Origin of the sequence: Gracilibacillus caseinilyticus, from assembly GCF_022919115.1 — a bacterium.
In the GTDB taxonomy this organism is placed as follows: Bacteria; Bacillota; Bacilli; order Bacillales; family Amphibacillaceae; genus Gracilibacillus; species Gracilibacillus caseinilyticus.
Window position 1 is genome coordinate 749,728 of sequence record NZ_CP095072.1, and the last position, 57,671, is coordinate 807,398.

General features: G+C 38.1%; 54 protein-coding genes and 1 pseudogene (1 of these 55 running past the window's edge). 13 read left to right on the forward strand and 42 right to left on the reverse strand.

Annotated elements, in window-relative coordinates; translation table 11 throughout:
• Nucleotides 1–28: 28 nt before the first annotated feature.
• Complete coding sequence (locus MUN88_RS03620) at nucleotides 29–604, reverse strand: YpjP family protein (RefSeq protein WP_244720955.1); 576 nt, start codon at nucleotides 602–604, stop codon at nucleotides 29–31.
• A 209-nt stretch (nucleotides 605–813) separates the two neighbouring features.
• Between MUN88_RS03620 and MUN88_RS03625 the strand changes: the two genes are divergently transcribed.
• On the forward strand, nucleotides 814–1,641 hold the full coding sequence (locus tag MUN88_RS03625; protein WP_244720957.1) for an MBL fold metallo-hydrolase: 828 nt from the start codon (nucleotides 814–816) through the stop codon (nucleotides 1,639–1,641).
• A gap of 570 nt (nucleotides 1,642–2,211) precedes the next feature.
• Here the strand turns inward: MUN88_RS03625 and MUN88_RS03630 are convergent.
• The 5 genes from MUN88_RS03630 to yfkAB all read right to left on the reverse strand — a co-directional run bounded on the left by MUN88_RS03630 (nucleotide 2,212) and on the right by yfkAB (nucleotide 8,466).
• Nucleotides 2,212–3,618, reverse strand: a complete 1,407-nt coding sequence (locus MUN88_RS03630; RefSeq protein WP_244720959.1) for an MDR family MFS transporter — start codon at nucleotides 3,616–3,618, stop codon at nucleotides 2,212–2,214.
• A gap of 244 nt (nucleotides 3,619–3,862) precedes the next feature.
• Nucleotides 3,863–4,462, reverse strand: a complete 600-nt coding sequence (locus MUN88_RS03635; protein ID WP_244720961.1) for a response regulator transcription factor — start codon at nucleotides 4,460–4,462, stop codon at nucleotides 3,863–3,865.
• Nucleotides 4,459–5,592 carry a sensor histidine kinase gene (locus MUN88_RS03640; protein ID WP_244720963.1) on the reverse strand — a complete coding sequence of 378 codons (1,134 nt, stop codon included), beginning with the start codon at nucleotides 5,590–5,592 and terminating at the stop codon, nucleotides 4,459–4,461. The genes MUN88_RS03635 and MUN88_RS03640 overlap by 4 nt, the downstream gene beginning before the upstream one ends.
• A gap of 316 nt (nucleotides 5,593–5,908) precedes the next feature.
• The gene (gene desA, locus MUN88_RS03645) at nucleotides 5,909–6,928 is read right to left on the reverse strand and encodes a Delta(5) desaturase DesA (protein WP_244720966.1); all 1,020 of its coding nucleotides are present in this window, start codon (nucleotides 6,926–6,928) and stop codon (nucleotides 5,909–5,911) included.
• Between the two features lie 404 nt (nucleotides 6,929–7,332).
• Nucleotides 7,333–8,466, reverse strand: coding sequence for a radical SAM/CxCxxxxC motif protein YfkAB (gene yfkAB / locus MUN88_RS03650; RefSeq protein ID WP_244720969.1), 1,134 nt, complete (start codon nucleotides 8,464–8,466; stop codon nucleotides 7,333–7,335).
• Nucleotides 8,467–8,653: 187 nt separating this feature from the next.
• Between yfkAB and MUN88_RS03655 the strand changes: the two genes are divergently transcribed.
• Nucleotides 8,654–9,061: an ion channel gene (locus tag MUN88_RS03655; protein WP_244720971.1), complete on the forward strand. Its 408-nt coding sequence runs from the start codon at nucleotides 8,654–8,656 to the stop codon at nucleotides 9,059–9,061.
• A gap of 27 nt (nucleotides 9,062–9,088) precedes the next feature.
• Here the strand turns inward: MUN88_RS03655 and ggt are convergent, their stop codons facing one another.
• Nucleotides 9,089–10,708, reverse strand: coding sequence for a gamma-glutamyltransferase (gene ggt, locus MUN88_RS03660; RefSeq protein ID WP_244720973.1), 1,620 nt, complete (start codon nucleotides 10,706–10,708; stop codon nucleotides 9,089–9,091).
• 141 nt (nucleotides 10,709–10,849) lie between these two features.
• On the opposite strand from ggt, the gene MUN88_RS03665 reads away from it, so the two are divergent.
• The gene (locus MUN88_RS03665; protein WP_244720975.1) at nucleotides 10,850–11,407 is read left to right on the forward strand and encodes a chromate transporter; all 558 of its coding nucleotides are present in this window, start codon (nucleotides 10,850–10,852) and stop codon (nucleotides 11,405–11,407) included.
• On the forward strand, nucleotides 11,404–11,934 hold the full coding sequence (locus MUN88_RS03670; protein ID WP_244720977.1) for a chromate transporter: 531 nt from the start codon (nucleotides 11,404–11,406) through the stop codon (nucleotides 11,932–11,934). Before MUN88_RS03665 ends, MUN88_RS03670 begins: the two co-directional genes overlap by 4 nt.
• A 308-nt stretch (nucleotides 11,935–12,242) precedes the next feature.
• On the opposite strand, the gene MUN88_RS03675 is transcribed toward MUN88_RS03670, so the two are convergent.
• The 8 genes from MUN88_RS03675 to MUN88_RS03710 form a co-directional block, all read right to left on the reverse strand.
• Nucleotides 12,243–12,692, reverse strand: a complete 450-nt coding sequence (locus tag MUN88_RS03675; RefSeq protein ID WP_244720979.1) for an Lrp/AsnC family transcriptional regulator — start codon at nucleotides 12,690–12,692, stop codon at nucleotides 12,243–12,245.
• Between the two features lie 119 nt (nucleotides 12,693–12,811).
• Nucleotides 12,812–13,606, reverse strand: coding sequence for an amidohydrolase family protein (locus tag MUN88_RS03680; RefSeq protein ID WP_244720980.1), 795 nt, complete (start codon nucleotides 13,604–13,606; stop codon nucleotides 12,812–12,814).
• On the reverse strand, nucleotides 13,590–14,171 hold the full coding sequence (locus tag MUN88_RS03685; protein ID WP_244720982.1) for an amidohydrolase family protein: 582 nt from the start codon (nucleotides 14,169–14,171) through the stop codon (nucleotides 13,590–13,592). The genes MUN88_RS03680 and MUN88_RS03685 overlap by 17 nt, the downstream gene beginning before the upstream one ends.
• A gap of 137 nt (nucleotides 14,172–14,308) precedes the next feature.
• Nucleotides 14,309–15,586, reverse strand: coding sequence for a TRAP transporter large permease (locus tag MUN88_RS03690; protein ID WP_244720984.1), 1,278 nt, complete (start codon nucleotides 15,584–15,586; stop codon nucleotides 14,309–14,311).
• Nucleotides 15,583–16,083, reverse strand: coding sequence for a TRAP transporter small permease (locus MUN88_RS03695; RefSeq protein ID WP_244720986.1), 501 nt, complete (start codon nucleotides 16,081–16,083; stop codon nucleotides 15,583–15,585). Before MUN88_RS03695 ends, MUN88_RS03690 begins: the two co-directional genes overlap by 4 nt.
• A gap of 25 nt (nucleotides 16,084–16,108) precedes the next feature.
• Entirely contained in the window at nucleotides 16,109–17,146 is a 1,038-nt protein-coding gene (locus tag MUN88_RS03700) for a TRAP transporter substrate-binding protein (protein ID WP_244720988.1), read from the reverse strand.
• A gap of 20 nt (nucleotides 17,147–17,166) precedes the next feature.
• Nucleotides 17,167–18,030 carry a fumarylacetoacetate hydrolase family protein gene (locus MUN88_RS03705; protein WP_244720991.1) on the reverse strand — a complete coding sequence of 288 codons (864 nt, stop codon included), beginning with the start codon at nucleotides 18,028–18,030 and terminating at the stop codon, nucleotides 17,167–17,169.
• A gap of 21 nt (nucleotides 18,031–18,051) precedes the next feature.
• Nucleotides 18,052–19,221, reverse strand: coding sequence for an amidase (locus MUN88_RS03710; RefSeq protein WP_244720993.1), 1,170 nt, complete (start codon nucleotides 19,219–19,221; stop codon nucleotides 18,052–18,054).
• A 291-nt stretch (nucleotides 19,222–19,512) separates the two neighbouring features.
• Between MUN88_RS03710 and MUN88_RS03715 the strand changes: the two genes are divergently transcribed.
• Complete coding sequence (locus tag MUN88_RS03715) at nucleotides 19,513–21,075, forward strand: PucR family transcriptional regulator (RefSeq protein ID WP_244720994.1); 1,563 nt, start codon at nucleotides 19,513–19,515, stop codon at nucleotides 21,073–21,075.
• 5 nt (nucleotides 21,076–21,080) lie between these two features.
• Here MUN88_RS03715 and MUN88_RS03720 read toward each other — a convergent pair whose 3' ends face one another.
• Nucleotides 21,081–22,691, reverse strand: a complete 1,611-nt coding sequence (locus MUN88_RS03720; RefSeq protein ID WP_244720995.1) for a PucR family transcriptional regulator — start codon at nucleotides 22,689–22,691, stop codon at nucleotides 21,081–21,083.
• A gap of 201 nt (nucleotides 22,692–22,892) precedes the next feature.
• Here MUN88_RS03720 and MUN88_RS03725 point away from each other — a divergent pair, with 201 nt between their 5' ends.
• On the forward strand, nucleotides 22,893–23,351 hold the full coding sequence (locus MUN88_RS03725; RefSeq protein ID WP_244720996.1) for a DUF6147 family protein: 459 nt from the start codon (nucleotides 22,893–22,895) through the stop codon (nucleotides 23,349–23,351).
• Nucleotides 23,352–24,062: 711 nt separating this feature from the next.
• Here MUN88_RS03725 and MUN88_RS03730 read toward each other — a convergent pair.
• Together MUN88_RS03730 and MUN88_RS03735 are read right to left on the reverse strand one after the other, a co-directional pair.
• On the reverse strand, nucleotides 24,063–24,815 hold the full coding sequence (locus MUN88_RS03730; protein ID WP_244720997.1) for a DUF4367 domain-containing protein: 753 nt from the start codon (nucleotides 24,813–24,815) through the stop codon (nucleotides 24,063–24,065).
• Entirely contained in the window at nucleotides 24,815–25,384 is a 570-nt protein-coding gene (locus MUN88_RS03735; RefSeq protein WP_244720998.1) for an RNA polymerase sigma factor, read from the reverse strand. The genes MUN88_RS03730 and MUN88_RS03735 overlap by 1 nt, the downstream gene beginning before the upstream one ends.
• Before the next feature lie 339 nt (nucleotides 25,385–25,723).
• Here MUN88_RS03735 and MUN88_RS03740 point away from each other — a divergent pair, with 339 nt between their 5' ends.
• Nucleotides 25,724–25,930, forward strand: coding sequence for a hypothetical protein (locus tag MUN88_RS03740; protein ID WP_244720999.1), 207 nt, complete (start codon nucleotides 25,724–25,726; stop codon nucleotides 25,928–25,930).
• 33 nt (nucleotides 25,931–25,963) lie between these two features.
• Nucleotides 25,964–26,368: a GNAT family N-acetyltransferase gene (locus tag MUN88_RS03745; protein WP_244721000.1), complete on the forward strand. Its 405-nt coding sequence runs from the start codon at nucleotides 25,964–25,966 to the stop codon at nucleotides 26,366–26,368.
• 91 nt (nucleotides 26,369–26,459) lie between these two features.
• Here MUN88_RS03745 and MUN88_RS03750 read toward each other — a convergent pair whose 3' ends face one another.
• The 3 genes from MUN88_RS03750 to MUN88_RS03760 all read right to left on the reverse strand — a co-directional run bounded on the left by MUN88_RS03750 (nucleotide 26,460) and on the right by MUN88_RS03760 (nucleotide 29,385).
• The gene (locus MUN88_RS03750) at nucleotides 26,460–27,470 is read right to left on the reverse strand and encodes a FecCD family ABC transporter permease (RefSeq protein WP_244721003.1); all 1,011 of its coding nucleotides are present in this window, start codon (nucleotides 27,468–27,470) and stop codon (nucleotides 26,460–26,462) included.
• Nucleotides 27,467–28,471 (reverse strand): FecCD family ABC transporter permease, encoded by a 1,005-nt coding sequence (locus tag MUN88_RS03755; RefSeq protein WP_244721005.1) that lies wholly within the window; start codon nucleotides 28,469–28,471, stop codon nucleotides 27,467–27,469. The genes MUN88_RS03750 and MUN88_RS03755 overlap by 4 nt, the downstream gene beginning before the upstream one ends.
• Before the next feature lie 104 nt (nucleotides 28,472–28,575).
• On the reverse strand, nucleotides 28,576–29,385 hold the full coding sequence (locus MUN88_RS03760; RefSeq protein WP_244721008.1) for an ABC transporter ATP-binding protein: 810 nt from the start codon (nucleotides 29,383–29,385) through the stop codon (nucleotides 28,576–28,578).
• A 558-nt stretch (nucleotides 29,386–29,943) separates the two neighbouring features.
• On the opposite strand from MUN88_RS03760, the gene MUN88_RS03765 reads away from it, so the two are divergent.
• Complete coding sequence (locus tag MUN88_RS03765; RefSeq protein WP_244721011.1) at nucleotides 29,944–30,759, forward strand: ZIP family metal transporter; 816 nt, start codon at nucleotides 29,944–29,946, stop codon at nucleotides 30,757–30,759.
• A gap of 472 nt (nucleotides 30,760–31,231) precedes the next feature.
• On the opposite strand, the gene MUN88_RS03770 is transcribed toward MUN88_RS03765, so the two are convergent.
• The 3 genes from MUN88_RS03770 to MUN88_RS03780 form a co-directional block, all read right to left on the reverse strand.
• Complete coding sequence (locus tag MUN88_RS03770; RefSeq protein WP_244721026.1) at nucleotides 31,232–31,717, reverse strand: DUF2798 domain-containing protein; 486 nt, start codon at nucleotides 31,715–31,717, stop codon at nucleotides 31,232–31,234.
• 135 nt (nucleotides 31,718–31,852) lie between these two features.
• Complete coding sequence (locus MUN88_RS03775) at nucleotides 31,853–32,089, reverse strand: ferredoxin family protein (protein WP_244721029.1); 237 nt, start codon at nucleotides 32,087–32,089, stop codon at nucleotides 31,853–31,855.
• 181 nt (nucleotides 32,090–32,270) lie between these two features.
• A complete protein-coding gene (locus tag MUN88_RS03780) occupies nucleotides 32,271–32,891 on the reverse strand; it encodes a superoxide dismutase (protein WP_244721032.1) in 621 nt (206 codons plus the stop codon).
• Nucleotides 32,892–33,087: 196 nt separating this feature from the next.
• Between MUN88_RS03780 and MUN88_RS03785 the strand changes: the two genes are divergently transcribed.
• Together MUN88_RS03785 and MUN88_RS03790 are read left to right on the forward strand one after the other, a co-directional pair.
• A complete protein-coding gene (locus MUN88_RS03785; RefSeq protein WP_244721035.1) occupies nucleotides 33,088–33,735 on the forward strand; it encodes a helix-turn-helix transcriptional regulator in 648 nt (215 codons plus the stop codon).
• A gap of 318 nt (nucleotides 33,736–34,053) precedes the next feature.
• On the forward strand, nucleotides 34,054–35,625 hold the full coding sequence (locus MUN88_RS03790; RefSeq protein ID WP_244721038.1) for a Vga family ABC-F type ribosomal protection protein: 1,572 nt from the start codon (nucleotides 34,054–34,056) through the stop codon (nucleotides 35,623–35,625).
• 99 nt (nucleotides 35,626–35,724) lie between these two features.
• On the opposite strand, the gene mmsB is transcribed toward MUN88_RS03790, so the two are convergent.
• The 8 genes from mmsB to MUN88_RS03830 form a co-directional block, all read right to left on the reverse strand.
• A complete protein-coding gene (mmsB, locus tag MUN88_RS03795) occupies nucleotides 35,725–36,885 on the reverse strand; it encodes a multiple monosaccharide ABC transporter permease (RefSeq protein WP_244721041.1) in 1,161 nt (386 codons plus the stop codon).
• Nucleotides 36,869–38,419, reverse strand: a complete 1,551-nt coding sequence (gene mmsA / locus MUN88_RS03800) for a multiple monosaccharide ABC transporter ATP-binding protein (RefSeq protein ID WP_244721044.1) — start codon at nucleotides 38,417–38,419, stop codon at nucleotides 36,869–36,871. Before mmsA ends, mmsB begins: the two co-directional genes overlap by 17 nt.
• A 161-nt stretch (nucleotides 38,420–38,580) precedes the next feature.
• Nucleotides 38,581–39,684 carry a multiple monosaccharide ABC transporter substrate-binding protein gene (chvE, locus tag MUN88_RS03805; protein WP_244721046.1) on the reverse strand — a complete coding sequence of 368 codons (1,104 nt, stop codon included), beginning with the start codon at nucleotides 39,682–39,684 and terminating at the stop codon, nucleotides 38,581–38,583.
• A 462-nt stretch (nucleotides 39,685–40,146) separates the two neighbouring features.
• Complete coding sequence (locus MUN88_RS03810) at nucleotides 40,147–41,784, reverse strand: thiamine pyrophosphate-binding protein (protein ID WP_244721049.1); 1,638 nt, start codon at nucleotides 41,782–41,784, stop codon at nucleotides 40,147–40,149.
• A gap of 19 nt (nucleotides 41,785–41,803) precedes the next feature.
• Nucleotides 41,804–43,390 carry an ATP-binding protein gene (locus tag MUN88_RS03815; RefSeq protein WP_244721052.1) on the reverse strand — a complete coding sequence of 529 codons (1,587 nt, stop codon included), beginning with the start codon at nucleotides 43,388–43,390 and terminating at the stop codon, nucleotides 41,804–41,806.
• Nucleotides 43,391–43,460: 70 nt separating this feature from the next.
• Entirely contained in the window at nucleotides 43,461–43,628 is a 168-nt protein-coding gene (locus tag MUN88_RS03820; protein WP_244721055.1) for an aspartyl-phosphate phosphatase Spo0E family protein, read from the reverse strand.
• Between the two features lie 554 nt (nucleotides 43,629–44,182).
• The gene (locus tag MUN88_RS03825) at nucleotides 44,183–44,602 is read right to left on the reverse strand and encodes a universal stress protein (protein ID WP_244721058.1); all 420 of its coding nucleotides are present in this window, start codon (nucleotides 44,600–44,602) and stop codon (nucleotides 44,183–44,185) included.
• Nucleotides 44,603–44,627: 25 nt separating this feature from the next.
• Nucleotides 44,628–46,091 carry a SulP family inorganic anion transporter gene (locus tag MUN88_RS03830; protein ID WP_244721060.1) on the reverse strand — a complete coding sequence of 488 codons (1,464 nt, stop codon included), beginning with the start codon at nucleotides 46,089–46,091 and terminating at the stop codon, nucleotides 44,628–44,630.
• A gap of 169 nt (nucleotides 46,092–46,260) precedes the next feature.
• On the opposite strand from MUN88_RS03830, the gene MUN88_RS03835 reads away from it, so the two are divergent.
• Nucleotides 46,261–46,803, forward strand: coding sequence for a recombinase family protein (locus MUN88_RS03835; RefSeq protein ID WP_244721063.1), 543 nt, complete (start codon nucleotides 46,261–46,263; stop codon nucleotides 46,801–46,803).
• 159 nt (nucleotides 46,804–46,962) lie between these two features.
• Nucleotides 46,963–48,201, forward strand: a complete 1,239-nt coding sequence (locus MUN88_RS03840; protein ID WP_369809927.1) for an IS256 family transposase — start codon at nucleotides 46,963–46,965, stop codon at nucleotides 48,199–48,201.
• A 135-nt stretch (nucleotides 48,202–48,336) separates the two neighbouring features.
• On the opposite strand, the gene arsC is transcribed toward MUN88_RS03840, so the two are convergent.
• The 10 genes and pseudogenes from arsC to MUN88_RS03890 form a co-directional block, all read right to left on the reverse strand.
• Complete coding sequence (gene arsC, locus MUN88_RS03845; RefSeq protein ID WP_244721066.1) at nucleotides 48,337–48,756, reverse strand: arsenate reductase (thioredoxin); 420 nt, start codon at nucleotides 48,754–48,756, stop codon at nucleotides 48,337–48,339.
• An 18-nt stretch (nucleotides 48,757–48,774) separates the two neighbouring features.
• Nucleotides 48,775–50,064, reverse strand: a complete 1,290-nt coding sequence (locus tag MUN88_RS03850) for an arsenic transporter (protein ID WP_244724317.1) — start codon at nucleotides 50,062–50,064, stop codon at nucleotides 48,775–48,777.
• A 25-nt stretch (nucleotides 50,065–50,089) separates the two neighbouring features.
• The gene (locus MUN88_RS03855) at nucleotides 50,090–50,434 is read right to left on the reverse strand and encodes an ArsR/SmtB family transcription factor (RefSeq protein ID WP_244721069.1); all 345 of its coding nucleotides are present in this window, start codon (nucleotides 50,432–50,434) and stop codon (nucleotides 50,090–50,092) included.
• 102 nt (nucleotides 50,435–50,536) lie between these two features.
• The gene (locus tag MUN88_RS03860; RefSeq protein ID WP_244724319.1) at nucleotides 50,537–50,860 is read right to left on the reverse strand and encodes a YnfA family protein; all 324 of its coding nucleotides are present in this window, start codon (nucleotides 50,858–50,860) and stop codon (nucleotides 50,537–50,539) included.
• 31 nt (nucleotides 50,861–50,891) lie between these two features.
• Nucleotides 50,892–52,082 carry a chromate efflux transporter gene (gene chrA / locus MUN88_RS03865; RefSeq protein WP_244721071.1) on the reverse strand — a complete coding sequence of 397 codons (1,191 nt, stop codon included), beginning with the start codon at nucleotides 52,080–52,082 and terminating at the stop codon, nucleotides 50,892–50,894.
• 19 nt (nucleotides 52,083–52,101) lie between these two features.
• The gene (locus tag MUN88_RS03870; protein WP_244721074.1) at nucleotides 52,102–52,407 is read right to left on the reverse strand and encodes a PadR family transcriptional regulator; all 306 of its coding nucleotides are present in this window, start codon (nucleotides 52,405–52,407) and stop codon (nucleotides 52,102–52,104) included.
• Between the two features lie 154 nt (nucleotides 52,408–52,561).
• Nucleotides 52,562–53,782 (reverse strand): annotated as a pseudogene (locus MUN88_RS03875) (ISL3 family transposase).
• A 216-nt stretch (nucleotides 53,783–53,998) separates the two neighbouring features.
• Nucleotides 53,999–55,009 (reverse strand): NADP-dependent oxidoreductase, encoded by a 1,011-nt coding sequence (locus MUN88_RS03880; RefSeq protein ID WP_244721077.1) that lies wholly within the window; start codon nucleotides 55,007–55,009, stop codon nucleotides 53,999–54,001.
• 544 nt (nucleotides 55,010–55,553) lie between these two features.
• Entirely contained in the window at nucleotides 55,554–56,744 is a 1,191-nt protein-coding gene (locus MUN88_RS03885; protein ID WP_244721080.1) for a response regulator transcription factor, read from the reverse strand.
• Nucleotides 56,737–57,671 carry the 3' portion of a cache domain-containing sensor histidine kinase gene (locus MUN88_RS03890; protein WP_244721083.1) on the reverse strand. 880 nt of this gene lie beyond the right edge of the window, so 935 of the gene's 1,815 nt are visible here — the last part of the coding sequence; its start codon lies off the right edge, out of view — the gene reads right to left on this strand; its stop codon occupies nucleotides 56,737–56,739. The genes MUN88_RS03885 and MUN88_RS03890 overlap by 8 nt, the downstream gene beginning before the upstream one ends.

Sequence of the window (57,671 nt, forward strand, 5' to 3'; positions counted from 1 at the left end):
AGATGCCTGCTATTACAAGCGGCATCCGTTATATCATCCATTGCGGTGGAGTATTTTTACCCCAATACACTTCTGCTAAAGGGATATGTTCTTCAAATTGATCATTGAAAAGATGGTAATGAAATTGAAAATAATAACCATCTGATGGTCTTTTCACTCGATTAACATGAAACTTGGCAACATTCTGCTTCTGTTTTGCATCATATAAGTTAAAAATACGTTCTCCATAGCCAGCAGAAGGCTCTTCTTTAATCATTAAATATTGGCTTTCCTCTTCACCAATTTGTTCATATATATCATGTAATACTGCTTTCAAGTTCGGCAAAACAACTTGATTGAGTTCGGTATCAATTTTAGTCGATATTTTTCCTAATTTCTCAAACACTAATTCTTCCGCTTGCTTATCTAGTTCTTGTAAGTAGAGTTGATTCGAGTCTTCGAGGACGACTTCATTCGTATCCTCTACAACCTGATCATCAAGTTGTTTTGTTTGATCTTCACTCGGTTCTACTTCACCTTTATCCATATCGGCATCAATATAGATTGGCGGCACATATAGACCTAGTGTTAGGATTGTTACTAATAAGACTGTTAGTTTCTTCATCCAGATAACCATCTCGATCGAACTCCCTTACATCTTCTTATTAAAAGTGTATCATGTTTTAGGCATTTGTCTATAGATCGCAACGCTTTTTCCTTGATTTACACAAATTTTACTTAAATATTCCATTCATATCTTTTCATTGTATAGATGTAACCTTTTTGCGCCAAAATAAGTATAGTTTATGCTAAATACAAGGTGGGACAACAACAATGGATCAAGAACATACGGAAAAATGGGAAGAACTCGAACGAGACTATGATCATGCAGTACCAGAAGAGATACTTCCTGATATAGCTTACTATCGAACGTTGCTTGCAAATGTGATTATGATTGGCGCTCCAAATGATAAAGAATGGATTTTAGTCGATGCCGGAATTAAAAAGTACCAAGACCGGATTTTGCATGCGTGTGAACAACGGTATGGCAACAAAGCGCCAGCTGCCATTATTCTAACACATGGACATTTCGATCATATCGGGTCCGTCAAAAAACTTGTCGATCATTGGCAAGTACCGGTATATATTCATGAAAAAGAACTGGATTTCGTAACAGGTATTACACCTTATCCGCCAGGTGATCCTACCGTAGGCGGGGGAATGATTTCGTTACTGTCCACCATATTTCCTACTAAACCAGATCATCTGGAAGGTATAGTTTCTGCCTTACCAAACGACGGAAGCATACCTTATTTATCAGATTGGAAATATATTGAGACGTTTGGACATACACCTGGACATATCAGTCTATTTCGAGAAAAAGATCGTGTACTTATTGCCGGTGATGCCATTTCTACGGAAAAAGCAGAATCATCCTTTTCAGTGTTTTTTCCGATTCAACACGTATATGGTCCTCCTGCTTACTTTACGCAAGACTGGGCCCAAGCAGAACAATCAGTACACACCATCAATGAATTAGAACCAGATTTCATTATTGCCGGGCATGGGTTGCCGATGCAAGGGGACACCATGAAACAGGAGCTTGGCTATTTAGCTGCGCATTTTCAAGCACACGCAATTCCTAAGCATAAAAGAAATTGATATTAACCGAACCAAACAAACTTAAATATATATAAAGCTATTTATAATCCCGATTATGTGAACTGTATGTCGATCTGGTGAATTTGATATTTGTATATGCGTAGTCAAGCTCCAGAAATAAGCTCCGCGTCCTGCTAGACACGGAGTGGTAGGCCGGAGCGGTATCCCAGCACATGAATCATTTCAAATTTACCACGAAGCTAGCTTGACATAATCCGTATTATCAAAACCAACCCATACTTCATCTTGAACATGAGTGCTTCTGCAGTTCACCATCTTTACCTATAATTAGAAAAGCACAAACGCCCGTTTAGAAAAGTGGCGACTGGACGGCATCAACTGAGATAAAGGAATCATTGTGAGCAAGTGATGTCGATGATGACTTTCGCCCAAGGGCATAAGGGCGACTATGCCTCTGGTTATCATCAATCGGCAAGTCTTCTTTATCGTAGGGTGATGCAGGAATTCGCTAGTTTCTGGGTACTGTAGCTGGAAATGGCCGATAATTTTAAACATCGATAAAAAGCCTCAAACTTTTATACCTTTACGGAAAAAGGGGAATAGCATCTGCTATTCCCCTTCTTCTTCCAAATCTGCTGGTCTACTTTTTTTAATAAAAAAGGAAAGGATTAACCCAACCATTGTAACGATAGACAACACCATGAAGGTTGTATTAAATGCCTCGATAGCCGGTAAAGCTTTGCCACTTTGTTCGGCAGCAGCCTGAGACTGGGTTAAGATCGTGACATATATCGCTGTTCCCACAGATGCTGATACATTACGCAATGTATTATCCATCGCAGCACCATGCGCAATCAGTTTCTTCGGAAGTTGATTCAGACCAGCTGTCGCAGCAGGCATCATCACCATCGAGATCCCGAGCATTCTAATCGCAAAGATAACTGTTAAATAAGTAATAGAAGTCTTTTCATCTAATATCGTAAACAAAAAAGAGCCAGCCGTCATTAGAGCAAAACCAATAATCGCGAGCCATCTCGCGCCAATTTTATCAAAAATGCGCCCCGTTATTGGCGACATAAAACCTGTAATGAGGGCACCTGGTAAAATAACTAAACCAGATTCCATCGCACTAAAGTCTCTTGCATCCTGCATATATAATGGAATTAACGTCTCCACAGCAATCAGACCCATAAATGCAATCATCCCTAAGCTGACTGTTAACGGAAAGATAGAATAGGTAAAGACTCGAAATTCCAACATAGGGTGTTTCAACTTCAATTGTCGCAGAATAAAGGTCAGGAGCGAAATCACACCCACGATTAATACGACAATGGTTACCATCGAATCCCAGCCATTGTTTCCTGCACTTGTGAATCCGTAAAGCAGACCACCAAAACCTAGTGAAGATAGAATAATCGAAGGAATATCTAATTTAGGCTTTGTAATCTCTGTAACATTTTTCATCACATAATAAGCGATAATAATATCGATAATAGCGATTGGTAAAATGATAAAAAATAGAACTCTCCAAGAATAATGTTCCGTTATCCACCCTGACAATGAAGGGCCAATGGCAGGTGCAAAGGAAATAACAAGCCCAACCATCCCCATGATAGAACCTCTTTTGTTAATTGGAAATATCATCAAAAATACTGTTTGCATTAAAGGCAACATGACGCCGGCCCCAGCAGATTGAATAACACGACCTGTCAGCAATACCGAGAAGCTTGGTGCTAATGCAGCAACAAGAGTACCAATTACGAACACACTCATCGCTGTCAAAAATAATTGCCTTGTTGTAAATCGATCTATTAAAAATGCAGAAATCGGAATCATAATTCCATTTACAAGCATAAAAATGGTCGTTAGCCATTGCGCTGTATTTGCAGTTATGCCCATTTCATTCATAATAGGAGGTATCGCTGTAATCATTAAGGTTTGGTTTAAAATCGCAATAAATGTCCCTGCCAATAGTAACGCTACAATGGTTCCTCTTTTTTCCACTTTTACAGTCATTTACTCACTCCTATTTCTGTATTTTATTTCTAGTCACGAAGGATATTGTATGACCTTTTCGAGAAAAAAGCAATAAAGAAAACTCAGTGACTGCAGAGCCCTTGGCGAGAGCAGAACTGTAGTTGCCCTTATCTATTTTCCCCTCATTGGTTACCTCCTTGTAATACTTCTCTGTTGTCTATGGATATTTGACAATAGGTATAGTGAACTCAGTGACTGCCGAGACTAACTTTACTATTCACAATTATTTTAACCAGCCTTTTTCCTGTGCTTTCGTAATCGCTTCGATCCGATTATCTGCCTCTAGTTTGTCTAAAATAACGGAGATGTAGTTGCGCACTGTTCCATTCGATAGAAACAATGTCTTGGCAACCGCTTTTGTAGTCTGACCCTCCGCTAGCAATCGCAACACATCAGTCTCTCTGTCTGTCAGAGGATTTGTTTCTGAAAAAGCAAGATCAATTAATTCTGGGGAGTAAATCCTTTTACCAGTCATTATCTGACGAATAGATTGCGCTAAATCCTCGCTAGGACTATCCTTTAACAAATAGCCATTTACGCCAGCATTCCTTGCTCGCTCAAAATATCCAGGTCTGGCAAAGGTAGTAAGAATAATGATCTTACATGGATGATCCTTTAATTTCTCAGCTGCATCTAGCCCAGTCATTATTGGCATCTCTATATCTAATAAACATATATCCGGATTTTCTCTCTGAACCAATTCCAACACCTCTGAGCCGTTATTTGCTTTACCTATTACTTTTATATCTTCCTCCAGGTCAAGTAAAGCCCCCAGCGCTCCTAACAATAATTGCTGATCTTCTGCTAACACTATCCGTATCATACATCCCCCTCCTTTTCTACCTGTTTTAACACTTTCGGAACAGATACGAGTACTTCAAACCCTTCAGAAGATGAATGAATTCGCAGCGTACCATTGACGAATTCCAACCGTTCCTTCATACCTGTTAATCCATTTCCGAACTTATTTTTATCCACTGTACCCATTCCGTTATCAAGTACTTGCAAATGAGTGGAATCATCCGTTTCCCGCAAATGAATAAAGCATCGACTCGCATTACTATGTTTTACAATATTCGTTACGGATTCCTTAAGACACATACTGATTACATTTTCAATTAATATTGGAAAATGTCCGATATCTGCTTCTACTTTCACTTCACAATCAATTCCAGCTAGTTTCAACAGTTGTTTCGCATGGTCAATTTCATCTTCTATTCGGATACTTTTCATATTAGACACCATTTCGCGAACTTCCTTCAATGCCTGACGTGCCGTATCTTGCACATCCTTCAATTCCTGTTTAGCCGCTTCTTGATTTCTTTCCATCAGCTTTGCGGATAATTCACTCTTCAATCCAATCATTGATAATTTTTGTCCTAATGTATCATGTAAATCTCTCGCAATCCGATGGCGCTCTTCCATTATCGCCAGTTCAGCAATTTTTCGATTGGCGTCTTCTAATTGACCTTCTAATTCTTCCTGTTTAATACGGTTATAACGGTTGATCGGTATCAAAATCACACCTAAAATTGTCATAATCAAAAAGGGGATTTGTTCTAAAAATAAAGAATACTTAATAATAAATCCTGCCGTCATCGCTCCGGCTGTGACTACAAGGTGAATCACATACATCGTAATAAATCCTGCTTTATGGCGAATATTGCCGACAAAAAAAGCACTAAATAAAGCAAAATATACATAGCCGTACAGTAATGTCATGATAATATGAATAACATATTCCACGCTCAATCCAATGTAAACTAACGGGCCACGCGATGTAAAAGTAACCCAGTATACACCGAAGAATAACAAGGTAACCACACTACCGATTACGATTTCGAATAATGAAGTAGATCGAAAAATAAAATAAAATGGCAATACACAAAAGATCATCCATATATATAAGCTTAAACCGGTGTGTCTCGGAAATATATCATACCAATGCCTCACAGCGAAATTCCCCTTTTCCATCTAAGAATCTACCTAAACACATTATAGAGGTTGTTCAAAAAGTTACCAAATGATTAGCGACGTATTTCGTTATCATTTTGCAAGTGGTTGTACACACATTCACCAATAATAACCTGTTACATTTCTAACTATATTATATAAAAACTACCTATAATACGGATTATGTCAATCTATGTGCTTATTTCCCGTCAACCACGATTCACTTCTGTAAATCGGCTTAATGACAGTAATTATACATTTTCATTGCTTTAAAAAAAGATAATCTTCCTCCTTGCACAGGAGGAAGATTATCTTGTTAAGATCGAACTGTATTTGTATTTTTAGATGACAACGATATGTCCTTGAAGCTGACAAAAAGCTTTTTATCTTCGTCAAATAATCGGAAGCGGAGCGATTCTAAGCTTGTCTTTAACGTTATCGTTGTTGCTTTTTGTAGTGGTGGTGTCTCTTCATGCGCTCTATTCAATAAATAGTTGGGAACTCTTGGTGCTAAATGGTGCACATGATGGTAGCCGATATTTCCGGTAAACCATTCCAGCCATTTCGGCAGTTTGTAATAGGAACTTCCATCAACTGCAGCCTTCACATAATCCCATTCTGATTCATGCTCAAAATAAGAATCCTCGAACTGGTGCTGCACATAGAATAACCAAACTCCTAATACTCCGGCAACATACACAATTGGTAACTGAACAAACAGCACCGCTTGCCAGCCTAATGTCCAAAACATGACCAAATAGATCAGCAATAACAAGCCATTAATAAGATAGGTGTTAAGACGTTCCTTCTTACGGGCATCCTTACGGTTAAAACGATTACTGTACAAGAATAACATAAATGGACCTAACCCAAACATGACGAACGGATTACGATAAAGACGATATTGAAACTTTTGCCATTTGCTTGCACGTTGATATTCCTTCACCGTCATGATCCAAATGTCGCCGGTCCCTCGCTGATCCAGATTTCCACTGGTAGCATGATGAATTGCATGCTCTCTTTTCCACTTTTCAAATGCAAAATGAGTAAGCACACCAGTCGCAGTTCCGATAATCCGGTTTATTTTCTTGTTTTGATAAAATGATTGATGGGCGCAATCATGAAAAATAATAAACGCTCTTACCATAAATAGCGCTGCAACCACAGAGATGGCTAGACTCAACCAGACAGAAACGGTCAAACTTTGATAGGCTAAAAACCACAATATAAAAAACGGTGGTAGTGTATTTAATAGTTGAATAGTACTTTTCTTCGATTTAGGGGATGCATATGGCATCACATCTTTCCGTAGCTGTGCTTGCTTTTGCTTACTCACATCTATCCCTACCTTCGCTTACGTATTTACTTAATAGTGTAAAGGAAAGGACGAGCATTCGTAAGAGACAGATGTCAGTATTTTTATATGACATTTGTCATATAGTGTACGCAATTAGATAGTTAACGTAACAAAGCATTATAAAATAAGGCGACATTCGAACAACAGTACGCACAAACTACAAAATTATGTTTGAATAGAACCCTTTTTCAAACATGGAGAAAGTTAATGATAAGCATTTGCTTTGATTCATACTCCCTTTTAAACATAATTCTCTTCCTTTTAGCTGGTTTTTGCTTAATAAGCGCATGTACCAAAAAATCGGCTTTCCTACATTGCAGTCTGATTTTCATGTATTCCAACGCTTCAATCATCGAAAGCATCAATTAAAAAGTAACGAAGCTTTATCTTGATATGTTTGCAGATCTTTTGGTGAAATCAACATCTTGATAGTAGGTGTTCTTCACCAGAATATTAGGTCCTAAACATTTCACTGCCGGGCAATGACAATTTAACGACTTTGCTGTTTTGGAAGCCATCCAGCGTTCATAAGAAGTTTGCAATGGTGTTGTCTGGATATTCCCTAATGATGGCTCCTCCTCATCACCAAAATCGGTTACAATTACTTCGCCTGAGAAAATATTGACATTCAAACGGGAGCGACCATCAGGATCATTTCTGACAGTAATGTTTCGTTCTTGGTATAGCCTTTTTAACAATGCGAGTTCTTTCTCATCCTGGTTACAAGGATAAATTGGTAATGTGCCCAACAACATCCAGACTGATTCATCACGATGGTTCAGCAATCGTTCAATTCCCTCTTGCATTTCCTGCAGTGATAACGTTTCTAATTTACTAGCAAAATCGACCGGGTACATCGGATGAATTTCATGACGCGCACAGCCCATTTCCACTACATGATCATGGATCGATTCTAAATAGGGAAAGGTGCGCTTATTCAGCATTGTTTCTGCAGATACCATCACACCTGCTGCTGCAAGTTTTTGTGAATTTTCCACCATGCGCTCAAAATATTTTTTTCTATTTTCTTCACTTGGTTTTCGTTCCATGTTCGCGAATCCTGTCTCCGCAAACTCTTCAGGCGTTCCCCAGTTATGCGAAATATGTAGAACATCCAAATACGGGATAATTTGTTCATAACGAGCATATGGCAAAGTCAAATTAGAGTTAATCTGTGTTCGAACGCCACGTTCATACGCATAGCGCAGAAGTGGTACGACATATTCACGCACGGACTTTTTGGACATCATTGGTTCTCCGCCTGTAATACTCAATGTACGTAAATGAGGAATTTCGTCGAGACGCTCTTTTAACAAGGAAAATGGCAGTGCGTCCGGATCTTTATCTTTTAATGTATAACCAACCGCACAATGTGCACAACGCATATTACATAAGTGGGTGGTCGTAAATTCTATATTAGTTAGCGTCATTTCACCATATTGTTCCACATCCAAATATGCTTCCCACGGATCAAATGATGGAGTAATAGGACGCTTAGCTTGATTGACAATTGTCATGTATAAACTTCCTTTCTACTAACCTTCTCAAGTATTGTAACAAATTATATGAGAATTTTCTTTATCCTTCTGCTTTTCCTCTTATCAGAGATTGCCGTTTTATGTTTCTTCATAAGGGTATGTTCAATAGAGAACAGATATGCCATACGCCTTTTATGGCAGTACATATGTAAGGAGTGGAAATATTATGTCACAAGTAATCATTTTAGCTGCTATTATTTTTATCATTATTCAATTGGTATATTTTTTCACAAACAAAACGTATAAAGACAGTTATTTCAGTGGTGTTCTATTCAAAAAATTATTCTTCGTTCTGACCGCCATCACATTTGGATTTGCTGTTTTATACTATGCATTGTCCTTTCAAGAAACCGTGGTGGTACAAAGTCTGTCTTCCAATAAACCAATTGACCCCACTTTAGGAAACCTATTATATTTCAGTGGTGTCACCATGCTATCTGTCGGGTATGGCGATATGTTACCAGTAAATTCGGCTCGGTTTTTCGCCCTAATTCAGGCAGGCATTGGCGTATTATTACCTACCGCTTATTTTCTCAAAGCAATACAGCAATCCAATAGCAATAAAGAAAGCTAATGTTCGCTTGAACATTAGCTTTCTCATTTAATATCCCAATGCAAGCCCATCACTTCTTGGATCACTGCCTGCATGCTTCACATTATTCTCGTTAATTTTGATGGCACCTGCATGTCCCATCAGATCACTGTATGCTTCCACCACTTCGATATCATGTCCGTTATCAAATAATTGCTTGCGTATAGTTTCTGTGATACGATTTTCTAATTTTAATGAGTTCGAGGTTGCTCCCCACGTCCTGCCAAACAACCAACGTGGTGCTTCAATCGCTGCTTGCACGGAATAACCGTAATCAATCATTCTTGTCACCAGTGCCGCCTGTGTTTGCGGTTGTCCTTCTCCACCCATCGTGCCATAAATAAGAAAAGGCCTATCATTTTTGAACAGCATCGCTGGATTTAATGTATGAAACGTTCGCTTATTAGGCTGTAAACGGTTGACAGCATGTTGATCCAACGTAAAGAAGCTACCTCTGTTCTGCAGAATAATACCCGTATCCTCTGGCACTACAGCTGCTCCATATTCATGATAAATGCTCTGAATCACGGAAACAGCATTCCCCCACTGATCTACAACACCGAACCATACCGTATCTCCTCGAGGATCTAATTGCTTTTCAAAAAGCAAAGATTCCTCATTCGATATTTTCTCAGCAAGTTCTTTGCCATATTCAGTGGATAATAAGCTTTCAACTGGCGGATTCGTATAAGCAGGATCTGTCACCCACTTATCCCTGTCACGAAAAGCAAGCTTTGTCGCTTCCACAATGGTGTGATAATAAGCCGCTTCTTGGTCATTGATCGTTGATAAATCGATTTGATTCAAAATATTTAGTATCGACAAGGAAGCGATCCCTTGCGTATTTGGAGGTAAATTATAGGCACGGCAATCCCGATAATCAACAGATATCGGCTCCACCCAATCAGCACGATGACTGGCGAAGTCCTCCATGGTTAATAACCCTTGTTCCATTTGACTTGCGCGCACCACTTTGGCAGCTAAATCTCCATGGTAAAAAGAATGCCCTTTATCCTTGGCGACTTGCTGTAGCGTATTCGCCAAGTCCTTCTGGTAAAATAAATTGCCTTGCTTGATTTGGTCTACTAATGGCTTCACATAAATCTGATAAAATGGATCATCTTCTTGTCGATCCTCTTCTAAGAAGGGAACAGCCATCTTGATTTGACTGTTCGTAACAGGATAACCATTACCAGCATAATCAATAGCATCGACTAGTAAATCGGACCATTCCATCGATTGTTTTGTCGTTGCTTCTGCATAATCATAGGCTTCCACCCATCCTGATAAAGCTCCTGGCACCGTGTTGGCTGCTAGGTAGCCTCTTTCTGGTATTTGTTGATATCCTAGTTGGCGATATGCTTCTCGACTGGCACGATTACCAGCTCTACCACTGGCGTTAAGACCCTTTAATTGCTGTTCTTCCGCATTATAGATCAACCAAAAATTATCTCCGCCAATGCCATTCATATGTGGATACACTACACCAAGCGTTGCAGCCACAGAGATAGCCGCATGAATCGCATTACCACCTTTTTGCAATATTTTCATCCCTGTTTGGGAAGCTAAGTAATGTGGAGAGGTTACTGCGCCATTCCTCGCCATCACCGTTGGTCGATTAGCTTTCATTTTATCCCCACCAATTTTACATTAGTTGATATTTTGATTATTAAAGTTTCATTTGTAAACTAATTATTTATTTATACTTAACAATAGTAACATGAATGTGATAAAATAACAATAAGCAATCCAGAGAGGAGACTTCACAAAATGAAACACTTTCAAATTTTTTGGGCGTTTTTCAAGGTCGGTATCCTAGGCTATGGAGGCGGGCCGTCATCCATTCCATTAGTTCATAAAGAAGTGGTGGATCACTATAAATGGATGGATAATGATGAATTCTCAGATATCCTGGCAATCGGTAATACTTTACCAGGTCCTATCGCTACCAAAATGGCGGGTTATATCGGTTATCGAGTATCAGGCTGGTTAGGCGTTTTGAACGCTGTAATATCAACTATTTTACCATCGATTATTGCCATGATATTTCTGCTTGTTTCTTTACGAACTTTTAGCGAATTACCTTGGGTGACAGGTATGACACATGCAATCGTTCCAGTAGTTGGCGTCATGCTCGCCATTTTGACATGGGATTTCGTAAAAAAAGGACACAAGGATCTAGGATGGAAATTCAATGCAGTACTGATCATAGTCAGTACGATCCTGCTGCAATTTCTTAACATTCACCCTGCTATTATTATTATCATTTTATTAATTATTGCGTTTACTACCACACCGAGAGAAAAAGGAAAGGAGGAAGTGCAATGATTTATTGGGAAATATTCCTTGCTTTTTTCATTCCTGGAATAGTTGGATATGGCGGCGGACCTGCCAGTATTCCTTTAGTGCAAAACGAAGTCGTTAATCGCTATGAATGGTTAAGCCTGTCTGAATTCGGCGAAGTGCTCGCTATCGGCAATGCTCTCCCAGGTCCCATCGCTACCAAAATGGCGGGATATATCGGATTTGAACAGGCTGGTATTCTAGGCGCTAGTGTCGGCGTCTTCGCAACCGTCGCTCCATCGTTAATACTGATGATCATTCTATTAAGCATCTTATATAAGTTCCGAAATTCACCGAAGGTAAAAAGAATGACCATGTTCATACGACCTACCATTGCCGTCTTACTCGGTATCCTAACCTATCAATTCTTTTTTCAGTCGTATGATAATGAAGGAGTATTTCAAACCATTATATTAATCGGCCTAAGCTGGCTTTTCTTAGTAAAACTGAAAGTCCACCCAGCATTTGTCATCCTGGGCGCACTATGTTACGGAGCTGTCTTTCTTGCCTAGCAAGAAAATTACGGGATGATTATTTTGACATTAGTGTATGCTTAACAAAGCTCCGTAAATATACTCTGCGTGGTTGGCTATAGCGTTCTCCTAGTACATTATCAATTTCAAAATTACCACTTAGCTAGTTGACATATATTCTGCATTATAAGTACTTAAACTTTTATATTGTCAATCTTAAGCGATTTTTTTGCGATTCGGCTTTCATGAGGTAATTATATACTTCATTTGCTTATAAGAAAAAGCCGGACATAACATGTATTTAATAGTGTTCAAGTTATGTCCGGTTATTCTTTTGCTCCAACCTTTTATAATTTAAGACCCTTTCTGCTTTTAAACCTCCGTAATAAAATATGACTTTCCACCCTCGTAATGCCACTCAAACTATACAAATCCTCATTAATAAACGATTCCAGCTTCTTAAAATCTTCCACCAGTACATGCATATGCAAGGTACTTGGACCGGTCATTTGATAACAACTCGCTACATAAGGATTGTCTGCTAACGTTTCTGCCACTTCCACCAATGAAGAAGGATGACAATCTACTTCAAAAAAGGCAGATACTTGCATCCCTACTTTTTCTGAATTAATGACAGCGCTGAATCCTTCAATAATACCTTCTTCGATCAATTGATTGACCCGCTCTCTTACCGCAACTCTAGATAGACCAAGCTCTTTGCCAATATCCACATATGACATCCGACCATTAATAGAAAGTAACTCTAATATTTTTTTGTCCTTCTCATCTAATTTCATGCCAAGCATCCTTTCGCACGACTCTATTTAAGTATAGCATGCAAGTTGCTTAACAAAATGTCAAGAAAAGGCTTATTTTGCTTCCTAAACGAAAAAAGACATGCTTTTTTGCATATCTTTTATATTTTAATTTTAGGTAATGGTTCTACCCATTCATTTTTGACATACTGCCATGATTTTTGAATATTATCTACCACAATGGGAACCAACGCTTCCATCTCTTGCAGTTCCTTTTGATAGTCCATTTGTTTCTCAGCTAATCTCTGTCTTATCTCTCGTTCCTTATGCAATCCGGTAATAGCTTCCCTGTTTCTTTTCACCCGTATTCCATCTTGCATGATATCCGTAACATTCTCTCCTGTTTCGTAATACGCCATCTCTTGAATAATATGATCTGATTCAATATTTTCATAAGACATTGCAATAAAACTAGCACGTTTTTCTTCCTTTAAAAATGGTTGGCCCCATATATCTTTACTTAGAGGACTATGACGTATCATCCGATCAAATACATCATAAGCATCCAACCATCGCTCCGAATCATCTGTCATAATTCGACTGCTCCTCACAGATTCACGCATTAACTCAAATGCATTTAAAGGTGAACAATTGAAACCATCTGTACCTAGAAACCACGGAATACCTAAGTATCGATATTCGTGGATAGGACATATTCCAGATCCTAAATGCAAATTACTGCATGCACATTGAACAATTGCAACACCACGTTCCTTCATTATTTTTCTATCTTTAGCCGTTGTCCAGATGGCATGTGCAAAAACAGCCTTCTCATTCAACAAATGATAACGATCCATTCGCTCTAATAATGATTCACCCCTAATATTACTAATTGTCCACTGGGTATGAGATTCAAGCAGATGAGAATGCCACCCCAGATCAAACTCTTGCTGCAAACGTCTTGTCACTTAGCAGAAGATCATCTGTACACCGCTGTACGCCATCTACTCCTAATGCAATCTCGATTATTGAATCTGATTTGTACTTTTTCATCAATTGTTCGATTAATTGTGCATAAGGACTTATAGGAGATGACGCTCCCTTCTTATTTGTCACAAAAGGTAATGAATCCATATAAACTAGATCGGAAAACATAGGAGCAATTACTGCTTTCAAGCCTAAATCTTTATAAGCTTGAATTGCTGCCTGTATGCCTTCTTCATTTAAATATGGTCGTTGGGAAAAATGATCGTCAGTGACTTGAAAACCATTTCGCAGTAACTCTAGGCCACGCAAGTAAGTACAGTCATAAATCAGGTCAGATTCACGATTTTCACCCAACGCAATGGCATCCAGCATATATAAGTCCAATGGAACTTTATTAACAGTTCTTTTTAAAATGCCTGTGTAGGAATGACTGTGACCATTCACAAAAGGAGGAATAAGATATAACTCTCTTCCATTTCTCACTTCTATATTACCTTGGTTTCCTATCTCGCCTGGTTTAGCGACTCTTTTCACACAACCATTTTCAATTAATACGGATCTAATATCGAAGCGTTTTTTCCCTTCCTACATTCCGTGTATACGTGCGCACCCTCTATCAATAATGTCCCCTGCTGCAACATGATAAAATGACCGCCTTTCTCACTTCATTCTTATTTGCTATACAGTAAATTAGGTAAAAACATGGACACTGTCGGGATATAAGTGATGATTATTAACACAATTATTGAAATTACAATGAACGGCACCATTCCTTTTGACAGTTTTAATAAACTTTGACGCGATATTCCCATCAGAACAAAAAGGTTCAACCCAAACGGCGGTGTGAACATACCGATTGCTGAATTGACCGTCATAATAACACCTAAATGGACCGGATCAATACCATAAGATACACCAATGGCATAAAATAGTGGTGCTAAAATAACAATTAATGAAGAACCATCCAAAAACATACCTGCAACCAGAATAATAATGTTAATTAATAAAAGAATGACAATTTTATTTTCCGTTAAACCTGTCATAAATTCTGTCACTTGCACAGTTATCTGTTCAACCGTTAAATACCAGGACAATACAGATGCTGAAGCAAGAATGATCATAACAGTTGCTGTTGTTTTTCCTGAGTCGACAAATACGTCAAATAACTCCTTCCACTTCATTTCTCTATACACAAACATGGATATCAAAAATGCATAAATAACAGCGACACCTGCCGATTCCGTCGGTGTAAATAGTCCTCCGTAGATCCCACCGATAATAATAATTGGTATGCCTAATCCCCACAGCGCTTCTTTTGTTCTTAGCAAAATTTGTCGAACACTCCACGGTTCATCACTAATCAATTGATACTTCTTCCCATAAAATATGCAATAAGCAATAAAAACAACAGCAAATACTATTCCTGCACTTAAGCCAGCTATAAACAATTCTCCAACAGAGGTTCCGGTGACTGCTCCATAGACAATCATCGTAATACTCGGGGGAATAATGATACCTAATGATGACGTAGAGCCGATTAACCCAGTTGCAAACGACTCAGGATAATTCTTTTTCAGCATTGCAGGCAGCATCATACTTCCGATCGCCACAACAGTCGCAGGACTAGATCCTGATATTGCACCAAAAAATAAACAAGCAAGCACGACCGAAACAGACATTCCACCCGGTACTTTGCCAATCAGTGAATTCGTTAAAGCAATAACTCGTTTCGAAATACCTCCTCGACTCATTATGTTCGCAGCCAAAATAAAGAGAGGAATAGCCATTAGCGGAAATTGGTTTAATCCAGAAAACATTCGTTGAACAACTGTTTCTGCCGGAATACCATTCACAAACAACAGCATGAATAATACAGAACTTGCAATTGCCATGAACATAGGCATTCCAGTAAAAACTAACACTAACAACAACACAAAAAACCAAATCATTGTATGTCCCCTTCTTTACTTGGTATTTGCTTGGTTTTAATCCATATTATCACGTTATAGATTAGTTTGACTGACATTAAAGCAGTACTTATCGGAAAAATCATATACACTGACCACATCGGAATTTGCATGGCCGGGGAGATTTGTGCCGTTTCTTGCACAGAATTCACTACCACAATCCCAAAATATGTCGTAACTAATACAAACACTAAAGACAAGATCGTTTGCAAACCATAAATCAAGTGTGCAAACCACTCTACCGACGAATTTTCGAAAATCGAAACAGCGATATGATCATTTTTAGTCACTGCTAATGAAGAACCGAGCATCACGATGTAAATAATAATATACCGTACTGATTCCTCCGCCCAGACAATTCCCGAATCAAAAAAGTATCGTAAAATAACATTTACAAAAATGATAACGGAGGTTAAGAAAATACCCGATGCAATCATCACTTTTTCTATATTATCAATAAATCCAATGACTTTACCCATGTCCATTAACCTCCCGCTCTCATTTTTATTTCTCTACAGATTCAACGATTTCATATGTTTTATCTAACAGATCTGGGCCAATTTCATCCGCGAACTGTTCATGAACACTTTTCGTTTCTTCTTGAAAAACAGCAAGTTGCTTGTCAGTTAATTCATATACTTCCGTTCCGTAATCTTCAATCGTTTTAATAAAATCTTCCTCCTGAGCAATTGTCTCTTCCCTCTCAAATTCTGCCGCTTCTTGCGATGATTCTAAAATAACTGTTTGAATATCTTCCGGTAAACCTTCAAACCAGTCTTTGCTCAATAAAAACGCATAGGCTAAATAACCATGATTGGATAAAATGGTATAATTTTGGACTTCATAAAACTTCATTTTCACAATCGAAACCAAGGGGTTTTCTTGCCCCTCTACCACATTTTGCTGAAGTGAATTGTATGTTTCCGCAAAAGATATCGGCACAGGGTTAGCACCTAAAGCTTTGAACTGTTCAATAACTATCGGACTTTCCATCGTGCGAATCTTGAGTCCCTCAAAATCTGATGGCTTTTCTATTTTTTCGTTATTGGTAAATTGTTTAAAACCACTTTCCCAGAATGATGCACCCGTAATACCAATATCCGCTAAACCAGCTAACAGTTCTTGCCCCACTTCTCCATCAAGCACCTCGTATGCAGCTTCTCGTGATGGGAAAATAAACGGCAAATCAGGAAGCTGCATGCTTGCATCAAATGTTGATAGTTTTGCCGTTGGAATTAATCCAGCCTCCACACTACCACTTTGGATTAACTCCGTTACTTCCACATCATCACCTAATTGTCCAGACGGGAAAAGTTTGACTTCAACACGCCCATTTGTCTTTTCTTCGACTAATTCTTTAAATTTTTCTGCCCCTAAATGCTGAGGACTGTCTGCTGCCAAATCATGGTGTAATTTCAGCTCATATATATCATCAGACGATGCATCCGCTTCACCTGTACCGTTCGTTTCACTTCCTCCACAGCCTGCAATTACGAAAACCAAAACGAATAACATTGATAAACACACGAATTGTTTTTTCATTTCATTATCTCCCCCTTGATTTATTTTTGTTTTACTACATTAATTAACGGCTTGAATCCATTAATCCTTGCTTCGATTGTATCCTGATCACGAATAATCACTTTCCCAGGAGTACCCGTTAAAATAATATCTCCTGGCAACAACGTCATCACTTTTGAATGAAAACTTATGATAAAAGATGGCGAATACCGCATATTTCGGACTTGGTTTTGAGAAGCTAACTGATCATTATGGTAAGTTTCTACCTCCATTTGACCAACTTCCGGCCATTCATCCGCTGTCACGAATTCAGAACCAAAGCTAAAAAATGTATCAAAACTTTTCGCTCTCGTTAAATAACGGTGATTTTCTGCATGAATATCAGACTCTGTCATATCCAGCGCAATGGCGTACCCTGCAATGAAATGCCGAGCATCTTCAAGTTCTACATTTCGACATTTTTGGCCGATAATAATGGCAAGTTCAGCTTCCGCCGTGGTATTGGTCGAGCCTTCGGGAATTTGAATGACATCATCCGGGCCGATAATAGTAGTATCTGGCTTCATAAAACTGACCGGATCTGAATATGGTATATCCTCAATGTTGTCTTGATCAGGATTTATATAGTTCATCCCGATTCCCCAAATCTTTCTGGGTCTTCTGTATAAAGGGGCAAGGCTAATTGTATCGTTGTCCATTGCATGGCATTTCTCTAATAAAGTTCTTCCTTTTTCTTCATACCATTTTTTAAGTTTTTCCAGATGGCCTCCTTCAATAATTTCAAATATTCCACTTGGCCAATCTGTATTCTCCATATCATTTAATGATTCGATCAAGTAATATTGCTGGTTTTGTACGATAACAGCTTTTTCTTCACCTTCGTGTGAAACTGTAGCTAACTTCAATTCATTTTCCCACCCTTCTGATCACTGCTTTAACATTTGATAGAATATTCTGATAAATTCTATCAATCTAGTATCTTGGTTTTTTCCTGCTATTATAGATAATCCTATCGGGTTCCCTTCTACCTCCATCCACGGAAGTGAAATTTGAGGTAATTGATTTAATCCTGCAATACTAGTCATTGTTAGTAGCTTTTGTCGATGAAGATTAAGTTTATTCTCTTCCATATTAAGTCTAGGAGCTATATTGGGGGAAGTCGGCATTACCAGCAAGGATCCATCAGCTAATATTTCTTTCATTCTCGCTTGAATAATTACCTGCTCCTTCTTAGCCATCTCCACTTCTGACGCTGTAATTGTTTTTGTCCATTGGAATCGTTCCATAATTCCAGGGCCAAAGGTTGGACTTGCCGATTCAATCCACGCTCCGTGGTTTTGCCAGATTTCATAGCCCTGCAAAATACGAAATGTTTCCTTCCACTTTTCCAATTCTGTTCCTGCAATCTCTATTTCTTCTCCTCTGCAATCTAGTAATGGTATATTCTGTTTCTGATCTTTCACAGGATCAACAGCCATTTCCCATATGTCTGTTGGAAACTTCAATGTTGTGAAGCCATGCTCTGACGGTACAGGTTGATCCAGTAACACATTAGAAACTTTCTCAAGCACCTTTATATCATTTGCCATAATACCAACCGTATCAAAACTGTCAGCTAACGGAATAACACCGCGTATATCAATCGCTTGATGTGTAGGACGATAACCTATAATCCCACAATAACTAGAAGGAATTCGAACACTTCCTCCCGTATCCGTACCTATAGAAAAATCAACCAATCCTGCCGCTACTGCTACAGCTGAACCACTGGAAGAACCACCTGGAATACGATTTGTTGCTCTCGGGTTAACAGGCGTTCCATAATGATAATTCTCCCCGTTTAAACTGTACATCAATTCATCTGTGTGAGTTTTCCCTATTAATGATGCCCCATTTTCGAGCAATGCTTCGATAGCAGGAGCTGTTGATTTAGCGGGGGTATGCGTTCTTTCCCAATCAGGGTTTCCCGCTGTATTGAGATAGCCCCGTATATCAAATACATCCTTCACAGCGAAGGTGTATGGAAATAAAGAGCCTTTCAACTGCTTTGGAGGCACATTACACGTTACCTCTACAAAAGCTCGCCATTGATCCATCTTTGCCACACCTCCAACATAATTTATGTGCTTAACTATACAGTCACAGCAATATATATGTCAATATAGTTTACATCATTTGTTATTTAACATAACTGATCATCTTATTTTTGGTTATATTAACAATGAATGCGATTTACTTGCTTATTATATTGAATTGCAGAAAAAATAGTTTTTTTATGAGTACTGATTTTGATATTTTTATGTTAGATAAACTCACAAAAAAACAGGAATCAATCAAAATGTTCTGTATAATCATTATAAATAACAAGAAAGTTAGGGGTGTTATCTGTGCATTTAACCATCAAAGAAGCATTAGGCGTATTCCCGTTTTCTGAGTCTAAGTTAGTAGCTGGCACACAAAGTACAACACGTTGGATCACAGCTGTGAACATTATGGATGCTCCCGATATTCAAAACTGGGTAAAAGAAGGAGAATTGTTATTCACTACAGCTTTTATATGGAAAGACAATTTAGATAAAGCTATTAACATTATTAAAGAGCTAGAAAAGAAACAATGTGCAGGATTAGGTATTAAGCTGGGGAGATATTGGAAAGAGATTCCTCAGGCTATCATTGATATTGCCGACAAATTAGATTTTCCTATCTTTGAATTACCATATTCATATACATTCTCAGATCAAATTAAAGCATTATACGATGAAGCGCATCACAAAAAAGAAAGATGGCTTCATGATAAATTAGTAACACAAAAAGAATTACTAACCTTTCAGCAATTTGACCATAATTTCGACGAATATTTAAAACTTGTCGCAAGGTTTATACAATATCCATTTGCCTTATTATCAGTAGATATAGAAGTGTTACACAATTATACGAGACTAACTGATACGCAATTGCTGCAAAAATGGCAAAAGAATAAAGCCGAGCATATAACACTGGAACTAACCCACGAAGAAAAGCACTATGGTTATGTATTCATTCTTGACGATTTTCATAATCAATTAACTAAGGAAGAAGAAATGCTTTTCGATCAAATCGGTGAAATTGTAGCCGTATACTTATCCAAACAACCCAACCATATAGTAGAATCAAAAGAAGAAGTAACTTTCTCCTCGTTATTACTGGATTATGTGGAGAATCAAATAGATATGGACACCTTTAGTGAACAATTAACAGAAGAGGATCAATTGTTATTAACATCACCCTACTGGACGGTATTGTTAAATAACAGCGATAATTTAACGAGTGAAGAAATACTTTTCTTTAAAGAACAATTGACCATACACCCTTACTTTAAGTCATACCGGCTAAGATTTTTCAATTGGGACGGGTATCCGTTAGCTGTTATATTCGATCCAAACGCTAAGGATCGAGTATTTCAGCGGACCAACCTCTTTCTTCCAGTATTAGAGGAACTACTCAAACTGACAAAGACACAAGGTTGTTTAGTTGTGAGTAGACAGAATCATGAGTTAGCCACTTTCAACGCTTCCGTGCAGGAATGTACAAATGCAAGTCGCTTAGCTAAGGAATTAGATTACACCGAAAATGTAATCATTACGGAGGATCTCGATTTCTTTAGTTTGTATCAATATATTCCAGATCATCTGATGGAGACCTTCTACCAAAATACTTTTGATACATTGCTGCATGACAGCACCAACTTTGAAAAAGACATGCTGGCAACGCTCGAGACATATATCGAATGTAATGGCAACCTGAAAGAAGTAGCGAACCGTCTGTTTGTACACCGAAATACTGTCGTGTACCGCCTTGATAAAATCAGTAATTTATTGCAAATCGATTTAAAAAACATTGACGACTTATTACGAGTGAAAATGGCACTTACCTTTATCCAACTTAAAAATATCAGGAAGCAAATTTCCTGATATTTTTAGTGGTTCTTTATTAGTTTTAGTGCAATCTGCAATTCTAGCGCTACCTCTGCATCATCTATATCCACTCCAAGAAGCTCCTTGATACGTTCTAATCTCTGGACAATTGTATAATGCTGAATGTTTAACTGCTTCGCTGTTGCTTCAATATTTTTGTTTTCAGTAAAATAGATACGCAATGTTTCCAGAAGCATCTCATTTTTGGCATTTCGTAATATCGGCCCCAAAATACTTTGGAGATATTCCTTAAGTTCATCTGATTCTGGCAACAAGTACAACAACCGATAGACATGCATATCTTTGAAATAAACACTTCTTTTTTGAATATCATATTCTTGATAAATGCTACGCACCTGCAACGCTTGCTGGTAACTTTCACGTACGCCAGCAAGTTCGTATACTGACTTGCCGATCCATAACACAAAATGAATATCATCTTCTTGATTTTGCCAAAAACGATCTAATTCATTTTCAATCATTTTTATACTGAGCGGCAATTTCTGTTTGTCCTCGTCGGCAATCAAAAAAACTACCTCTCTCTTATATTTGGTAACTAGTAATTTACTTTTTACCGTTTTATTTAAATTGTTTTTAATAACGGTATATTGCTGCTCCATTAGCGATGAATCATTTGCATGAAGAATAAATACCTGTAACCACATATTTCCCAGGTTCATATTGGTAATGGTTGATTGAGGTTTAATATGTTCCATTGATAACCGTTCTCCGCGCAACAACCCCTGCAGAAAAGACGATAGATATTCTTCTTTCAACTGGTCTTTGAATTGCTTATGCGTCAATTCTACAAGTAAAACTGAACTTATTTTATCCAAAGTCAAGAGATCGATGTCCGTCATCGGATGATTTGTCTCCATACAAGCAATATACGGTGTATGAGGATATATTCCTTTCTTCATTAAAGGTAGAGCATATGCAACAAACTCCTCCTCGCGTAATTCTACTTCAATTGCTCCTATACCTGCTTTCTTTTCCAACACAGAGGCTAATTGATAAAGTTCTTTAGAATCCAAAATAATCGATAATAAGGGCGCTATAATATTTCCTGATAAATCTTTAATAATGATAGGATTTCCTAGCACTTGTTCTAATTCAGCCACTACATTTTGAAGCTTTTCCTCCGCAACGATTGAATTTGTGAAAGTATGTAAACGATTATAAACAGAAAGTAAATGCTCTGAAATCTGATGATCGATCTCTTCCAGCGCTAACTGTACTACATTAGAAAAAACTGTATTCGGAGCGATTTCTATTACCGGCAAATCCAATGAAATTGCTCGCTGCACCACTTCCTCTGGAACATTGGTCATATAGTGATCCATTTTAATTCCAAGCCCCACAGCGCCTTTCTCAGAAAGCTTCTCCATTAACGGAATCAGTTCTAATCGATTTTCTCTATAAGAATAACCTGTTGTTAATACAAATTCATCCGCACGAACAAAATGCTCCTCCTCTTGTGAACGAATAATGTGAATATCATTAAACGTTATATCATCTACTTCCTGCACTGATAATTGTTTCGCTCCTTGTAGTGGTTCAAGATTTAATAATTGTTGTAAAGACAGTCCTCTACTTTTCTTCCTGTTTGTCATATATATACACCAACCTAACTTCTTGTTGAAGATAATTTTACACATCCATGGTTTACGCGACTAGTGTAGCGTTATATAAATTGACATAATAAAAAACAGTCTCGCAACCATACAAAAGTCGCACTCAAAATTTTATTGTAACCATTTTCGTGATTCGAACGTCTTATGTTTAAAGCGATAACAATAGGAGGGAAAATAAAAATGAAATTATTTAAACGTGTTTTTTTCCTATCATGTGTATTCATCCTAAGTTTATTATTTTTGTCCAATGAAGCTGAGGCTGCAGAAAATACAGCCGCGCCGCAGATCAAACAAGACATTATACAAATTCAGTCCAGCGAGTACATCAAAGAAGGAAATTCTTCCATCCGCAAAAAAGATTCGCAAACCATCAGTAGCAGCTGTAGTACATATAGCTATTCCTCTGTTCAGCAAGTTTCCTGTAATATTTATTTGCAAGTCAGGGACAAAGCATCAGGCAATTGGTATACAACAGATAGCAACAAAAGGTTCGTTAACTATACAAGCAAATCCGTCAGCGGCAGTGTAAACTTCAAAGTGGAGAAAGGCCATCGGTATCGGGTCCGAACCATCCATTCCATCTCTCATTATGGTACTATCGAACAACTTATTTCTGTTACCGGATCACTATCTTATTAGAAACTTAAACCCGTCTGGTCCTAACTAACTTGTATATATAGAGCTACCTAAAATACGGATTAGTATAGTGGACCTGTGGTAATTTTGATGTGTTTTATGTGTGTAGCAATGCTCCAAAAATATGCTCCACGTCCTGTGGGGACATGTATCAGCTAGGCTGATTACTTGCACTGCTTCTTTGCTGCCTTGTGCCGAGGAAGTCTCCTTCAAAGCAATACTTGTAGACACAGGCACAGACAAAGTGGATCTTCATCTCGCGCAGACGCATGCAGAGTCTCCGCATATTTCCTACGCTTAAGGGAAGTTCTACATCGTAAGGAACAGCTAAAAGCAGTAACGCTATGCATTACGTATTTGAGAATGTAAGCAGCTATTATAGATAGTCACATGAGATACCAATCAATTTGCTACTTCACACATTAGTTGTACAGTCTATACAGAAGCGCAGGCCAACCGCGTAGACTCCCGCGGACTATGCAGGTGCTGAAGCAGGACGCGGAGAGGTTGACCTGAGCAGTATCCCAGCACATGAAACATTTCAAAATAACCACTAAACAGCTAGTTTACATAGTTCGTATTATAAGAATCCATAATTCACCTTGAGTATAATCAATAACGCAATTCGACCTTATGACTGTATTTACATATTTTCTTTACTTATTATAAATAATAAAAAAAGTTTCGTATCACCGTATGGATACGAAACTTTTTTTATTCTAGGGATTCTGCCACTTTTATGATTTCTTGTTCTGAAATAGCCCCTTCCAGCAACCAATTCATATGGGGAGTACTCCAAATTATTTGTCTAATACCATCTTTAAATTCCACTAACCGCGCTTCTCCATCTGACAATGGGACATTCTTCACGTTCGTATCCTGGTTATCAACTACTTTCGCACTGGCAAATTCATTCGGTTGATAGGATTGTGTTAAACTCAGCAATTCGCCATTCGCATCAACAAAGCGCAATGATACATCTGATACAACGGAATCTAGTTCTATTACTTTGACTTCAGCCAATTCGTATGTTTCCGGTAAGTACGTCGGCTTCGATATATAAAATTGGGTCATAGATTGTGCCTTCTCAAAGGATACTTTATATTCTTTTTGCTCCACCTCTTCTACTGTGATATTACTCATATCAGGAAGTCCCTCTTCGGTCTCTTCATTTGTTGTCTGTGTAATTTGCGTGGAATTACCATTATCCGTCACAAAAATATTGACAAACCAATCAAAAGCTTGCACTTGATTCGTTTGTAAACAGGCTGCCCCTATTAAGATAACCATAATCGTAGCCACAGCTAATATAGCTTTTGACGGTGTCCTTGTTCTATTCTTCGACAATTCCTTTGAAATATGTTCCCAACTCTTTTCCTTTAACGAACGCGAACGGGAATCATTGATATTCTGATAGTGTTCCTTCAAATACTGAACCAATTGTTCCTTCCGTTCCGATTCTCCCATTACACTTCACCACCAATCCATTGTTTCTTAGGATCGCGTTCCAATTTCTCTTTTACCATGTTTCGCGCACGATGCAATCTGGTCTTCACTGTACCATCGTTTATATCCAGCTTTGTAGCAATTTCCTTCACCGACAAATCATGAACATATCGAAGCAGCATCACTTCCCGATATTCAGCTTTCATTTCATGCACAGTAGCTAACAGTTCGCTCTTCATCATATTTGATTCTACAATATTCGACACATCCGGTCCAAGGTTTTCTATTTGGCTCTCCTGCATAGCCATATCTTCTGTCAAAATTTCACTCGATCCTTTGCGTTTACGGAGGATATCAATCGCTGTTCTAGTTGCAATAGTAGACAGCCAAGCCCCCATTCTTTCTTTATCCTCAAGTCTGTTCATATGCTTATACGCCTTCACAAATGTTTCCTGCAAAGCATCTTGTGCTAAATGACTATCACGTGTAATAAAAAAAACATCTCTATAAACCCTTGAATAAAACATATCATATACTAGACGGAATTCCTCATGAGTAGGTTCCGATCTTTTAAGAAATTTTTTAAACATTGTTATCCGCACCTTCTTCCATCGTTCATACAAATTATAACATTTTTACCTTGCTAATAAATCACAATTTTCCATAAATTTATAAAGTTATGATAAAAAGGTATTAAATTGGTGTAAATAAAGAATTCCTGGTTATATAGCATATTATGTTAAAATAGGTTTAACAAATTTACTGTAAACTGGAAGTATTCTATTAATATTAAAATATTAGGAAGGGGAATTAAAATGCCTGTATGGTCAATGATTCTAACAGCTGTTCTATCCCTTATCGGCTATTTAGCTGCTGCTAATGTTTATTTTAAAAATGAAGAAGATGATAATACGTAAAGGAGTGATACATTGCTCACAAACATTCTCTGGGGATTGTTTCTCGTTTTGTTTGTCGCTCTAATGGTTTATCTTGATAAACGAAAACAAAAAAAGAAATTTCACCATTCTTATCACAGAAGAACAGATCGAAACATTGAAGCGGAAAAAGCGATCGAAAAAGAAAAGTCTCGACGAAACGGCCCAATAACTGGCGGAAGTTTTGGAGGAGGACTTTAATCATTATAATCAGTATGAAAGGTGGCTGTTGATATGGGCATTTACTACACGTCAGATATAGATAAGATTACAGAGCAGGAACTGCAAGAGTTATTTCTATCCGTAGAATGGAAGTCTGGTAACTTTCCGAATGAACTATTAAAAACAATAAAAGGTTCTCATTCAGTTGTTACGGCATGGGATAATAACAAACTGATTGGATTAATTAACGCGTTATCTGATGGGGCATTAACGGCTTACTTTCATTACATGTTAATAAATCCTGCTTATCAAGGAAAAGGAATCGGCAAAGAAATGATGAATATGATGCTTGATCGATATAGCAATTACGAAACAAAGGTGCAAATTGCTTATCCGAATGTCGTTGAATTTTATGGTAAATTAGGTTTTAAAAAAGAAGACGGGACTACTCCTATGTTTATATCAGAACTCATCTAAAAGAGCTTAACCGATTGATAACTATATAAAAGAAGAATCGGCCCAAACCGATTCTTCTTTTCGTTATCGTTCATTTGCTTACTCTGACCGATCACATCTTCTTTAACATTAAATAGATAAAATAAGGAGCGCCGATCAGTGCAGTTACAATACCAGCTGCAAGTCCGTCCGGCTCCAGCACATTACGCCCAACTGTATCTGCTATAAGTAGCAATAAACCACCAAGCACAAGTGCCACTGGCATGAAAAGCTGGTGCCTTGGTCCAACCAGTGATTTCGCTATATGCGGAGCCATCAAGCCGACAAACGAAATACCACCAGTTACGGATACTGCGGCTGCCGCCAATGCAACTGCTATGATGATCAGCTTCCATCTTTCCTTTTCTTTATTCATCCCGACACCGACAGCCACTTTTTCATCAAGATTCAGGATATTAAGATTATTACTTTTAAAGAAGGTGATCGGTACTAATAGTAGAAGCCATGGCAATAACGTTATCACAAACGGCCAGTCGTCACCCCATATATTTCCCGCCAGCCACTGCGCGATAAAATCAACTTTTTCCCGTTCAGCAGATGAAATGAGCACTACCATTAATCCCGATAAAGCCATTGAAAAGCCGACACCGACTAGGACAAATTTAACAGGATGCAGACCAACCTTTTTCTCATACGAAAACATATAGATCAAAAATGCTGTGATACATGCACTCACAAAAGCAACGATAGGAAGTAAATAGACAAAACTATTCGCATCGATCGGAGCAAACAGAAAGTAGATCGCAACACCCACTCCTGCCCCCGCATTAATTCCAACAATACCAGGATCAGCCAGATCATTCTTCGTGACCCCTTGCAGAATCGCACCTGATAACGCAAGTGCCATTCCGGCCAAAATGGTAATCGCAATTCTCGGCAATCGTAACGAAAACAAGACAAAATTTTCTTTAAACGTTCCATCACCAGACAAAATCGCAGGAATCCGGGAGAAACCAACCGAAGAATATCCCAATCCGAGACTGACAAAAGCAATCACAATAATGGATAAAATAGAGATAAGCAGCAGCCACTTCTGTTTTCTTAATAACATAGGGTGTATCATGCGATCTCCTTACCCCCTTTTTTCACAACAAATAAGAAAAAGCACAATCCGAATACGCCAACAATTGCAGAAACTGGTGTTTCAAATGGCGCGTTAATCGTACGAGCAACCGTATCCGCCAGTAACATAAAGCTTGCACCAAACACAACGGAGACTGGTAAAATCACACGATAGTCCGTGCCAACAAACGCTCTTACCATATGTGGGATCATTAATCCGACAAACGTTAAATTACCAACAAGCGCAACAGATGCACCTGTAAGTAAAATGATAATCACAAATAACAATGCCTTCGTCCGGCCCACTTTCTGCCCAAGTCCAATCGCTAATTCCTCATCAAGACTAAGAATGGTTAACTGTCTCGCCAGAATAAACGCCATCACAGAAGCGATCACAACGATCGGAACTACCCATTGCAATTGTGCCCATGCCGTACCAATTAATCCGCCTGCGGTCCACATCGAAACATCTTTTGATATTTGAAAATATAGTCCGATCGCTTCCGCTATCGCTGTTAAAAAAGCTGTAATAGCAGCACCAGCTAATACAATTCGAAAAGGCGAAAAACCACCTTTTTTGGCAGAAGCGATACCAAACACGAGAGTAGCTCCTAACGCTGCACCTATAAAACTAGCAATTAATAAACCTAGATAACCGGCAGAAGGCAGAAAAGCCAAAGCAATCGTCAGTGCTAAGTTAGCACCTGCCGTCAATCCTAGCAGTCCTGGATCTGCCAACGGATTTCTCGTCAATCCTTGCATAATAGCTCCAGCCACTGCCAGTCCCGCCCCAACAAAAATAGCACCGATTTCTCTCGGCAAGCGCAACTCATATAAAATTAATCCTTTCTCCGTATCCACAGACATCGTCAATGCTTGCCACAGATCACGCAAATGAATGTCAGCTGCCCCATATACCATGGAGACAACAAAGGATGATACAAAGATAACCAAAAACAATACCCACTTAATCGAAAGTGGCAATCTCCTCACATACTGCATCCTAATCCCCCTAAAACAACAAACGGGAATCCACAATGGAATTCCCGTTCATGCACTATTTCCGCACAAATATCACTAAACAAAGGTAAAACGACGGTTTTCCGCTAGTTCGCTTTCGATTCTTGCATGGCCTGCCTTAGATTATAAGTGACACACATCGGCTTATTCGTCCATGGATCTCGTGCCACACAAGCATTAATATGGAACACTTCCTGTAGTACGTCACAGCAGACAACTTCTTCCGCATCACCAGCTCGCACAACAGATCCATTCTTCATCGCAATAATGTTGTCGGCAAAACGAGCAGCTTGATTAATATCATGTAACACCATGATGATAGTTCTTCCCGATGTCTTGTTAAGATGCTCTAATAATTCTAATACTTCTAATTGATGAGCCATATCAAGGTATGTAGTCGGCTCATCTAAGAAAATGATCTCTGTCTCCTGTGCAAGTGCCATCGCTATCCATACCCGCTGACGTTGACCACCGGATAAGGAATCTACCGTTTCGTATTTATAAGCAATCGTATTCGTTGCTTCCAGCGCCCAATTGATGACTTCATGGTCTTTTTTTGATAGTCTCCCTAACCCTGACTGGTACGGAAACCTGCCATAGGAAACAAGTTCGCCAACGGTTAAGCCATTGGTAAGCTCTGGAGCTTGTGGCAGGATCGCCATCTTTCGCGCTAATGCCTTCGTATCTTCTTTATCTATCGATTTCCCGTCAAGCATTACACTGCCTGATTGAGGATTTAAAATTCTTGTTAACGCTTTTAATAGCGTTGATTTTCCACAACCGTTTGCACCAATAATGGTAGTAATTTTATGATCCGGTATTTGTATACAGGTATCTTTTACAATTAACTTTTCCCCATATCCGACATTCAACTGTTCAGCCGTTATACGTGTCAAGATAATTTCCTCCCCGCTCACATAAAACTGATAATGATTATCAATTTCGTCTCACTCGATTATAATCGCAATCTTTTTCTTTGTCAATTGCTTGTTATGATTCTATTCTGAAATATCCGATACTTTTCCCTTAGGTCCTTCTTCTTATTTACATCAGATTTACTTTGCCTTAACAATTAATCGGTATACTAGTAATTATATTGGACAAACACCCCATACCTAGTTTCTGTAACTGTTAAATCCTGTTACTGCATCATCTATTGCAATCCGAAATCCTTTGTTACAATGCTGTATAGATCTGCTCAGGCAGTTGAAGTAGCTCCCGTTGCGGTAAAACTAGGAATTGAAGTAGCCATGGTCGACGACACGATAATTATCCATGAAGTAATCGGTGAAATGTTGGAAATGCTTGATCCTAGTAAGTTCTAGAAGAAGGTTTACCAATAGATTTAGCTTCTCGTTAGATGACGAGAAGCTTTTTTATTGTCTGTTACAATAATAGATGATACGTTATGTTAATAGATGAAAAATCGAATCCGTCGAAAGAAGGTCACTTTCATGTTAGAGTTCTTTCAAGATTTTAACCCAGTGATGCAAGCTTTAATCGCCACTTTATTCACATGGGGGATGACAGCTTTAGGGGCTACGCTTGTTTTCGCCACAAAAACCATTAATCAAAAATTACTGGATAGTATGTTAGGATTTGCTGGCGGGGTCATGATTGCTGCCAGCTATTGGTCACTGCTTGCTCCGGCAATCGAATCGTCAAAAGATAACGCCATAGGTGACTGGTTCCCTGCCGCATTTGGCTTTATGCTCGGTGGTGTTTTCTTATGGGGAATCGATAAGATCTTACCCCATCTTCACCCAAATGCAAAGGTTCAAACAGCAGAAGGATTTGCTGCAAAAAGACGAAAAAGAAGTACATTGTTAGTTCTCGCTATTACCTTACATAATATCCCCGAAGGTTTAGCGGTGGGGATTGCTTTCGGTGCACTTGCAAACGGAGGAACAGAAGCCGCATTAGCAGGTGCGATCACACTTGCAATTGGTATCGGTATTCAGAACTTCCCTGAAGGTGTTGCAGTTGCCATGCCTTTACGCGGAGAAGGAATGTCACGAGGAAAAAGCTTTTTCTACGGCCAATTTTCGGGTATGGTAGAGCCGATGGCTGCTGTCGTTGGCGCTTTTGCCGTTTCCTTTTTCGAGCCGTTATTACCATACGCCTTAAGCTTCGCAGCAGGTGCCATGATATTCGTTGTCGCAGAAGAAGTTATCCCAAGCTCTCAGGAGCAAGGCAACAAAGATTTGGCATCGATGAGCTTAATGGTAGGCTTCGTTTTAATGATGATTTTGGACGTGGCATTAGGCTAAGATACTCTAGATACTCTTCTCAAATCCAGAGACATCACATAAACATGTAACCGAGAACGAACAACCACTATATAACGATATGTTGCGCTAGTTACAAGTGTTTCGGAGTAGAAAAATAGTATGCTTCTTTCCATTTTCCACTAATTATCCGATTGAATGACTCAAACGGACAATATACAGTGGAAATCATGTGAAACTGTCCGAGAATTGCACTGTCTAGCATTGCAGTATCGAATAGAAGTGGGGAATTGTCAATCAAGAGACAAAAATCGTATGCAGTAGGGTAGCAATTTAAGTATTACCTTGCTTAACCGTTTAGAAGCAATTCATAGAAGATTAAGTAAAAAGCATTACTTCACAGCATATACAATAAACGTAAAAGCCGAACATATGCGAATGTTATTTACATTCGTGTTATGTTCGGCTTTTGTCGCGACCAGGTTACTTTCATTCCAGGCCTATATTGTTCTTATTATCCGTTTACCGGAACTTGATTTTTTTGAATCCATTTAGTAAAGATAAGACGCACCAACGGACCCATCACGATTAACTGCAGCGGAAATGCGACGACAAAATTCTTCACATAGATGTGCAAATATTCACTGATGATCGATTGATCGTTTACACCACCGCGGATATAGGACATGGCCAAACCAAACATGGACATAAAAAAGACCATTCCGATAATCATGAATAAAGACATGAATAAGACAAAATATATTTTTTTCGATTTATCAAAAGGAAGCGCTAATGTTACCTTCTTCGCTAGTGGTCCTACAATAAATAAATCTAATAAAAGCGCAATGATAAATCCGACAAGTACTTCTCCCAATACGATCGATACGGCTAGATCCTCGACATTGCCTACCATCAGCAAATTATAGGTTGCCATAACTGCAACCATGCCAAAGCACATAATCGTCCCAAAAATGATACTTTCCTTTTTATTTGTTGGCATTCCTTATCATCCTTTCTCTGTTACCGGTGATCAGTATACCAAAATCAAGGAAGCATCATAAGTGAACATTCTGTGAACAAAAAGAAAACGAATAAAACGATACCTGTCTGCTCGCTTTATCCGCTTTCTCATTTGTTATTTACTGAAAAAGGCTTCTGCTTTTTCCAAATATGGCTCTTCTTCTACCGTCATATCATATTCTTCCACAATTGCGTCTACAGGGCATACTGCCACACATGCGCCGCAATCAATACAAATGTCCGGATCAATATAAAACTGATCTTTCCCCTCTTCGATACAGTCAACTGGACAAACAGTCGCACATTCTCCTGCTTTCTCTGTTTCACATGGCCCAGTGATTACAAATGCCATATTGAATACCCCCTTACAATGCAAAAACGTCACTTATCGCCAAGTACTGACAAAAGCCTTCGATTTTGTTCCTGTTTATTTTACCACGTCAAATACTTACTCCGAGAATTTTTTCTCTTTTCTCAAGGTAAGAAAAAAGAGAAAAGATAGCAAAACTACCTTTTCACTTATGGTACATCTCCTATTTTACAGCCTCTTGATATTTCTCTGCAACCACATCCCAATTAATTACATGGAAGAAATTAGCGATGTATTCTGGACGTCGGTTTTGATAATGTAAATAATACGCATGTTCCCAAACATCGATACCTAAAATAGCAGTCTTACCTTCTGAAATAGGGTTATCTTGATTTGGTGTGCTCGTTACTTCCAGTTCTCCATTTCCATTCACTACTAACCAAGCCCAGCCAGAACCAAATCTCGTAGCTGCTGCATTGGAAAATTCCTCTTTAAATTGATCGAAACTACCAAATTTAGCATTAATCGCGTCAGCAAGTGCTCCCTCTGGTAATGTTGCACTTGAACCAGGAGTAATCACTTCCCAGAATAATGTGTGGTTAAAGTGACCGCCACCATTATTTCTTACTGCAGTGCGAATAGAATCAGGTACACTTCCTAAATCTGCTAATAATGCGGCTAAACTTTTGTCCGCTAGCTGCTCTTGCCCTTCGATTGCTGCATTTAATTTATCCACATATGTTTGATGGTGCTTACCGTGATGAATCTCCATTGTTGTTTGATCAATATGCGGCTCTAATGCATCTGTTGCAAATGATAATGCTGGTAATGTAAATTTCCCCATATGTAAAACCTCCTCATTTTTATTTTTATACCTTTGAGTATAAAAAGTTATACTACTAGATTATACGAGACGTTTCTTTTAATCAAATAAAACGCTTTAGAAAATTCGCAATCTTTTTTCTTCTTCCACACTTTATAGTATAATGGATTGTATGATTACTTTTCGGAAACGCAAGCAACTGGTTAGGAGGTAGCCGATGTATTCTCACAAACAAACGACAAAAGATCAGATATTGGAGATACTAAAGAAAGAAAGAAGCTTATCTGTCAATGAAATCATCACCCATATCAACATTACACACATGGCTATTCGAAAACATTTAACCACCTTAGAAAAAGACGGACTCGTTACTTACACCCATGTAAAGAAAGAAATCGGAAGACCATTACAGAAGTATCATTTAACGGATAAAGGCAAACGGCTCTTTCCTAGTAATTATGAAACGATCAGCATGGAATTCTTAAAGGATATCGAAAAAACATACGGAAAAGCTGCCATAACACAGTTGTTTAAAAATCGGGAAGCTAGACAGGCAGATCAATACGGATCACTCCTTACAACTTATACACCAAAAGAAAAAATGCAGCACATGATCAGAATACAGAACGAAAAGGGCTATATGGCGGAATTAAAACAAGAGGATGAACAGCATTTTGAGATGGTGGAGTATAACTGCCCTATTTTTTCCGTTGCCAGAGAATATAAAGTCGCTTGCCAGTGCGAAACGAATATGTTTAAACAAGTATTAGGTACAGAGAGTATCGAACGAACCCAATGTAAGACAGATGGGGATAATCACTGCAAGTTTAAAGTGAGATTTGAGGAACAATCTTCAACCGTATGATAATGCGGCATTGACTTATCTCTCACAATTATATAAACTAACTGTAACGACTAACGAAAGGGTGAGCCTATAACAATGAAGTTATAATCCTATTTCTCGAAGATATTTTCATAAAGTATGATGTCTGCCAAAGGGTGCAGTCTGTCTTTATGAACAATATACAGAATAGGATTGGTACTTCAAATAGGTCATCTTAAAAACGTGTGTATCAGGATCGCAATACACGTTTATAGCGATATCGACTTTTGTAAGGTAGCCTCCTATTCTGTATGCACAGAATATGGAGGTTTTTCTTAACCTCCTTTAAATAGGAGTGACGTGATGATACTGGAAATAAATGATTTAACGATTTCCGTACAGGCTGATGTTTTAGCAGAAATCGATCATCTTGAAATACACGAAGGCGATCATATTGGATTAATCGGGAAAAACGGGACCGGAAAAACGACGTTATTAAATACACTGATCGGAGAACATACCGCTGATAAAGGAGAAATTAAATCTTATACAAGCATAGAACTTCTGCCACAATTAAAAGCTCAGACCGGAAGAAAAAGCGGTGGTGAAACGACGCAGCAATATATCCAGCAGGCCTTCGCAAATCAGGCTGAACTGTTACTGGCAGATGAGCCAACCACCCATTTGGATACAAAGCACATCGAATGGGTAGAAAAAACATTACGCTATTGGAAAGGTGCATTTGTAGTCGTCTCGCATGACAGAGCCTTTCTCGACAAAGTCTGTAATAAGATTTGGGAAATCGATCAGGAAAAAATCCAAGAATTTAAAGGCAACTACCAGCAATACAAAGAACAGAAAGACTTAGAAGTGCAGCAACAGCAGCTCGCCTGTCAAAAATACCAAGACAAGAAACAACAATTGGAAAAAGCAATAACACTAAAATCAGAAAAAGCAACTCGTGCAACAAAAAAGCCGAAAAATGTTAGTACTTCTGAAGCGAGTATAACGGGGGCGAAACCTTACTTTGCTAAAAAACAGAAAAAAATGCAGCAAACCGCGAAAGCATTGGAAACGCGACTAGAAAAACTGGAAAAAGTCGAGAAGCCATTTGATGAAAAACCGCTAAGAATGACCTTACCCAATCAGCACAAATTAGCTCATAAAGTGTTGATACAAGTAGACAATCTTAATGGTTCGATCGGGAACCGTGTCCTCTGGAACAAAGCTAATTTTCAAGTAAAACATGGGGATAAAGTAGCCATCACAGGAATGAATGGCAGTGGTAAAACAACTTTATTACAAAAATTGCTGTCAAATGAAGATGGCGTACAGATTTCAGCAGCTTGCCAGATCGCTTATTTCAAACAAGACCTGTCTTTGTTAAATGCGGAAAAAAGCATTTTAGAAAATGTAAAAGAAGGATCGCCGCAAGATGAAACCATGATTCGCACCGTGTTAGCACGCCTGCATTTCTATCGTGATGACGTCCATAAAAAAGTGCATGTACTCAGTGGCGGTGAACGAGTAAAAGTTACGTTAGCCAAGATTTTTCTAAGTGACAGCAACACATTAATACTGGATGAACCCACCAACTTTTTAGATATTCAAGCAATGGAAGCATTGGAACGGCTGCTGATTGAATATGAAGGAACACTTCTGTTTGTTTCCCACGATCGTCGTTTTGTTGAAAAAATTGCGACAAGGACAATTGCAATCAAGGACAAACAAGTGCAAGATGGCGGCCGAGCGTCGCAAGATTTTCAAAAGCAACCAAATCCCTCAGATGAAACAAAAGACAAGCATGATCAACTGTTAGCGATCGAAACGAGAATTACCGATGTCTTAAGCAGATTAAGTATAGAACCTACACAAGAATTAGAAGAGGAGTTTCAACAATTATTGAAAACCAAACAAAAACTGGAAGGATAACGGAGTTGGCGTATCGTTAGCAGCGATTGGATACATTATAATAAAGGGAATAAAACCGCATGAAGTTTTATCTTCATGCGGTTCTTATGACTTGACTACTTAGCTTTTATTCTTGTTATACACATCAAATCCAACTGCAATAAGTAAAACCATCCCTTTAATCGCCTGTTGCCAATCAATACCAATACCGATTAGCGACATACCATTGTTCATGACCCCCATTACGAGACCACCGACAATTGCTCCAATTACGGTACCAACACCACCAGCCATGGATGCACCACCGATAAATACGGCTGCGATGGCATCAAGCTCTAACATATCACCTGCCGCCGGCGTCGCCGAGTTAAGACGTGCAGCAAACATCAAGCCTGCTAATGCTGCTAAAACACCGTTATTCACAAATACCCAGAACACCACGCGTTTAGTTTTAATACCAGATAAATCTGCCGCTTTTTTGTTACCACCTGTCGCATAAATATGTCGACCCATTACCGTGTTTTTCATGACGAAGGTATAAATAATAATGAGAACCAGCACAATAATCAGAACAGTTGGTATCCCTTTGTTTAACGCTAACTGATAAGCGAACCAGTTAATCGCTAGCAATAACAATGCAATCTTGGCAACACTCACCCATAAAGGCGCTACTTCAAAGTTGTACTGTAATTGTGTTTTCCTTTTGGTAAACTCTAAATAAATAAGAACAAGTGATAACGCAACAGATAAAACCATTGTAAAAATATGAAAATCTCCACCACCGAACAAATCCGGCACAAATCCACTACTTATTTTTTGAAAAGAATCTGGAAATGGTGCTAATGATTGACCATCTAGCAACCATAACGTTAAACCACGGAAGATTAACATACCTGCTAGTGTTACGATAAATGACGGTATGCCTACATACGATATCCAGAAGCCTTGCCATACACCAATCAGCGCACCTGCCGCGATCGCAATTACAACTGCAAGCCATACCGGAACATCCATATTGATAATGAGGACACCTGCAATCGCTCCAATAAAGGCTACAATCGATCCCACCGAAAGGTCAATATTACCTGTGATAATGACTAACACCATACCAACTGCTAATACGAGGATAAAACCATTTTGCAGTATCAAGTTGGTTAAATTTAACGGCTTTAAGTTGATCCCTTCTGTTAAAATAAAAAAGAGTCCCGTAATTAAAACAAGTGCTATAATCATGCCGTATTCTCTAATATTATTTCGAAACAAATTAAGTAACGTTTGCATCGTTTGTCCCCCCACTTCCAGTCATATAGCGCATGACGTGTTCTTGATCTGCTTCTTCTTTTTGCAGCTCGCCAGTTAATCGTCCTTCATTCATCACATATATCCGATCTGATAAGCCTAATACTTCCGGCAATTCTGAAGATATCACAAGTACTGCCAGTCCTTGTTGTGCCAATTCGTTTATTTGCGTATAAATTTCAAATTTCGCCCCTACATCGATACCTCGTGTTGGTTCATCCAAGATCAGAATTTCCGGCTCCGTAAAGATCCATTTACTTAAAACCACTTTTTGCTGATTTCCACCACTTAAATTACCTGCTAATTGCTCTAATGACGGTGTTTTAATATTTAGTTTTTTCCGCAATACTTGTGCTTCGACAATTTCTTTGTTTTCATCAATAACTGATGATCTCGAAATTCGCTCAAGATTCGATAACGTGATATTACGCTTGATATCATCTATTAAATTTAAGCCATAGGTCTTGCGATCCTCCGATACATAAGCAATCCCATTTTCAATAGCTTGTGAGACTGTATTGGCTTCTATTTGTTTTCCATTTTTATATAATTCGCCTGATATCCGTTTCCCATAGGACTTGCCAAAAATGCTCATCGCTAACTCTGTTCGGCCTGCACCCATTAATCCGGCAATACCGACAATTTCACCTTTTTTAATGTGAAAGTTGGCATTATCTATCATTTTACGATCATGTTGTTGCGGATGATAAACGTTCCAATTCTTTACCTCCAGCAATGTGTCGCCGATTCTTGGCTGGCGATCAGGGAATCTGCTCGTTAATTCACGACCAACCATTCCTTTAATGATACGTTCTTCTGATACTTTTTCTTCCTTAGCATTCAAAGTTTCAATGGTCTGGCCATCACGAAGTACCGTAATGGAATCAGAAACATAGGACACTTCATTTAATTTATGAGAGATTAAAATCGAAGCAATGCCTTGCTCTTTCAGTTCCAGTAATAAATTTAATAGGTTCTCACTATCCGTTTCATTTAACGCCGCTGTTGGTTCATCCAGGATCAGCAGTTTTACATTTTTAGATAAGGCTTTGGCAATCTCTACTAATTGCTGTTTTCCTACCCCGATATCCATAACCGCTGTTTCTGGGGAATCCTTTAATCCTACTCGATCCAGTAATTTTTTCGATTCAGAAAATGTGTCCTGCCATTTAATAATTTTATTCGATTGCCGTTCATTCCCTAGAAAAATATTCTCTGCTATGGACAGATAAGGACTTAACGCTAACTCCTGGTGAATAATAACAATACCTAAATTCTCACTTTGCTTGATGTTTTTAAAATGGCATTCCGATCCCTCAAAAAAGATCGATCCGTCATAACTGCCAGCTGGATAGACACCACTCAACACCTTCATTAAAGTGGATTTTCCAGCACCATTTTCGCCTACAAGCGCATGAATTTCCCCTTGTTGCACTTGTAAATTCACATTATCTAAAGCCTTCACACCTGGGAAGGTTTTCGTAATGTTTTTCATTTCCAAAATATAGTCAGACATACTTTCACCACCTTGATGGAATGAATTTAGTGGTGACCATTGACCACCACTAAATTCTGCTTTGAAAAACTTGGCTTATCGCCAAGTACTGGCAAAAGCCTTAGTTTTCATATACTTCGTACGCTAAAATATTATGCTTTCCTAACATATAAAAAATTTGCTTATTCTAATTCGTCCTCTGAGTAATAGCCACTGTCAATAACCACTTCTTGATAGTTATCAATATCTACAGATACTGGTTCTACCAGATAAGTTGGCACTACTTTCACACCGTTATCATACGTTTCCGTATCATTTACTTCCGCTTCCTCATCATTTAAGACAGATTCTGTCATATCAACAGCTACTGCTGCTAAGTCACGAGTATCCTTGAATACTGTTTGTGTTTGTTCACCTGCAATAATTGATTTAATAGAAGCTAGCTCTGCGTCCTGACCAGAGATTACTGGTAATGTTAAATCTCCTGAACCGTAACCTACACCTTTAAGTGCCTGAATCACGCCACGGCTGATGCCATCATATGGAGAAAGAACGGCATCTACTGTTTCGCCACCGGAATAAGCACTACTTAAAATGTTTTCCATACGAGATTTCGCAGTGTTTCCATCCCAACGCATGGTTGCCGCTTGTTCAAAATCAGTTTGATCACTTTGCACGACTAATTTACCTTCATCGATATATGGCTGAAGTACACTCATTGCACCATCCCAGAAGAAATATGCGTTATTATCATCTGGAGAACCACCGAATAATTCGATGTTAAAAGGTCCTTCCGCATTCGCTAAATCCAGTGCTTCCTCAATGTAAGTAGCCTGTAATACACCTACTTGGAAGTTATCAAACGTTGCATAGTATGTTACATGTTCACTTTCCATAATTAAACGGTCATAAGCGATTACCGGAATATCCTGCTCGTTGGCTTTTTCTAATACGTTTGTAAGAGCTGTACCGTCAATTGATGCAACGACTAATGCATCTGCCCCTTTGACAATCATGTTCTCAATTTGTTCGATTTGTTTATCTACATCATCTTCTGCATACTGTAAATCTGTTTCATAACCTAATGCCTCTAATTGTTCTACCATGTTATTACCGTCATCTACCCAGCGTTGAGATGATTTGGTTGGCATTGCAACCCCGATCAGTTGATCTTTAGAAGCAGATCCGCCACCATCATCTGATCCACTAGAGGTGTCATCGCCGCCACATGCAGCTAAAAATAAAATAAGACCAAAAAGTACTGCGAGCAAACTAAACTTTTTCATTTTGGAACCCCTTTCAATTTGTTGTTTTCTTTACCTTACCTGCTTAATAATTTATCACAATTACTTCTGTAAGCCTTTACATTATTTTAAACAGTTTTTTTAAAAATTTAATCTAATTGTAATCAGGGTGAAATAAATCCTGTTTAATGGGGAGGGGTTTCTGTTAATGAATGCAACTAGTGGATGGTACATGTTTTTCAATCGGTTAGTCAAGGAAGAGAATACAAAAAACCGGTTTTATTTAGAAAACCGGCGACACAGTTAATGATTCATAAGGAACATCATGAAACGTATTAAAAAATGAGGAATTTGGCTGAATGAGTAATTATTTCACCACAGAGGATACTTCTCACAACCCGATAAGTGCAATAAGAAGTACAAAATAAACCAAAAACTTTTTACTGTTTCTCATAAAAAGTCGCCTCCACCAAAAAATTATATCTTTTCAATGGAAGTATACGCCTATACTCTGTTTAATATCGGCGGTATTTCCTCCTTATCCACCATTACCTCAATCACCGTTGGACCATGAAGGTTTTCTAATGCCTGATGAATCGAACAATGTATATCTTCCGCCTTTCTACAAGTGAAAGCAGCAGCACCAAGCGACTCTGCAAATTGTTGAACATCTAATCCCTTGTGATAAGAAGCACCTATGGAATGTCCCAACATCTTCTCCATTCCTTTATCTACCATATCAAGCGCATAGTTATTAAAAACAATAAAAAGGACAGCTAAGTTCTGATCGACAGCAGTTGCAATCTCCATACCGTGCATAAATGTACAACCATCGCCAGTCAGGCATATAATTGGTGTTTCTGGTGATGCTAACTTTGCACCAATAGCATAGCCAATTGCATGTCCCATCGCTCCAAACACATCATCAAAGAAGAATGTTCCCGGCTGATAGATGTCATAGTGTTTAATAGCATAAAAAGTGTGGCTGCCATCATCTCCAAACAAAATGGTGTCTTTAGGTAGGTGTTTCCGTAACTCTTTTATCGCTATTTCTGCTGATAAGTATTTTCCATTCTCCTGAAAATCAGCGGTACTTCCCCTATGATCCTCCAATAGCTTTCTTTCTGATATGATGACTTCATTAACTTTAGATTGCTGATTTAATTCAATAAGATTGGCTTTTATATCCCCTTGAACATATAAAGCAGGAACCGGAAGGGATTTTTGTACAAAGGTTGGGTCTACATCGAATTGGATAAGGTGTTCCGGATAGAGCACTTCCGAAAAACCAGCTAAGGACATATCACTTAACTTGCTGCCCACCACAATCATTTGGTCGATTCCTTTTTCAAGATATGTCGTCGCTTTTTCATCACCTCCCAAACCAAATGCCCCTAAAGATAAAGGATGATTCGTAGGGAAAGATCCTTTTCCGCCAGGAGTAGTCATCACAGGGATTTGCCATGCTTCTGCAAAACACCTTATTTCTTCGTAAGCATTAGATATGTGAACCCCTTTTCCTAATAATAAAACTGGTTGTTTTGCTTTATTGAGTGAAGAGACCACATCGTCCAACTGATTAGATACAAAAGTGGTGGGAAGTCGTGGTGTATTTACTGTAAACGAAGGAATTTCCTCTTGGAGTACATCCATCGGTATCGAAAGATGAACGGGACCCTTTATCCCTATTGTTGCTTTTTCGATTGCATGTTTAAGAAACATTTCCATCTGGTCCCCTCTATCTACACGTGCACTAAACAAAGTGACAGCTTCAAACATTTTGACTAGATCTGTACCGAACATTGATGAGTCTTGTCCCTGCGGCTTCCCTGTATCCTTCGCTGATGGATGCCCTGTTATAAATAAAGTTGGAGCATGATACGCTTTCGCTTGACCAGCAGCGGTTAATAAATTCGTACCACCCGGACCAGATGTTCCGAGGGCTACACCCAGTCCTTTATTGAAGGAATAACCAGCCGCTGCAAAACCTCCACCAGATTCATGTCTAGTGAGAACAAATTGTAGATCCTGAGATTCCAATTCAGCTAAGAGTGGGACTAACGGTTTTCCCGGTATTCCAAATACATGGGAGACTCCCAAATGTTTCAGATTTTCAACCAATACTGTAGAAACTTTTTTCATTTCAGATGCCCCTTCGTAATTAATTTAATGGAAGTACAAGATTGATCTTCGTCCCTTGTCCTTTCTCGGAATCTATCTTAATTCTTCCATTGTGTGAATGAATTATATCAAAACATATAGGTAATCCCATTCCTAAACCACTTTCCTTTGTCGTAAAGAAAGGTGTACCTAAACTATCTACTTGTTCTTCCGTCATGCCTTCTCCATTATCTTTGATCATAATATAAATTTCTTTACTTTTCATGTCTGTTTTTAATTGGATATGAATGTTACCTCCACTGGAAATTGCCTCCAATGCATTCTTAATAAAATTGATAAGTACTTGTTTAATTTTAGCTTTGTCAATGTATGCATTGGTATGACTATTCGTAAGTTCAACGTAAATTTCCACATTATGAAGGCGAGCATTACTATTCATTAACTCGACTGTATCCGTAACTAATTCGTTCAAATTACAATGTTCCCGATCCAAAATGGTGGGTTTGCCCAAAGAAACAAACTGATTGACTAAGTTTTTCATTCTTTCTAACTCAGCTGTAATGATTTCCAAGTATTTATTTTGATGATTGTTCTCTTTCAATAACTGTGTCAAACCTATTATCGATGTTAAGGGATTTCTTATTTCATGTGCTAATCCCGCACCTAGCTTACCAATCGCCGATAATTTCTCGGATTCTATAAGTTTCTGCTGCAGTTCATGGTATTGGGTCATGTCTCTAAATTGGGCAAAGGTTCCGATCATTTGTTGCTCGTCAAATAATGGTAACACATCGAGTAGCAGGGTCTTTGTGTCGTCACTGTCGACTATGGAGAATGAAAATTCAGCATTTTCTACTTTCTCCCTCGTTTCGATAACATGATAAATGTATTCTGCGATTTCGCTAATCCTATCGATCCCATTAGCTAGTAACGATTCTTTTGGAATACCAGTTATGTCTTCAGCACTTGCATTAAATTCCAGCAGTTCTCCCTCGCTGTCCGTCATAAGGATTCCAAGAGGAGTTGCATCTACCAGCACTTGATTCAATAAGTCCAGACTGTGATTTTTTTCTTGCAGCTGAATCTCTCTTTCGATAGTATCGACAGCAGAAGACAACAGACCTAGATGAAAATTACTAGCATAATTAACCATTGTCATCATCGATACAGTGCCGACTAAGTTACCGTTGCTAAATGGAGCAGAATAGCAGGCAACATCAGATAAGCAGTAATGAAAGTGATCATTACCAATCAACGCAATCGGCTCCTGATGTCTCAAAGCTAGCGATACCGAATTAGTACCGACATCTTCCTCATCAAACTGCGCACCTAATGATATACCAAGTGAATCTACCATTTGTTTGATACTTTCATCGCCGTAAATCTCCAATACATATCCATCATTATCTGTTGTAATGATTAACGTTGGGATGCCTTCCATATAGTAAATCAATTTCTTCATAAAGTGTCGAACAACACTCAACGCCTTCTGAAACAATTGCATTTTGTATGCTAACTGGTTTTTGCTAATACCTTTATTTAAAACAGGAAAATCATTAGGATTCATCTGGTAGATCTGTTTGCAATTTTGTTTAGATTCACGAATGTAGATATCTAAGTCTCTCATGCATTCCCTCCTTACTGCTGCTAAATGAAAGTATAACGGATTTTTGGCTATTTAGACAGGGGTTGAAAGTTTACTCTTTCATACTTAGTTGTATTTTTTGATGCATGATGATTTTTTCATCTAACTCCTGACTTAATTGTAGAATTTCCCCGCTTGAATATGCATTTGTCTCTTTTCCCAAGGCATATAATTTACTCTGTAATGAACGGATTTCGGATTCCAGCTTTTTAATATCCAAACACAACATCCTAACAATTTACATTTTCTATAAGAATACCATAAGTGAGTAATTCCTTCCTTCTTTTTATTGAAAAAAATAGATTTATCTTATGATGTAATAAATCGTTTCTTTCTATATATCAAACAAAAACAAATCGACTAATCCCTTACGTATCAAGATTAGTCGATTTGTTTTTTAAATTCTAGTATTTATTTTAACGGAGACTTGCAGCAATGAGTAATTTCTCTTCTTAATATATACATAGTTTAGTTTCAAAATGAGGTGTAATTCTCCATGCTGTCATGTTTATTTACGTAGAATTCACCGGTATTGTTGCTAATATGAAACTGATTATTCCAAACAATTGTGAATGGAAAAATGTTATCCTTAGCCGAAAAAAAAACAGGTCATTACATACTTTTAGTCTGTATAACATATTCGGCTCCTTAATCTGTTTATTTCAAATAGTGAAATGTTTATGGAGGATTAGGAAAGCCGTGAAGCATTTGTCATTATTCATACCATGTTATTTTCATACTGTTACTTGTAACACGGTATGGTGATAATTTGTTTTATTTCACTATAAGAGCAGGACAACTCACCCGTTTCATTACTTTGTGACTTACACTACCCAAGACCATTTCCTGAAGAGCATTAAGTCCTCGGCTTCCAATCACAACTAAATCAAATTTATGTTGATTCGCATACTCTACAATTGTCGGACCTGGCTCGCCATGTAAAAAAATTGCCTGATAAGCTACATTTTGTGCTTTCAACTTTTCTTCTATTGGCAGGATTTTTTTCTTTCGGGAAATTCCCAGTTCCTCTTTCCCTTTTGAATGTAAGATATCTGTTTTGGCTTTAGAAAAATCAGCAACATATACAACTTCTATGGAACAGTCCTCTACAAGTGAAGCTAACTTAATCACTTCATCTGCAGCTCTTAAAGAATTTTCAGATCCATCTACCGCTAATAAAATTTTTTCGTACATTCTAACATTCTCCTCACCCTTTGAATTAGTGTGCAGATATTTTTGCATCCCCATTATGGTATACCGCTAATTTATCTACCATTTTCTTACTGGAGGAATTTAAACCTTCTATCTCTACTGCGTTACCTTTTTCACGATATTTCAAAACCACTTTATCAATAGCTCCGACACCAGAATCGTCCCACACATGGGCATTTGAAAAATCGATAATAATCTTTTCATTCGTTTGTTGATAATCAAACGATTCCACAAAATTTTCTACAGATGCAAAAAACAATTGACCTTCTACTTTATAACAGTTTACATCATTTTTAATTTGCTCTTTCACCTTTAAATGGGAAATCTTTGCTACAAAGAAAATAGCACTTAACAGCACTCCAACAATAACTCCTTTAGAAAGGTCATGAGTTGCCACAACTATCCCCACTGTCGCCAGCATGACGACAGCATCTGTCTTAGGTGCCTTGATTATATAAGAGAATGAAGACCAATCAAATGTTCCAATCGAGACCATGATCATAATACCGACTAGCACTGGCATTGGAATTTGAACTACAAGATCTCCGAGTACAATAATTAGAAACATTAGAAACAGACCAGCAATCAAAGTAGATAACCTGCCTCGTCCACCTGATTTTACATTAATAACAGATTGTCCGATCATGGCGCATCCTGCCATACCACCAAAGAATCCTGTCACAATGTTGGCAATTCCCTGTCCGCGTGCTTCTTTATTTTTGTCACTATCTGTTCCGGTCATATCATCGACAATAGATGAAGTAAGCAAGGATTCCAATAATCCTACAATGGCTAAAGCCAACGAATAAGGGAAAATAATCATCAACGTTTCCAATGTGAAAGGAATATTAGGAATAAAGAATTCTGGTAATGATTGCGTGATGGCCCCAAGATCTCCTACTGTTCTTAAATCTGTGTTAGAATAAATAGCAATTGTTGTTAATACAATGATCGCAATCAATGGAGCTGGTATGGTTTTAATAAATCTAGGCAATAAAAAGACAATTAATAATGTAATAGCAACAAAAACATAAGTCATCGTTGAAATACCGATAAAATGTGGGACTTGTGCCATAAAAATCAAGATAGCAAGTGCATTTACAAAACCTATCATAACCGCTCTAGGAATAAACTTCATTACTTTGGCAATTTTAAATACACCAAATAATAACTGTATGACACCCGTTAAAACAGTTGCCGCTAATAGATAATTAAGTCCATATTCCTTTACTAGCGGAACCATTAACAAGGCCATCGCACCTGTCGCAGCAGAAATCATACCAGGTCTTCCACCAACAAAAGCTAAGATTACAGCAATACAAAATGATGCATATAATCCTACCATTGGATCAACTCCAGCAATAATGGAAAAAGCAATTGCTTCAGGAATTAATGCCAAAGCAACAACAATTCCTGCTAGAATATCGCCTCTAATATTAGAGAACCATTGTTTTTTTATGTTTTGTATCATTTTTTCACCTCAAATATCTATTTTGTTTTAACAATTTTAGTAATGTTTTTTCATCCAACAAAAAACATTCTATCACTTACATTCCCAAAAAGTAACCCTTTTTAGGAACTTTTTTAAAGAATTTAAAATGTTATGATGAATAGCACAAAAAAAAATAGGAGTGAGATTGATGATTATTGGCTACATGAGACCATATCATAACGACAATAACTGTGAGTTTCAAAGCATATACTTGTCCGGAATAAATTGCAAGAGGATTTTTACCGAGGAACATTCTTCTGCAAAAAAAAGAGAAAAATTACAAGAAATGATGAACAGTATAGAGGAAGATGACATAGTTGTTGTAACCAAACTGTATATATTAGCTGATTCAACAAGACATTTAATGGAGCTGTTAGAAACGCTAGAAATGAAAGGGGCCTACCTACAATCTATTCAAGAAGGTATTGATACAGGTAATGATAAAGGCATTTATTTTACCGAGATGTTAAAACATTTACTTCATTTTCAAAGTGATTTGATCAGTGAAAGAACAAAAAAAGGACTACACGAAGCGAAAGAAAAAGGAGTTAACTCAGGCAGACCTAGAAAAGCCGATGAGAATGTTAAAAAAGCAATTCGTATGTATCAAAGTAAAAATTATACATTAGCTGAAATAAAAACAAAGACAGGTATCAGTAAATCTACGTTGTATCGGTATTTGGAAAGGTAGCGCATAATTGCATACTAAAGAAGGATGCGATCGGTTTTGGCTCGGTTCTATTATGGGAGTGTAATATAAACTGTGTAAGTAAGAAATGCGTACGGTTTCTTACTCACACAGTTTTTTGTTTGTTAGAATAATAAGTATAAAGCTAAAGGAGTGTTTGAAATGGGGAAACCAAAAAGAGATCCTAACTCCGTAGATTTAGCGAACAAGATTATCGAACAGTATCAACCTGAAACAGTAGAAGACATGCAAAATGCATTAAAAGACATTTTCGGACCAATGTTTGAGACGATGCTAAAAGGCGAAATGGACCATCACCTAGGATACTCCTCCAATGAAAAGGGCCAAAAAAATACGGAAAACCGACGTAATGGATACGGAAAGAAAACGGTCAAAACATCAACTGGAGAAGTGGAACTAGAAGTGCCAAGAGATCGTGACGGCTCCTTCGAACCACAAGTCATTCCCAAACGCCAACGAGATGTCTCAGCTATTGAAAACAAAGTAATTTCCATGTACGCCCGTGGTATGTCTCAAAGAGATATCTCTTCGACTATTGAAGATATTTACGGGTTTTCTGTGTCTCATGAAATGGTGTCTAACATTACGGATCACGTGTTAACAGAATTAGAAGAATGGCAAACCAGACCCTTACAACCGTGTTATCCTTTTGTTTTTGTAGACTGCCTTTATGCCACTATTCGCAATGACTATGAAACGAAGAAATATGCGGTTTATACGATGTTAGGCTACACCATGGAAGGCAAAAAGGAGATACTTGGCTTATGGCTTAATGAAACCGAAAGTAAGCATAAATGGATGCAAATCTTTGATGAGATTAAAACAAGAGGGGTAGAAGATATTTTCTTTCTATCTATCGATGGCGTGAGTGGCTTAGAAGAAGGTGCTCGTGCCATATTCCCGGCATTAACAGTCCAACGTTGTATCGTTCACCTTATTCGAAATTCACTTAAATATGTACCAAGTAAAGACTATAAACCTTTCACAGCTGCTTTACGAAAAGTATATGGAGCATCTAGTCTAAAAGCTTGTCGCAGCGCCTTTGAAACCTTTCAACAACAATGGTCTTCTTATCCTGGAGCCATTGATGTGTGGAAACGTCATTTTTCTCATGTGGAACAGCTTTTTGATTACGGTAGTGCGATTCGCAAAATCATGTATACAACAAATGCCGTAGAAAGTGTTCACTCCAGCTATCGTAAAGTTACCCAAAAAGGAGCATTCCCACACGAGAATGCCCTATTAAAAGTCTTATATTTACGAACAAAAGAACTTGAAAATAAATGGGAAGGTGGCCATATTCAGCAATGGGCCATGGTGATGAACCAGTTATTAATTCATGACCACCTCAAGGATCGTGTATTAAAGTATTTGGAATGACTTACACACTTTTCTTGACAAGCCCTCTATTATTGATTCCGTACTAAAAAAGACCCCTTTTGAACTTTTATGGATCAAAAGGGATCCTTTCTTCTATGGAATGTTAGGCAAATAAAATTAAATTAAAATCTTGAATTATTCCCCTGTTTCTGCAAACCGCTTTATTCTTTCACCAATTTCATCACGTACACGTTGGAATACTTCCCATTTTTCTTCCTCTGTTCCTTCTGCTTTAGCTGGGTCATCAAAACCCCAATGTTCCCGTTTTACGGTTGGTGGTGTAATTGGGCACTTATCTGCAGCATCTCCACATAGTGTTACGGCTAATGTAGCATTATTTAAAAGTTCCGAATCAATAATGTCAGACTTTTGGTCAGAAATATCAATGCCGACTTCATTCATGACTTTCACCGCATTAGGGTTTAATCCGTGTGCTTCAATTCCAGCGCTATAAACTTCCCAGTCGTCCCCAAGATGTTTTTTGGCCCAGCCTTCCGCCATTTGGCTTCGACATGAGTTTCCTGTGCATAAGAAGTAGATTGTTTTTTTAGACATTTAATGAATCTCCTTTTTTTATAGAATGAGTAATGTTACAAATAACCCTACTAATGTGATAAACAGAATAGGAATCGTTAGGATAATTCCTGTCTTAAAATAGGTCCCCCATGATATTTTAACTCCTTTTTGCGATAACACATGGAGCCATAATAAGGTAGCCAACGAACCTATTGGTGTGATTTTTGGACCTAAATCCGAACCAATCACATTGGCATAAATGAGCGCTTCTCTCATCACACCTGAAGTATTAGTTTCTGCAATAGCTATAGCATCAATCATCACAGTAGGCATGTTATTCATGACGGAAGATAATATAGCAGCAATAAAGCCCATCGCAATCGTAGCGATAAATAACCCTTGTTCTGCACTTGCCTGAATAACATTTGCTAATACATCAGTAAGTCCAGCATTTCTCAAACCGAATACGACAACATACATACCAATTGAGAAAAACACGATTTCCCAAGGAGCACCTTTCACAACCGATTTTGTATTTACTGCTTGACTATTCCTAGCCATGATTAAAAAGAAAATAGCGATGAGACCAGCTACAATGGACACTGGTACTTGAATAAACTCACTCACAAAGTAACCAATCAGCAATACTCCAAGTACATACCATGAAAGTCGAAACATTCTGGTATCTTTAATTGCCTCTACCGGTACCTTTAACTGACTAAGGTCATATTTTCTCGGAATACTTTTCCGAAAGTAAATTAATAAGACCACAATCGTTGCTGCCAGCGAGAATAAGTTCGGAATGATCATCCGTGACGCATATTCGACAAATCCGATTCCGAAATAATCTGCTGATACAATATTCACTAAGTTACTGACTACTAATGGTAAAGAAGTTGTATCGGCAATAAATCCACTAGCCATGATAAATGGAAACACCATTTTTTCTTGAAAATCCAAATTGCGAACCATTGCAAGAACAATTGGAGTAAGTATCAATGCCGCTCCATCATTCGCAAAAAAAGCCGCAACAATAGCTCCTAACAAACTGACATAAACGAACATTTTGACGCCATTACCTTGGGCTGCTCTAGCCATGTGCAATGCAGCCCATTCAAAGAATCCGATTTCGTCTAAAATCAAAGAAATAAGTATGATTGCAACAAAGGCAAGCGTCGCGTTCCAAACAATTCCGGTAACTTCTAGGACATCATTAAATCCGACTACTCCTGTCAATAACGCTAAGATGGCTCCGCCACATGCAGACCATCCAATCGATAATCCTTTTGGTTGCCAAATAACTAGTACTAACGTGACCAAGAAAATTACCGATGCAAGTAAAACCATTGATGACAAGTTTCTTCCCCTCCAATTAACAACACGTAATTCGTGTTCCTTTTTCCTCTAATTCTTTTAATTTATGATTTTGATTAGGTAGTTGATTAAGAATTTGTTCGACAAAAGGGTAATACTCATTATTTTTGTTCAGCGAATAAAAGATCCACTGACCTCTCCTTTCTTCTTTAACTAATCCAACATCTCTTAATTTCCGAAGGTGCTGACTGATCGATGGCTGACTTGTATGAAAAATCTCTACAAGTTCACATACGCAACAATCATTATTTTCCAACAGTTTCAACATTGTCAAACGAGTTTTATCACCTAACAGTTTCAAAATCATTGCCGCTTTTTCCATCTCAATCGTTGTTTTTAACATGTTAAAACACCTCTTTTTCTTTTCGTATATAACTATATAATGATTTGCTTATATGTTCAATAAAAAAAGCTTAATTTAGCTTTTTTTACTCGCAAGCATATCCTATTGACGTGGTGCAAACAACATAATAGAAACACCAATTAAACAGATGCCAGCACCTATCCAATCATATAAGTCAGGTGCTTTTTTATCAACCCCCCACCCCCACAACACAGATAAGATAATAAAAACCCCACCATATGCAGCATACACTCTACCAAATGAGGGAAAGCTTTGGAATGTTGCAATCACACCATATAAAGCTAACGCTAATCCTCCTCCTAACCCCCAGTAAACAGGCTTTCCTTCTCGTAACCATAACCAAATTAAATATCCTCCACCAATTTCAGCTATCCCTGCAAAAATGAATAAAAATAAGGCGCTAATTTCTATCACTTCCCAACATGCTATATTCCCATTACACCATCAACTGTAAAACGTACCCTCCAATAACACCTATTATCACAATTAACCAAGCTGGTATTTTCCAAATCGTTAACAATCCAAATAATAGAATACCTAATGCGAAGTCAGTTGTATCAAATATAGAACTACTTATTACCGGGTCATAAAATGCTGCTAACAAGATCCCTACAACACTAGCATTTACCCCCATTAATATTCCTTGGAAGCTTGCGTGTTTACGTAGTTCATTTAAAAACGGCAGAGCTGCAACAATAAGTAGGAAAGAGGGCAGAAATATTGCAATTGTGACTATGATAGCTCCTGCTATTCCTTCCATCATAGTCCCAAGATAACTAGCAAACGTAAATAACGGTCCAGGTACAGCCTGCGCCATTCCATACCCAGCTAAAAATTCATTAGCCGTTATTAAGCCATTAGGTACTACTTCTCGTTCAATCATTGGTAATACGACATGTCCACCTCCAAATACCAATGAGCCAACTCTATAGAAGATATCAAAAAGATTAAGATATGGATTATTTGATAGTCTATTTAACAAAGGTAAAATAACAAGTAAACTAATAAGGACTGCTAAGGAAGTCAAACCAATTCTTTTGGGAATAGTAATTGCAATAGGCTGTACATTTGATTCCGCTTTTTCTTTAAAGAAAGATAGCCCTAATAAGCCAGCACCTAAAATAATTAATATCTGCATCCATGCTGATGGGTACATTAACATGATGACAGCAGCAACTACAGCTATAGTTAAACGCGATTTATCAGGTGTTAATTTCTTACCTAATCCTATTAACGCATGCAGGACAACAGCTGCAGCAACTATCTTTAAACTATGGATGAAACCTGCCTCTTCTAAAGAAAAAGTTTGGTACATCAATGCAAATATGATCAACACCATAATAGATGGTACGGTAAACCCGAACCAGGAAATAACCCCCCCGAGAATACCTCCCCGTAACATACCAATTGATATACCAACCTGGCTACTCGCAGGACCAGGAAGGAATTGACAAACAGCTATTATATCCGCATATGTTCTATCGTCTAACCATTTTCGACGATCGATGTATTCGTCTTTGAAATAGGCTAAATGAGCAACCGGTCCTCCAAAAGAGGTCAAACCTAATTTTGTAGAAGATAATAAAATTTCCATCAAAATTTTAAATCTACTTTTTTGATTAGACATTGTTTGGCATCTCCTTTTTCTAATTTATTTCTTTAAATAACTCATAGGCTTTTTCTCTTGCCTCTATAAGAACTTCATTTCCTTTATTTGTAGTGGAGTAGTACTTTCTGATTTTTCCCTCTATATTTCTTTCTTCCTTTTCTAAGAGTCCATCTTTATCCATAGAATGTAATATTGGGTAAAGAGTACCTGAACTAATGTTATAGCCATGTTCTTTTAGCTCATCCGCCATCCATACACCATAAATGGGATCTTCCTTTGCATGATGTAAAATATGAATGTGAATAAATCCGAGGAACAGTTTTCGCAATACTTTATCTTCCAACCTATCACCTCCGCCTAGTCATATACACTTTCGATATCTAAGTTCGATATCGAAAGTGTATATGATGTGTGCTTCCATCTCAAGATACTGATTAAAAACTTTACAAAATCGGTTCTGCGTCAAATGTTGGGGTAGGAATCTTTGCTCCTATCCCTTAACCAACTTGAAAATCTAGGTTTTTAAATTGATGATGCAGTAATACACGTAACCTTAATCGATCGTATCGTTTAAAGCCAAATGCATTACGTTTAATAACCTTTGTTTGGTTATTTAGGCCCTCCACAAATCCAGTGTTGTAGTCAAAGGCAAAACTATTTAAAACTTCTGCTTGCCAGTTCTTGAGTGTACCAGCGGCTTTGATGAACTCATCTAGTCCTGCTTTTTCTACCTGTTTGTAATAGTTATACGGTCCTTGTTTTACTTCACCTAAATCTTTTGTTCCAACCTTTTTCGCTCCTTCAAACCAGGAGCGGAATGCTTCCTTTAAACCATAGGCCTGTCGTAAATCCTCCGACAAGCCTAAATATCTGTCTAAATACCAGTGTTGCTTACTACTCAGTTCTTCATATCGTTTATAAAAAATGTGTTTCATACGCTTGCACTTTTTGCGGTCGTAATCATGGAATTCTTTTTGAACACGTCTTCTCACTCGTTCTAAAGCCCAATAAATATACCGACAAAAGTGGAAGCGATCTGCAATGATGATGGGGTTCCGCAAAGCCTTTTGAACTGCTGACTTAAAGCTTTAGCTCATATCCATGACAACCATCTTTACTTGAGATCCTTTTTTAGCTAAGTACTTTTTAATCGTACGTACAGAGCGATTCGGTAATATATCAAGCGGGACACCTGTTTCTCCATTTGCGATGATTACTTGGTATTTACCTTCTGTTGTATCCCCTTTATATTCATCGATAGCTATTACTGGTGGTAACGTGTCCACTTCTTTTAAACTAGTAGCTGCTAGTTGATCAAATCGACGAATAGCTGTTGTTTGAGAAGTTCTGAACTGACCAGCAGTATCTTTAAAGTTTTTCCCCTGGATAACACGAAGCCCTAGGGCTTGATTCCATTCCTTTGAATGTCTTTGATATCGCCCTACAACTTGGTTTTTCTCAGGAAACCTCTTTCCACAAGTACAAACGTATCTTCGCTTCCTATAAAACAGATAAGATGTTCGTTCAAAGAGCTTTAAGTGTTGTACCTTTTGTATTCTATAGTCATGGACGTGGCTTGTTCTTTCCCCACAAGCAGGACAACGGTGTTTCTTAACAGGCAACTTTATATGTAAGTAAAAGTCCCCCTCCAACTCCTCCATCTTAGTAACAATAACACTTTCTAATCCTGGTAAATTCATGTTAAACTGCATGTACACGCATCTCCTATCCCTTTGGTTTGTTTCTAGTCCATTCAAGTGTAAAGGATATAGGAGCTTGCGTGTTTTATTATGCTTAATTTTTTCAAACCCCAACATATATAATAGAGCCACAAAATCTTAACAAATGGCAATTGCTATATCTTACCTGATCATAAAAAACGTCTAAACTTAGATGAAGTTTAGACGTTTTTTAATTTGGTATCCACTATTTACTTATTGGTTATCTACTTTCACTAACAATTTCCCAATATTATTCCCTTCGAATAAATCAAGGAATGCATCTGGAATATTGTCGAAACCTTCTTTTATCGTTTCTTCATATTTTAACTTACCTTCTTGAAGCCATTGTGCAAGTGCTTCAGATCCTTCTGGAAATCGATCTGCGTAATCATATAGTGTAAAACCTTGCATACTGGCACTTTTCTTAATTAATGTCATTTGGATACGCGGACCGATGTCTTCACCTTCGATATTATATTTAGAAATAGCGCCGCATATAGAGATTCGTGCATATTTATTTAAATTAGCATGAACCGCATCGGAAATTTCACCACCAACATTATCAAAATAGACATCCACACCATTTGGACTTGCTTTAGCAATATCTTCTTCGATATTATTGGTAGTATTGTAATTGATCGCTTCATCAAAGCCTAATTCTTCTTTCAAGTACCGATTTTTTTCATCCGTACCGGCAATACCAACGACACGTGCACCTTTAATTTTGGCAATTTGACCAACTACTGATCCAACAGCACCGGCCGCTCCGGAGATAACTACGGTTTCTCCTTCTTTAGGCTTACCAATATCAAGTAATCCGAAGTATGCTGTTAAACCAGTCATACCTAGAATTCCTAAATGAGTAGAAATAGGCGCAATATCTTTATCGATTGTTCGAATTTCGTCTTCTTTTGCCGTATAGTACGTTTGCCAGCCATATTGGCCAAGAACAATATCACCTTGCGCAAATTGGTTGGAATTAGATTCGACTACTTCACCAATTGTGCCGCCACCAAGCACATCATTCAATTCATACGGCGCTACATAGGATGGTGCATCAATCATTCTGCCACGCATGTACGGATCTACGGAAACATATATCGTACGAACTAATACTTCTCCATTTTCCGGCTGTTTAATATCAGTTTCTACAAATTTAAATGTATCTTGATCAGGAGTTCCTACTGGTCGTTTTGCTAATAGTATTTGTTTGTTTTTCGTCATGTTTATCACTCCTATTATTGACATATTTGTTTCACTTACTAAAAGTAACAAAAATAATACGTAAAATAAAGCAAACTGCTCACTCCATTATCTTACTGATAAATACTTACTTGGTGCATCTACCGCGCAAGCAGGAATATTAATGGATAAATAACTACTCCTTTTCTTCCCCCCTCTAAACTCATACCAAACTATCCTCCAAAATAAAAAAACCGGGATAGCCCATCCGGTCCTAACTAACAAAATAATATACAACTACCTATAATATGGATTATGTCAACTAGCCTAGAAGTCATTTTGACATCCACTTCGCGTCCTGTGGGGCATATATTTCCGGAGCGGTCTCTCAGCACATTAACAATTTCAAAATTATCATACAGCTAGCTAACATAATCCGTTTTATAAGTACCAACACTTCTTTTATTTTCTCAATCTTAAGTGAAAGTTTTTATGATTCGGCTTTAATAAGGTAATTATATATTTTTTTCTTATAAGAATTAGCGCTTGACTGTTTATCACAATCAAACGCTATTCTGCGTATATACTATACTTGCTGCTTAAATTGCTTAGGAGTAACACCAACCGCTTTGCGAAATGCTGTACTGAAGTAATGCTGTGAGTCATAGCCCACTTGCTCGGCTATCTCTCTGATATTATAATCCGTGGTCTTTAATAAATCCTTGGCTGCCTGCAGTCTCATTTTTGTTAAAATTTGCACGTAAGAAACGCCTAATTCCTGTTTAATCGTTTTACTTAAGTAGACCGATGATACATGAAGTATATTCGCCACTTCTTCTAACGTCAGATGCGGATCTTGGTAATGCTCCCGTATATAGGCCAAGGCGTCTTTAACCAGTGGCGATGATTTCACTCGCTGGTTTAGTGACTGCTTTGCCTGATGATAGATAGTAGTAACATCGACAGCTGAGATCGTTGTTAAATAGCCAAAAAGATGTTGCCCCAATTCCTCCAATATGACGTTCTCTATTTCCACGACTACTTGTTCAGACATCTGTTCCCACAAGAATATCGTCATCCATTGACTTTTCTCACTGTAAATCGCATAAGTATAATCCTGTAATTTGGCCTCGACGTTTTTTTGCAAATCCTCTGCCAGTGCTTGATGATTCTCTTCCTTCATGAATTGCTGGTCTATTTCTCCTTCTTGCCACTTCAGGACCAATAGTGAATGCGGGAGAGCCGTTGGCAAACGAAAGAATTGGAGCTGATGAAGGACTTCTGTTTCTGAAAGATTACTAGAAAGCCAGTCTTGAAAAAAACGATTGCGTAGATGCAGTTGATTTTTTTCGACCTGAACAGAAGCCTGTTGAAAGAATTGCTCTTCTTCCCGCTCTCGTTCTAACTGTTTCATCAGCTCGGTTAGAATTCCTGCAAGCTGATCTGGATCGACCGGCTTTAATAAATAATCCTCTACCTGCAGACGAATAGCTTCTTGCGCATAACGAAAGTCATCATAGCCGGAGATAACGACCATCCGACAATCAGGACGCTTTTCTTTAATTTTTTTCATGGCTGTTATGCCATTCATAATCGGCATATTCAAATCAATCAGCACTACATCTACTTCATTTGCCAATGCCTGTTCTACCGCTTCCTCTCCGTCCTCTGCCTCCGCAACTACTTCCATATGAAAATCAGCCCAATTGACAAAGGTACGAATGCCATCCCTAATAATAAATTCATCGTCCGCTATTAATACCTTCCATTTACTCATGATTATCCTCCTCATCAGGTGGCAGATTAATAGGCAGTAAAATCGTAACTGTTGTTCCGCTATTTTCCTCACTATCCATCTCCACACCGAAACGCCCTCCGTGTGTCAAATGAATTCTAGCTTGTACGTTTAAAATGCCATAGCCTTTCTTATTGCGGGTTTCCTCAGGGTTTTCTGTACGATCCACCGCTGCGATTAAGGCGGCTCTCATGTCATTCAATTGTACTTGTGACATCCCTTTTCCATCATCTTTAATTTGAATCCAAAGAAAATCTTCTCTCTGTTTCGCTAGAATTTCAATATGTCCCGCTCCTCTTCGCTCCTTAATACCATGATAAATAGCATTTTCAACAATTGGCTGTAGAATAAATTTTAATACAGGTACGAGCTTGATCGATTCATCTACGTCAATGTGGTAATGCAGTTTATCTCGGTATCGGGTTTTCTGTATTTTTAAATAACTATCAATGTGATCCAATTCTTCATATAATGAGATATAATCGCGACCTTTACTTAAACCAATCCGGAACAGCTTAGCAAGGGAAGCAACTACTTCAGCAACATCGTTAGCTTTTTGCTTTCGTGCCATCCATTGAATGGTATCCAGCGTATTATAGAGAAAATGCGGATTGATATTCGCCTGCAAACTACGAAACTCTGCATCTCGCTTTTGTCTTTCCTGTCGTTCGGTTAGATGCATCAGCTGATTGATCTTCATTACCATTGTATTAAAGCTTTTTCCTAACAGACCAATTTCATCTTCTCTTTTTTCCTGGTAACGAACCTTGAAGTCTCCATGCTCTGCTTTTCTCATAAATGACACAAGCTGAACAATCGGTTTCGAAATCGAATAGGAGAGAAAATAGGAAACCGGAATTCCAAATAACATAATAATAAAAATAAATGCGACTAAATAAAAGTTGATTT

Coding starts and splice junctions, on each gene's coding strand:
- MUN88_RS03695 (WP_244720986.1), bottom strand. CDS start 16,083: ATGGGTAAAGTCATTGGATTTATTGATAATATAGAAAAAGTGATGATT.
- ggt (WP_244720973.1), bottom strand. CDS start 10,708: ATGAAAGCTAATCGACCAACGGTGATGGCGAGGAATGGCGCAGTAACC.
- MUN88_RS03850 (WP_244724317.1), bottom strand. CDS start 50,064: ATGGTTTTACTTGCATCGGTAATTTTCTTGGTCACGTTAGTACTAGTT.
- MUN88_RS03730 (WP_244720997.1), bottom strand. CDS start 24,815: ATGGGAGAATCGGAACGGAAGGAACAATTGGTTCAGTATTTGAAGGAA.
- MUN88_RS03775 (WP_244721029.1), bottom strand. CDS start 32,089: ATGGCATTTGTAATCACTGGGCCATGTGAAACAGAGAAAGCAGGAGAA.
- MUN88_RS03780 (WP_244721032.1), bottom strand. CDS start 32,891: ATGGGGAAATTTACATTACCAGCATTATCATTTGCAACAGATGCATTA.
- chrA (WP_244721071.1), bottom strand. CDS start 52,082: ATGTCTAATCAAAAAAGTAGATTTAAAATTTTGATGGAAATTTTATTA.
- MUN88_RS03720 (WP_244720995.1), bottom strand. CDS start 22,691: ATGACAAACAGGAAGAAAAGTAGAGGACTGTCTTTACAACAATTATTA.
- MUN88_RS03735 (WP_244720998.1), bottom strand. CDS start 25,384: ATGTTTAAAAAATTTCTTAAAAGATCGGAACCTACTCATGAGGAATTC.
- MUN88_RS03670 (WP_244720977.1), top strand. CDS start 11,404: ATGATTTATTGGGAAATATTCCTTGCTTTTTTCATTCCTGGAATAGTT.
- MUN88_RS03725 (WP_244720996.1), top strand. CDS start 22,893: ATGAAATTATTTAAACGTGTTTTTTTCCTATCATGTGTATTCATCCTA.
- MUN88_RS03770 (WP_244721026.1), bottom strand. CDS start 31,717: ATGCCAACAAATAAAAAGGAAAGTATCATTTTTGGGACGATTATGTGC.
- MUN88_RS03830 (WP_244721060.1), bottom strand. CDS start 46,091: ATGATACAAAACATAAAAAAACAATGGTTCTCTAATATTAGAGGCGAT.
- MUN88_RS03690 (WP_244720984.1), bottom strand. CDS start 15,586: ATGATTTGGTTTTTTGTGTTGTTGTTAGTGTTAGTTTTTACTGGAATG.
- MUN88_RS03810 (WP_244721049.1), bottom strand. CDS start 41,784: ATGAAAAAAGTTTCTACAGTATTGGTTGAAAATCTGAAACATTTGGGA.
- MUN88_RS03620 (WP_244720955.1), bottom strand. CDS start 604: ATGAAGAAACTAACAGTCTTATTAGTAACAATCCTAACACTAGGTCTA.
- mmsA (WP_244721044.1), bottom strand. CDS start 38,419: ATGTCTGACTATATTTTGGAAATGAAAAACATTACGAAAACCTTCCCA.
- MUN88_RS03655 (WP_244720971.1), top strand. CDS start 8,654: ATGTCACAAGTAATCATTTTAGCTGCTATTATTTTTATCATTATTCAA.
- MUN88_RS03880 (WP_244721077.1), bottom strand. CDS start 55,009: ATGACGAAAAACAAACAAATACTATTAGCAAAACGACCAGTAGGAACT.
- MUN88_RS03785 (WP_244721035.1), top strand. CDS start 33,088: ATGTATTCTCACAAACAAACGACAAAAGATCAGATATTGGAGATACTA.
- MUN88_RS03710 (WP_244720993.1), bottom strand. CDS start 19,221: ATGGATCAATGGCGAGCTTTTGTAGAGGTAACGTGTAATGTGCCTCCA.
- MUN88_RS03700 (WP_244720988.1), bottom strand. CDS start 17,146: ATGAAAAAACAATTCGTGTGTTTATCAATGTTATTCGTTTTGGTTTTC.
- chvE (WP_244721046.1), bottom strand. CDS start 39,684: ATGAAAAAGTTTAGTTTGCTCGCAGTACTTTTTGGTCTTATTTTATTT.
- MUN88_RS03665 (WP_244720975.1), top strand. CDS start 10,850: ATGAAACACTTTCAAATTTTTTGGGCGTTTTTCAAGGTCGGTATCCTA.
- yfkAB (WP_244720969.1), bottom strand. CDS start 8,466: ATGACAATTGTCAATCAAGCTAAGCGTCCTATTACTCCATCATTTGAT.
- MUN88_RS03755 (WP_244721005.1), bottom strand. CDS start 28,471: ATGCAGTATGTGAGGAGATTGCCACTTTCGATTAAGTGGGTATTGTTT.
- MUN88_RS03675 (WP_244720979.1), bottom strand. CDS start 12,692: ATGAAATTAGATGAGAAGGACAAAAAAATATTAGAGTTACTTTCTATT.
- MUN88_RS03835 (WP_244721063.1), top strand. CDS start 46,261: ATGATTATTGGCTACATGAGACCATATCATAACGACAATAACTGTGAG.
- MUN88_RS03825 (WP_244721058.1), bottom strand. CDS start 44,602: ATGTACGAAAAAATTTTATTAGCGGTAGATGGATCTGAAAATTCTTTA.
- MUN88_RS03840 (WP_369809927.1), top strand. CDS start 46,963: ATGGGGAAACCAAAAAGAGATCCTAACTCCGTAGATTTAGCGAACAAG.
- MUN88_RS03765 (WP_244721011.1), top strand. CDS start 29,944: ATGTTAGAGTTCTTTCAAGATTTTAACCCAGTGATGCAAGCTTTAATC.
- MUN88_RS03750 (WP_244721003.1), bottom strand. CDS start 27,470: ATGATACACCCTATGTTATTAAGAAAACAGAAGTGGCTGCTGCTTATC.
- MUN88_RS03855 (WP_244721069.1), bottom strand. CDS start 50,434: ATGTTAAAAACAACGATTGAGATGGAAAAAGCGGCAATGATTTTGAAA.
- MUN88_RS03885 (WP_244721080.1), bottom strand. CDS start 56,744: ATGAGTAAATGGAAGGTATTAATAGCGGACGATGAATTTATTATTAGG.
- MUN88_RS03635 (WP_244720961.1), bottom strand. CDS start 4,462: ATGATACGGATAGTGTTAGCAGAAGATCAGCAATTATTGTTAGGAGCG.
- MUN88_RS03630 (WP_244720959.1), bottom strand. CDS start 3,618: ATGACTGTAAAAGTGGAAAAAAGAGGAACCATTGTAGCGTTACTATTG.
- mmsB (WP_244721041.1), bottom strand. CDS start 36,885: ATGCAAACGTTACTTAATTTGTTTCGAAATAATATTAGAGAATACGGC.
- arsC (WP_244721066.1), bottom strand. CDS start 48,756: ATGTCTAAAAAAACAATCTACTTCTTATGCACAGGAAACTCATGTCGA.
- MUN88_RS03815 (WP_244721052.1), bottom strand. CDS start 43,390: ATGAGAGACTTAGATATCTACATTCGTGAATCTAAACAAAATTGCAAA.
- MUN88_RS03745 (WP_244721000.1), top strand. CDS start 25,964: ATGGGCATTTACTACACGTCAGATATAGATAAGATTACAGAGCAGGAA.
- MUN88_RS03625 (WP_244720957.1), top strand. CDS start 814: ATGGATCAAGAACATACGGAAAAATGGGAAGAACTCGAACGAGACTAT.